The 57,671-nt window shown below is 44.7% G+C and carries 45 protein-coding genes, 5 tRNA genes and 1 pseudogene (1 of these 51 running past the window's edge); 24 read left to right on the forward strand and 27 right to left on the reverse strand.

Annotation, left to right across the window (positions count from 1 at the left end):
• Positions 1 to 4: 4 nt before the first annotated feature.
• Both AR383_RS02520 and AR383_RS02525 read right to left on the reverse strand, forming a co-directional pair.
• The gene (locus AR383_RS02520) at positions 5 to 2,419 is read right to left on the reverse strand and encodes a glycoside hydrolase family 31 protein (RefSeq protein ID WP_055731709.1); all 2,415 of its coding nucleotides are present in this window, start codon (positions 2,417 to 2,419) and stop codon (positions 5 to 7) included.
• Positions 2,420 to 2,627: 208 nt separating this feature from the next.
• Positions 2,628 to 3,608, reverse strand: coding sequence for a transposase (locus tag AR383_RS02525; RefSeq protein ID WP_055731710.1), 981 nt, complete (start codon positions 3,606 to 3,608; stop codon positions 2,628 to 2,630).
• A gap of 41 nt (positions 3,609 to 3,649) precedes the next feature.
• Between AR383_RS02525 and AR383_RS02530 the strand changes: the two genes are divergently transcribed.
• Both AR383_RS02530 and AR383_RS22620 read left to right on the forward strand, forming a co-directional pair.
• Positions 3,650 to 3,952: a hypothetical protein gene (locus AR383_RS02530; RefSeq protein WP_157051625.1), complete on the forward strand. Its 303-nt coding sequence runs from the start codon at positions 3,650 to 3,652 to the stop codon at positions 3,950 to 3,952.
• Positions 3,953 to 3,957: 5 nt separating this feature from the next.
• On the forward strand, positions 3,958 to 4,194 hold the full coding sequence (locus tag AR383_RS22620; protein WP_373869455.1) for a hypothetical protein: 237 nt from the start codon (positions 3,958 to 3,960) through the stop codon (positions 4,192 to 4,194).
• Between the two features lie 1,180 nt (positions 4,195 to 5,374).
• Here AR383_RS22620 and AR383_RS02550 read toward each other — a convergent pair.
• Both AR383_RS02550 and AR383_RS02555 read right to left on the reverse strand, forming a co-directional pair.
• Positions 5,375 to 6,034 carry a hypothetical protein gene (locus AR383_RS02550; RefSeq protein WP_055731715.1) on the reverse strand — a complete coding sequence of 220 codons (660 nt, stop codon included), beginning with the start codon at positions 6,032 to 6,034 and terminating at the stop codon, positions 5,375 to 5,377.
• A gap of 678 nt (positions 6,035 to 6,712) precedes the next feature.
• Positions 6,713 to 7,582 carry a flagellar protein MotY gene (locus tag AR383_RS02555; protein ID WP_055731716.1) on the reverse strand — a complete coding sequence of 290 codons (870 nt, stop codon included), beginning with the start codon at positions 7,580 to 7,582 and terminating at the stop codon, positions 6,713 to 6,715.
• Between the two features lie 120 nt (positions 7,583 to 7,702).
• Between AR383_RS02555 and rnt the strand changes: the two genes are divergently transcribed.
• From rnt to fabA, 4 genes are all read left to right on the forward strand, one after another.
• A complete protein-coding gene (rnt, locus tag AR383_RS02560; RefSeq protein ID WP_055731717.1) occupies positions 7,703 to 8,365 on the forward strand; it encodes a ribonuclease T in 663 nt (220 codons plus the stop codon).
• Between the two features lie 8 nt (positions 8,366 to 8,373).
• Positions 8,374 to 9,699, forward strand: coding sequence for a Na+/H+ antiporter family protein (locus tag AR383_RS02565; RefSeq protein WP_055734944.1), 1,326 nt, complete (start codon positions 8,374 to 8,376; stop codon positions 9,697 to 9,699).
• Between the two features lie 65 nt (positions 9,700 to 9,764).
• Positions 9,765 to 11,699: an AAA family ATPase gene (locus tag AR383_RS02570; protein ID WP_055731718.1), complete on the forward strand. Its 1,935-nt coding sequence runs from the start codon at positions 9,765 to 9,767 to the stop codon at positions 11,697 to 11,699.
• Between the two features lie 75 nt (positions 11,700 to 11,774).
• Complete coding sequence (fabA, locus tag AR383_RS02575; RefSeq protein WP_055731719.1) at positions 11,775 to 12,311, forward strand: bifunctional 3-hydroxydecanoyl-ACP dehydratase/trans-2-decenoyl-ACP isomerase; 537 nt, start codon at positions 11,775 to 11,777, stop codon at positions 12,309 to 12,311.
• A 63-nt stretch (positions 12,312 to 12,374) separates the two neighbouring features.
• On the opposite strand, the gene rmf is transcribed toward fabA, so the two are convergent.
• The 5 genes from rmf to rlmKL all read right to left on the reverse strand — a co-directional run bounded on the left by rmf (position 12,375) and on the right by rlmKL (position 18,751).
• On the reverse strand, positions 12,375 to 12,551 hold the full coding sequence (gene rmf / locus AR383_RS21170; protein ID WP_083481474.1) for a ribosome modulation factor: 177 nt from the start codon (positions 12,549 to 12,551) through the stop codon (positions 12,375 to 12,377).
• A gap of 147 nt (positions 12,552 to 12,698) precedes the next feature.
• Positions 12,699 to 14,525: a DUF3466 family protein gene (locus AR383_RS02580; RefSeq protein WP_055731720.1), complete on the reverse strand. Its 1,827-nt coding sequence runs from the start codon at positions 14,523 to 14,525 to the stop codon at positions 12,699 to 12,701.
• Positions 14,522 to 16,417 (reverse strand): ATP-binding cassette ATPase Uup, encoded by a 1,896-nt coding sequence (uup, locus tag AR383_RS02585; protein WP_055731721.1) that lies wholly within the window; start codon positions 16,415 to 16,417, stop codon positions 14,522 to 14,524. The genes AR383_RS02580 and uup overlap by 4 nt, the downstream gene beginning before the upstream one ends.
• The gene (locus AR383_RS02590; protein ID WP_055731722.1) at positions 16,411 to 16,650 is read right to left on the reverse strand and encodes a glutaredoxin family protein; all 240 of its coding nucleotides are present in this window, start codon (positions 16,648 to 16,650) and stop codon (positions 16,411 to 16,413) included. The genes uup and AR383_RS02590 overlap by 7 nt, the downstream gene beginning before the upstream one ends.
• Positions 16,651 to 16,654: 4 nt before the next feature.
• Positions 16,655 to 18,751, reverse strand: a complete 2,097-nt coding sequence (rlmKL, locus tag AR383_RS02595) for a bifunctional 23S rRNA (guanine(2069)-N(7))-methyltransferase RlmK/23S rRNA (guanine(2445)-N(2))-methyltransferase RlmL (protein ID WP_055731723.1) — start codon at positions 18,749 to 18,751, stop codon at positions 16,655 to 16,657.
• A 159-nt stretch (positions 18,752 to 18,910) separates the two neighbouring features.
• Here rlmKL and AR383_RS02600 point away from each other — a divergent pair.
• The 5 genes from AR383_RS02600 (at position 18,911) to AR383_RS02620 (ending at position 19,626) form a co-directional block, all read left to right on the forward strand.
• Positions 18,911 to 18,987: transfer RNA gene (locus AR383_RS02600), tRNA-Met, on the forward strand.
• Between the two features lie 83 nt (positions 18,988 to 19,070).
• Positions 19,071 to 19,147 (forward strand) — tRNA-Met (locus tag AR383_RS02605).
• Between the two features lie 83 nt (positions 19,148 to 19,230).
• Positions 19,231 to 19,307, forward strand: a tRNA-Met gene (locus AR383_RS02610).
• Positions 19,308 to 19,390: 83 nt separating this feature from the next.
• A tRNA-Met gene (locus AR383_RS02615) sits at positions 19,391 to 19,467 on the forward strand.
• A gap of 82 nt (positions 19,468 to 19,549) precedes the next feature.
• Positions 19,550 to 19,626, forward strand: a tRNA-Met gene (locus AR383_RS02620).
• A 43-nt stretch (positions 19,627 to 19,669) separates the two neighbouring features.
• Here the strand turns inward: AR383_RS02620 and AR383_RS02625 are convergent.
• Entirely contained in the window at positions 19,670 to 20,374 is a 705-nt protein-coding gene (locus AR383_RS02625) for an SDR family oxidoreductase (RefSeq protein WP_055731724.1), read from the reverse strand.
• Between the two features lie 113 nt (positions 20,375 to 20,487).
• Between AR383_RS02625 and AR383_RS02630 the strand changes: the two genes are divergently transcribed.
• Positions 20,488 to 20,907, forward strand: a complete 420-nt coding sequence (locus AR383_RS02630; protein ID WP_055731725.1) for a helix-turn-helix domain-containing protein — start codon at positions 20,488 to 20,490, stop codon at positions 20,905 to 20,907.
• An 84-nt stretch (positions 20,908 to 20,991) separates the two neighbouring features.
• On the opposite strand, the gene AR383_RS02635 is transcribed toward AR383_RS02630, so the two are convergent.
• The 6 genes from AR383_RS02635 to seqA all read right to left on the reverse strand — a co-directional run bounded on the left by AR383_RS02635 (position 20,992) and on the right by seqA (position 31,053).
• Positions 20,992 to 21,411, reverse strand: coding sequence for a hotdog fold thioesterase (locus tag AR383_RS02635; protein ID WP_055731726.1), 420 nt, complete (start codon positions 21,409 to 21,411; stop codon positions 20,992 to 20,994).
• The gene (gene ydiJ / locus AR383_RS02640; protein ID WP_055731727.1) at positions 21,408 to 24,458 is read right to left on the reverse strand and encodes a D-2-hydroxyglutarate dehydrogenase YdiJ; all 3,051 of its coding nucleotides are present in this window, start codon (positions 24,456 to 24,458) and stop codon (positions 21,408 to 21,410) included. Before ydiJ ends, AR383_RS02635 begins: the two co-directional genes overlap by 4 nt.
• Positions 24,459 to 24,654: 196 nt before the next feature.
• Positions 24,655 to 25,704, reverse strand: coding sequence for a succinylglutamate desuccinylase (astE, locus tag AR383_RS02645; protein ID WP_055731728.1), 1,050 nt, complete (start codon positions 25,702 to 25,704; stop codon positions 24,655 to 24,657).
• A gap of 107 nt (positions 25,705 to 25,811) precedes the next feature.
• Entirely contained in the window at positions 25,812 to 28,286 is a 2,475-nt protein-coding gene (locus AR383_RS02650) for a glycogen/starch/alpha-glucan phosphorylase (RefSeq protein WP_055731729.1), read from the reverse strand.
• 499 nt (positions 28,287 to 28,785) lie between these two features.
• Entirely contained in the window at positions 28,786 to 30,435 is a 1,650-nt protein-coding gene (gene pgm, locus AR383_RS02655) for a phosphoglucomutase (alpha-D-glucose-1,6-bisphosphate-dependent) (protein ID WP_055731730.1), read from the reverse strand.
• Between the two features lie 36 nt (positions 30,436 to 30,471).
• The gene (seqA, locus tag AR383_RS02660; RefSeq protein ID WP_055731731.1) at positions 30,472 to 31,053 is read right to left on the reverse strand and encodes a replication initiation negative regulator SeqA; all 582 of its coding nucleotides are present in this window, start codon (positions 31,051 to 31,053) and stop codon (positions 30,472 to 30,474) included.
• A gap of 191 nt (positions 31,054 to 31,244) precedes the next feature.
• Between seqA and AR383_RS02665 the strand changes: the two genes are divergently transcribed.
• The 5 genes and pseudogenes from AR383_RS02665 to AR383_RS02685 all read left to right on the forward strand — a co-directional run bounded on the left by AR383_RS02665 (position 31,245) and on the right by AR383_RS02685 (position 33,825).
• Positions 31,245 to 32,012 carry an alpha/beta fold hydrolase gene (locus AR383_RS02665; RefSeq protein ID WP_055731732.1) on the forward strand — a complete coding sequence of 256 codons (768 nt, stop codon included), beginning with the start codon at positions 31,245 to 31,247 and terminating at the stop codon, positions 32,010 to 32,012.
• Between the two features lie 56 nt (positions 32,013 to 32,068).
• Positions 32,069 to 32,289: pseudogene (locus AR383_RS02670) on the forward strand (DUF2788 domain-containing protein).
• 20 nt (positions 32,290 to 32,309) lie between these two features.
• Entirely contained in the window at positions 32,310 to 32,594 is a 285-nt protein-coding gene (ybfE, locus tag AR383_RS02675; RefSeq protein WP_055731733.1) for a LexA regulated protein, read from the forward strand.
• Between the two features lie 24 nt (positions 32,595 to 32,618).
• Positions 32,619 to 33,146: a flavodoxin FldA gene (gene fldA / locus AR383_RS02680; RefSeq protein WP_055731734.1), complete on the forward strand. Its 528-nt coding sequence runs from the start codon at positions 32,619 to 32,621 to the stop codon at positions 33,144 to 33,146.
• A gap of 88 nt (positions 33,147 to 33,234) precedes the next feature.
• On the forward strand, positions 33,235 to 33,825 hold the full coding sequence (locus tag AR383_RS02685; RefSeq protein ID WP_055731735.1) for a lytic transglycosylase domain-containing protein: 591 nt from the start codon (positions 33,235 to 33,237) through the stop codon (positions 33,823 to 33,825).
• Here AR383_RS02685 and AR383_RS02690 read toward each other — a convergent pair whose 3' ends face one another.
• Positions 33,826 to 34,251, reverse strand: a complete 426-nt coding sequence (locus AR383_RS02690) for a DUF4442 domain-containing protein (RefSeq protein ID WP_232304778.1) — start codon at positions 34,249 to 34,251, stop codon at positions 33,826 to 33,828.
• Between the two features lie 211 nt (positions 34,252 to 34,462).
• On the opposite strand from AR383_RS02690, the gene fur reads away from it, so the two are divergent.
• Positions 34,463 to 34,891: a ferric iron uptake transcriptional regulator gene (gene fur / locus AR383_RS02695; protein ID WP_055731736.1), complete on the forward strand. Its 429-nt coding sequence runs from the start codon at positions 34,463 to 34,465 to the stop codon at positions 34,889 to 34,891.
• A 30-nt stretch (positions 34,892 to 34,921) separates the two neighbouring features.
• On the opposite strand, the gene AR383_RS02700 is transcribed toward fur, so the two are convergent.
• Positions 34,922 to 35,539: a flavin prenyltransferase UbiX gene (locus AR383_RS02700; RefSeq protein ID WP_055731737.1), complete on the reverse strand. Its 618-nt coding sequence runs from the start codon at positions 35,537 to 35,539 to the stop codon at positions 34,922 to 34,924.
• A gap of 193 nt (positions 35,540 to 35,732) precedes the next feature.
• On the opposite strand from AR383_RS02700, the gene AR383_RS02705 reads away from it, so the two are divergent.
• The gene (locus AR383_RS02705) at positions 35,733 to 36,965 is read left to right on the forward strand and encodes an HD-GYP domain-containing protein (protein WP_083481476.1); all 1,233 of its coding nucleotides are present in this window, start codon (positions 35,733 to 35,735) and stop codon (positions 36,963 to 36,965) included.
• A 79-nt stretch (positions 36,966 to 37,044) separates the two neighbouring features.
• Here the strand turns inward: AR383_RS02705 and AR383_RS02710 are convergent, their stop codons facing one another.
• Both AR383_RS02710 and AR383_RS02715 read right to left on the reverse strand, forming a co-directional pair.
• Positions 37,045 to 40,173, reverse strand: a complete 3,129-nt coding sequence (locus AR383_RS02710; protein ID WP_055731739.1) for an efflux RND transporter permease subunit — start codon at positions 40,171 to 40,173, stop codon at positions 37,045 to 37,047.
• Between the two features lie 10 nt (positions 40,174 to 40,183).
• Positions 40,184 to 41,344 (reverse strand): efflux RND transporter periplasmic adaptor subunit, encoded by a 1,161-nt coding sequence (locus AR383_RS02715; protein ID WP_055731740.1) that lies wholly within the window; start codon positions 41,342 to 41,344, stop codon positions 40,184 to 40,186.
• A gap of 197 nt (positions 41,345 to 41,541) precedes the next feature.
• Between AR383_RS02715 and AR383_RS02720 the strand changes: the two genes are divergently transcribed.
• Positions 41,542 to 42,045, forward strand: coding sequence for a DUF3087 family protein (locus tag AR383_RS02720; protein WP_055731741.1), 504 nt, complete (start codon positions 41,542 to 41,544; stop codon positions 42,043 to 42,045).
• On the opposite strand, the gene AR383_RS02725 is transcribed toward AR383_RS02720, so the two are convergent.
• The gene (locus AR383_RS02725) at positions 42,042 to 42,656 is read right to left on the reverse strand and encodes a single-stranded DNA-binding protein (protein WP_055731742.1); all 615 of its coding nucleotides are present in this window, start codon (positions 42,654 to 42,656) and stop codon (positions 42,042 to 42,044) included. The two genes, AR383_RS02720 and AR383_RS02725, sit on opposite strands and share 4 nt — an antisense overlap.
• 86 nt (positions 42,657 to 42,742) lie before the next feature.
• On the opposite strand from AR383_RS02725, the gene AR383_RS02730 reads away from it, so the two are divergent.
• Positions 42,743 to 43,441 (forward strand): pseudouridine synthase, encoded by a 699-nt coding sequence (locus AR383_RS02730; protein ID WP_055731743.1) that lies wholly within the window; start codon positions 42,743 to 42,745, stop codon positions 43,439 to 43,441.
• Here AR383_RS02730 and AR383_RS02735 read toward each other — a convergent pair.
• Positions 43,428 to 45,224 carry a sensor domain-containing diguanylate cyclase gene (locus tag AR383_RS02735; protein WP_157051628.1) on the reverse strand — a complete coding sequence of 599 codons (1,797 nt, stop codon included), beginning with the start codon at positions 45,222 to 45,224 and terminating at the stop codon, positions 43,428 to 43,430. The two genes, AR383_RS02730 and AR383_RS02735, sit on opposite strands and share 14 nt — an antisense overlap.
• Positions 45,225 to 45,474: 250 nt before the next feature.
• Here AR383_RS02735 and malZ point away from each other — a divergent pair, with 250 nt between their 5' ends.
• Entirely contained in the window at positions 45,475 to 47,307 is a 1,833-nt protein-coding gene (gene malZ, locus AR383_RS02740) for a maltodextrin glucosidase (protein ID WP_055731745.1), read from the forward strand.
• Between the two features lie 106 nt (positions 47,308 to 47,413).
• On the opposite strand, the gene AR383_RS02745 is transcribed toward malZ, so the two are convergent.
• The gene (locus AR383_RS02745) at positions 47,414 to 48,880 is read right to left on the reverse strand and encodes a DNA recombination protein RmuC (RefSeq protein WP_083481477.1); all 1,467 of its coding nucleotides are present in this window, start codon (positions 48,878 to 48,880) and stop codon (positions 47,414 to 47,416) included.
• 117 nt (positions 48,881 to 48,997) lie between these two features.
• Between AR383_RS02745 and AR383_RS02750 the strand changes: the two genes are divergently transcribed.
• Complete coding sequence (locus AR383_RS02750; protein WP_055731746.1) at positions 48,998 to 49,282, forward strand: HlyU family transcriptional regulator; 285 nt, start codon at positions 48,998 to 49,000, stop codon at positions 49,280 to 49,282.
• Here AR383_RS02750 and AR383_RS02755 read toward each other — a convergent pair.
• On the reverse strand, positions 49,279 to 50,082 hold the full coding sequence (locus AR383_RS02755) for a response regulator (RefSeq protein WP_055731747.1): 804 nt from the start codon (positions 50,080 to 50,082) through the stop codon (positions 49,279 to 49,281). The two genes, AR383_RS02750 and AR383_RS02755, sit on opposite strands and share 4 nt — an antisense overlap.
• Before the next feature lie 147 nt (positions 50,083 to 50,229).
• On the opposite strand from AR383_RS02755, the gene AR383_RS02760 reads away from it, so the two are divergent.
• Positions 50,230 to 51,087: a tetratricopeptide repeat protein gene (locus AR383_RS02760; protein WP_055731748.1), complete on the forward strand. Its 858-nt coding sequence runs from the start codon at positions 50,230 to 50,232 to the stop codon at positions 51,085 to 51,087.
• A gap of 64 nt (positions 51,088 to 51,151) precedes the next feature.
• On the opposite strand, the gene AR383_RS02765 is transcribed toward AR383_RS02760, so the two are convergent.
• From AR383_RS02765 to tamA, 3 genes are all read right to left on the reverse strand, one after another.
• Positions 51,152 to 52,519, reverse strand: a complete 1,368-nt coding sequence (locus AR383_RS02765) for a glycoside-pentoside-hexuronide (GPH):cation symporter (protein WP_055731749.1) — start codon at positions 52,517 to 52,519, stop codon at positions 51,152 to 51,154.
• A 169-nt stretch (positions 52,520 to 52,688) separates the two neighbouring features.
• Positions 52,689 to 56,420 (reverse strand): autotransporter assembly complex protein TamB, encoded by a 3,732-nt coding sequence (tamB, locus tag AR383_RS02770; protein ID WP_055731750.1) that lies wholly within the window; start codon positions 56,418 to 56,420, stop codon positions 52,689 to 52,691.
• Positions 56,417 to 57,671, reverse strand: the 3' portion of a protein-coding gene (gene tamA, locus AR383_RS02775) for an autotransporter assembly complex protein TamA (protein ID WP_055731751.1). The gene runs 440 nt beyond the window's last position; only the last 1,255 of its 1,695 coding nucleotides appear in the window; its start codon lies off the right edge, out of view; the stop codon is at positions 56,417 to 56,419. Before tamA ends, tamB begins: the two co-directional genes overlap by 4 nt.

Genomic DNA, 57,671 nt, shown 5'->3' on the forward strand with positions numbered 1-57,671 from the left:
CCGCTTACTCATTAAACTCAAGCAACCATTCGCCGCCTTGATATACATCTACTTGCTGAGCAGCTAAGAGAAAACCACTAGCGGTTTGCTTGCCTAACTCAATAACCTGACCATTAAAATAAGCGGCCTTTATTGTTTTGCTTTTAACTAGATTAGCTAGCTCTAGCTGATAAGACTTTACATTCGGAGCATCTTGATACTGCCCTTTGGCTGGGTGGATACGTATTCGTAAACTATCAGCAAGTTCAGCACTAAACTGAGTTTCCTGAATAGCTTGCTGTTGATAGGCGATAGTTGCACCGTCATCTTCTATTAATTGACCTTTTGCTTGGCCACTTTCATCCAGCACCACCAGCAAATCTAGCGTCGCTTCATTCTCAACTTGTCGCGGCACTATATGGCCCGCTTTAACAAACAACGGTAAGCGGTATATTTCATTTATATATAAAGGCTGCTGTAGTTGCTCACCGCTACTGTTAAACATTTGCTTGGTACGGTAATCAAACCATTGTCCTTTGGGTAGATAAACCGAGGTCTCTTCAGCCTTATCCTTAGCTTCCACGGCTACCAATAATGCATTCCCGATCAACTTCATCGAACCATTCGATCTAGCTTGAGGATCTTCTTGATAAGCATAAACTAAAGGTGCAACAACGGCTTTTCCTTCGCGCCACGCCCTATGCGCCAGGGTGTAATAGTACGGATTTAAAGCATAGCGCTGCTTAACATTGAACAAGTTACTGGCAGTATCGCCAATTCTGTCTGGTGCGGTTTCTTTGCAGTTACACAGGTTTTGGGTGTGCGGCCTTACCGGTACATCGGTAAATAGCGCCGCGGCAAACCATTGGGTATATTGCTCATCCCAAGAGGTACCATGAAACCCGCCAATGTCTGAGCCAAAATAATCAATGCCCGACAAACTCATATGCATTTGTGCATTAAAGTGGCTACGTAAGTTAGCTAAATTAACTCCTATATCGCCCGACCACATCGCCACACCATAAGCTTGGCTGCCTGCTGTACCAGAGCGGCTCATAATGAACGGACGCTGCTGGCGCTGGTTACGTTGATAACCCTTATAAATACTTCGACTCCACAACAGGTTATACAAGTTATGGACACTTTGATGGTCATGTTTCAGTTCGCCATCAATATTCACCCCTGCATACCATGCTTTACGCTGGTAAAGCTCGGGCTCACCTAAATCGGTCCAATGGGCAATCACTCCATCATCAATTAGGGCTTCACGGCGATAGTCATGCCAAAAGGCTGCACCTTTATCACTAGAGTAATCCAGCATACCGCCCTTACCCCACCATGGATTGTCTTTTATGTAAGCAGGCTCCATGCAAGGCGGAGCACAACTACGGGCCAATGCACCCGCGTGAGCAAGTGAATAGAACTCATTAAGCTCGCCGCCAATATATGGTTCTTCAATAACCATCACGCCAATATTACGCTGCTTTAATTCAGCTATTTTTTGCTGATGATTGGGGAAGTTTTTCTCGTCCCAGGTGAGAGAGCCCATTTGGGTATAGTTAGAATTTTCTTTAATTCCACCAAACCACTGTAGATCGAGCACTACACCCGAAAGCGGAAATTGCGCTTTATGTAAGCTAGCAAGTTTACTGTCTAATTCTTGCCAATTATCAAAACCGTATTCCGACAACCACAAGCCAAACATCGCCTTGGGCGGAACTGGCGGCTTACCGGTCAACGCTAAGTAACGAGAACGTAAATCAGCTAGGTTTTCTCCCGCAATCAGGATGATTCTGGCTCGCTTACCTTTGCCTTGGATAGAATATGGTGCTTTGGTGAAATCAAATACTAAAGGCTGAACATGGTCAAAAAACAAGGCTAAGTTTTGTTTACCCTCGCCCAATAAATACATAATCGGAATTTGGGTATTGCCTACCGCACCTTCACCTTGATACACCATAGCATTACCCATGCGATTACCCGGAATACGCTTACGGCCTATCCAATCGCCGTCGGCATTCCCTTGGGTATTGTGCTGCTGACCAAGGCCGTAAATCTGTTGAATTCCCCCTTCGCTTAAGCTTAACTTCCACCGATCTACTTTCTGCGACTCTAAACATAAACGGCTAAGCGCTTGCTTGGAATGTGCAGCATCTACTAGGGACAAACAGCGGCCTTGCTCAACAAGATTCAGTTGATACCAAGGACTAGATAGGGACTCTTTAATAGGCAATAAAGGAAGCGCTTCATTGTGCGAGGTTTCTAGCATTAAACTAGGCTCAAAAAAATTAGGCTGCTCAACACCAGCAGTTAGAACTAGCGTATGCTGATTGAGTATTTTGCTTTGCCACACCTGCTTAGACGCTTGAGAGGCCTGAGTTCCAAAACCCAGCCATAGTACAAGCAAAAACTTGCTGACTAGAGACCAACTCATTTTCATATTTGTTCCCTCAATAAAGAGGTAGATAAAATGCAAACTGTAACTATAAAAACAAAACCAACAATAACACCTTTCTGCCATAGTTAACCTAGAGCCAAGCTCAAAAAATCTCGACAATTTAAAGAGATAAGCTAAATCAGCTGGATTCACTTAGCCCTAGCCAAAGTCTCAGCATGGCTGATGATTGGGTAAAAATAAATGAGGGAAATTAAGCGCTATTGAGCAAGCAGCGGCATCGGCTTAAGCCAGTGGTGCGCTTATGACCCAGGTGTTGATGGTATTGTCGCAATAGGCGCTCTTTACCCACCGCTCCGGAAAAGTGTTGTTCAAACTCACAACTTAGGCTTAACCATTGCTCCGCGGCGATGCCTAAGCGTTGCATGATTGGGCTAGCCTCTAAGCTTAAGTGGCCTCGCTTGTCTTCTCGAACAATGCGGCCAGTGCTGTCGACTAATTCTAAGTAATGGTGTAATTGAAAAGGTAAACCTTGGGGCATGTTGTTTCTGGGGTTACCGACAAAGGGAAACAGTGTTTTAGGTTGGGCTTTCTTTTGTTGTACTGCCTTGGCTCTTAACTTAACACTGGTATGCTTGGATGATTCAGGCGTTGTTTCCATTTTTGCCCTGATTGGGTTTAAGTCCACATACGCAATACAAGCCATGAGCGCCGCTTCATCGAGTAAGGCTTGAGACTTAAAACGCCCTTCCCAGAATCTGCCTGTGCACTTATCTTCTTTATTCGCTTGTCTGGCAATATGTTCATTCAGTTGGCGCATAAACCAACTTAAGTCATAAAGGCGCTTACGGTAAATTTCAGCGGTATCGTTAACGCACTGCAGTTGGCTGGCATCGAGTTGGGCGCGAAGCTCTGAGTTTAAATACATTTGGGTAAGTAAAGTGCCCTTGTGCAGGCGATGCCAGCGCTCAAGTACCTCTTGTATTGACCAAGCCTCAGCTTGTTGTTGATTCACATGCAGGACGATATGAGTGTGGTTACTCATCACCGCATAAGCGCACACATCAATGGCGAATACTTCTGCCAGCCTTAGCAAGTAGTCTTCCACCCACTGGCGGCGGTGTTCATAACTCTTGCCTGTTTGCTTATCTTCACCACACAAATAAGCCCTTCGAACACAGCGGGAAACACAGGTATCATCCAAACTCACTTGCGATTTTCTAGGCTGAGGCATAACAAAAGCTCCACGCTAAGGCTTTGCTTAAGCGTAGAGCAGTGGCGAATATTTCGTCATATTTGAATCAATACGGCGTTATTTTCCCAAAAGGATTAAAAACACTGCAGGAGCAGCTGCCCGCCACATTGGAAGATGCCGATAACGGCTTATCAACGGTAATACGCAGCCTGCTGCAAGGGCTGTATGATGACATTAAGATAATCTCCCGTGATATCGACTCGTTAACTGATGAGTTAACACGCTTGGCAAAGCATCATCCTCGCTATCAAGCTTTGCTAAAAATCCCCGGCTTTGGTCCCATTGTCACCGCCAGCACAGTAGCGGAGGGAAGGCTAAATTGATGGGCATGACTAAAAACGGCAACAGAGAACTGCGAACATTGTTGATTCATGGTGCCAGAGCAGTGCTACGGTTTGCAGCTAAGCGTCAGGATGCAATGGGACGTTGGCTTAACGGACTGGTTGCTCGACGAGGAAAAGTTAACGCGGTCGTGGCACTGGCAAATAAACTCGGCAGGATCGCCTGGCGGCTCATAAGCGGAGATCAAGAGTTTCAGTTAAGCCGGGCCTTTAAAACGGCATGAATATAGAAAAAAAGAGTAACAGAACTGTTTAATTAACTGATTAGGCAGAAAAAAGAGATATAAACGTCACCCTAGAGTTTGCAAACCTTGATGGAAAAACGGTTATCCGTCCCGGCAAGAGCCTGAGAATAAGACGAGGCATTTTATGCCGTGTGGGTGTATAGGCGGCCGGGTTCGGATCTCATCATGGCGCAGGGCATATTAATGAATCGCCCAACTTAAAGACGCCGGATATATGTCAGCGAACCAATCTTCAATCAAGAGTTGCAAAACACGGGGCGTCCATATATGTCTTATATAATTTCAGCCGACAGTTAACAAAGCTCGAAGAAACTTAAAGCTCAGACAATTGGCATTGCTCAGTTATCTCTTGAATTAGAGAAACTGAGCTATCGTGAGACAGTGCTGCAGTGCCCGGCGCTTTTGTTGTTGCAAGTACGGTTACGGTGAAAAGGACTTTACCATCAACCACTGCCCACAAGCCTATGGTCGAAGTGTTTGAGTTATCTCCAAGTCGGACATTCCATATAGATGTCCGACTCTCGATATCGACCCAGTGACTTCTTTCTGACGAAACTAAATCTACCTTATGGAACATGTCCTCAGCCCATACTCGCTGATATTCTTTATGTGTCAACTCAAGCCTATCCTTAGCATTGGAAGCCTTATTTGAGGCTGCGTATAACGTTGACTCATGCTCGTCTCTAATTACACCAACAGAAAGATTTACCCAGTGTTCCTCTAGTTCTAATTCAACATCATACTTAGTGTCATTGCCAAATTGCCTTATTGAGGGGATAACTGCGCTTCCATCAAGCGTCTCAATGTCGCAAGTTAGGGTTTTGCTTTTAGACCCACAGGCAGTGCTAAACGCGACTAGAAGCAAAGTTACGATCAATCGTTTAAGAGTCACTCTTAGCCCTTAGGTTATTCTTGCTATAAATGAAGGCTACTAGGTAAGAGCTAGCTAATGCACCGATGAATATCAGCAAACTTTCATATCCAAGGGTCAACCTAATAACTGAAGTTAGAATGGATGCACAAAGTAGCGCAATGACGATAGGGAATCGCCTTATGTCTTCCATAGAAAGCGTCCCTTCTGCCTTCGAGGTAAAAGTCTTTTTTACATATAGATGCAAAAGAGGGACACCAACAACGAGCCCAAATATAAACCAAATCATTAGTAATCAGCCAAATCTAGCATTCCTCTAAGCGCCAACTCTTTTTTTGCCTGTTTTGCACTGGTTGTGGCGCACATATTTAATCCAATTACGGCGATAACAAATACGCCGAGCATTCGACCGCCGATTTTGGTTATTCTTCCTTTTAGCCCTAGTTTCTTTGCAACTTCCAGCAAAGGGTTTGATGTGGCAGCTGAGGCAGCAGTTGCTGAAGCTTGGCCTCCAAGCCCTAATGTTAACCCTCCATAAATGCCGCCAACAACTGCTGCAGCACTTACGCTTGGTGTTCCGAAGCCAGCCTCAGTTAGTGCATCAGAGACAGCTTTGTTGCTAGCAAAATAAGACTGAAGTTCTTTGGCAGTCATAGACCAAGGGTGCCAAGCAGTGTTAGCTGTAAACTGGCCCACAATTCCATAAAGATGGCCAGATAACCTTTTATTGGGAAGAGCAAGAATCTCTTGCAGCAAATGCATCTGCCTTTGACGGGGAAGACTTCTGTACATTGCTATGCCTGAAAGAATGACTAACGCTTTTGGTTCATTAGTGAGCTCATTCTGAAATGGTTTTAGATCCATAAGCGCAATAAAAAATTTTAAGGGCTCTGCGTCATGCAGCTTATGTTTATAACGAGTGTCCGTTGCTAGTGTTGAGTTTGCCATGTATCAATCCTAGATAACATTAATTACTGCGAATAATATCAATACAACCGCAATCACCACAAGTGATAACTTACTCACCAAAACATTTATCTCTAATAAAATCAGCCCTAAATGTACTTTTTCTTGATTGCATTTGTTGAACTGTTTTAGAAGTTAAGCCAAAAATTGATAAAGGCTACCTAGAATATGCTGTACAAAAAGCAGAATCAGTTCGGACGCTCCATCGAACTAGTGTCGGTCTACTATATGCTGGAGGAATTAACCCACCAAAGCCCCGCTTTGACATAATCGCTGGTATCGTAGATTGGGCTGATGGATTTGGTGAAGCATTTTTACGAAATCACCAAACTTAGATTGGTACGCAAAAACTAGACTGTGACTTGGCTGTGGCTGGGGGGAATGCTTCGATTAAATAAATCAGAGATTAAATAAATCAGACACCCATTCTAAAATCGCCACACACTAACACCTTTCCCCAACACTTAACCTAGACCACGGCTCAAAAAACCAATAAAACCAACTACATCACTCACACTACGCCGTAAGCTTAAGCAGCCAAACCCCACTCTCACCCACAAAAAAAGCAGCTAACAAGCTGCTTTTTACTGTGCTAAGGCGACTAGCAACATTCTTGTTTTATGCGAACTTAGCCAGCCTTAAATAACTCAAGAAAGGAAATTAAAGTAAATCTTTACCTAGAGAAATCACCACGCGGCGGTTACGTTCTCGGCCTAAAGGTGTGGCGTTTGTGGCAACATGACGGCGTTCGCCATGACCTGACACATCAATGGCACTTTCATCTAAACCGTTAGATCTAAAGTAGTCTTTGACCATATTGGCGCGTTTTTCTGAGAGCTCTTGATTGATCCATTTGCCGCCATAACTGTCGGTGTAGGCGTCCACTAACACCACATCAATATTCGGATCGTGTTTTACATAGTCGCCAATTAGCTGCAAGCGCTGTTTTGAACGTGCGGTTAACTCGTCACTGTTAGACTGATAACTTAATACGGTAAAGGCAATATCCTCGAAAGAATACGGCAACAAGCGCCCTACGCACTTGATAAATTCATCGTATTGTTGTTTGAAGTTAATAGAAGAAATACCCACCGCTGTAGTGGTGCTATTGGCATACCAATCGTTAAAGTAAAACGTCGGCACATTACCGTCTTCTAATTCACTAAGCATCTGCCAGGCGGGCTGCTCGTTTACATAACCGTCAAACTGCTGGTAAAAAGATAGTTCGCTGATTTTTTTCACGCTAGCACCGGGTTTCCAGCGTGGTGGCACACTGCGTAAGGAGACTTGATGAGTTTCAGCGCTAATACGATACATATCCAGATAAAAATCTAGATTAACCTGTTTGGACGCGCGGCTCACAAAGCTAGCCACCCCAAACGATGGAATAATGTGGTCCATACGACACTCAATCGGCGACTGGCTAGACATTACCCATGTAGAATCATCCAACGGTGCGGTATAGGTACGCACGCTAGCCTGGGCAGAGATAGCGCAGATAACAAAAGGCAGCACTAAGTAACGTTTCATTCGCAAAAATCCTCTCTTCTCGATAAATTATCGGCCCATCCTCGATATTCTTTAAAGCAAATTCGCGATTCTTTGCAGCTTTTGTAATAATGCGCGCTTCTATTTTCAGTTTCCCACATTATGACCATTACAGAACACACGACTCAGTTAATGTCTAGCCGATTTCGCGGCTATTACCCTGTCGTTATCGACATAGAAACCGCAGGCTTTAATCCAAAAACCGACGCCATGTTGGAGATTGCCGCTTGCTTGCTTACCTTTAATTCAGCGGGGGAGCTGGAGGTACTACAAAAAATTCAATTTAATGTAGAGCCTTTTGAAGGGGCTAACTTAGAGCAGGCCGCGCTAGACTTTACCGGTATCGACCCCCATAACCCCTTACGTGGAGCGGTAAGCGAAGAACATGCCTTAAAAGAAATGTTTAAGCCGATCCGTAAAGCCTTGAAGGCCCATGGTTGTAATCGTGCAGTAATGGTGGCGCACAATGCCGCTTTTGATATGGGCTTTTTCAATGCGGCGGTAGAGCGTTGTAATATTAAACGTAATCCGTTTCACCCTTTTGTGAGCTTTGATACCACCAGTATTAGCGCCTTGGCGCTAGGCCAAACGGTATTAGCTAAGGCTTGCCGTGAGGCCGGATTAGAATTCAGTAATCAAGAGGCGCACTCAGCCCTATACGATGCTGAAAAAACCGCAGAGCTTTTCTGCTTAATCGTTAATAAATGGCAAAGCCTAGGTGGCTGGCCTCTCCCCCAACCTTCAGAACAGAATGAACAAGCATGAGCCTATTAATCAACCCCGTCGTATTATCCGTATGTTTGATGCTGGTGCTGAGCCTACTTAAGGTTAACGTTATTATTGCACTGACGGTGAGCGCATTATTAGGTGGTTTACTCTCAGGGCTAAGCCTGAGTGATACTATCAAGGCTTTTGAAGGCGGTTTAGGTGACGGTGCTGAAATCGCCCTAAGCTACGCCTTATTAGGCGCCTTTGCGGTAGCAATTTCGCGCAGTGGCCTTACTGACTTAATAGCACACAAAATTATTCGTAATGTGGAGCAACATCGTGAGACCCATTTGTCACTAGTAAAGTGGATGATGTTGGGTGCCATTATTATTATGGCGGTATGCTCGCAAAACCTAGTACCGGTGCATATCGCCTTTATTCCTATTTTAATTCCGCCACTCACTGCTGCGTTTAATCAACTGAATCTAGACCGACGTATTATTGCCTGTTGTATTACCTTTGGCCTTGTTACCACCTATATGTGGCTGCCCTATGGCTTTGGTAGTATCTTCTTAAATCAATTGCTCTACGGCAATATTACTAGCGCTGGCTTAAACATAGAGCAAAGCCAATTGCCACTAGCGATGACTATTCCAGCCCTTGGCATGGTGTTAGGCTTGTTACTGGCGATTTTTGTGTCATACCGAAAGCCTCGTCAATATCAGCATGTCGAGCGTGATGTATTAGTGCATAGTGAGCCCGTGACCACGCCTAGCGCGGTCCGTAGTATGATGAATATCGCTATTATCGTAGCGGCATTGGCCATCAACGTTTATACCGGCTCTATTATTATTGGTGCTTTAGCCGGCTTTTTAATGCTCACTACCGCCTCGGGGATCCGCCCGCAAAACAGCCAAGACTTGTTTATTGAAGGCGTTAAACTAATGGCCTTGATTGGTTTTATCATGATTGCAGCAAATGGTTTTGCCAGTGTGATGAAAGCTAGCGGCGGCGTGCCCGATTTGGTGGCTAGCGCTGAGCAAATTCTCGGTAGCAACAAGGCCTTTGCGGCAGCAGTATTGTTATTAATGGGCCTATTGATCACCATGGGGATCGGCTCGTCATTCTCAACCATTCCTATTATTGCTGCGATTTATGTACCGCTTGCGCTATCTTTAGGTTTTTCTGAACTAGCCACGGTTGCCCTTGTTGGTACCGCTGCAGCATTGGGTGATGCCGGCTCGCCCGCATCTGATTCAACACTTGGCCCAACAGCGGGTTTAAATAGTGACGGGCAACACGACCATATCTGGGATACTGTAGTGCCAACCTTCTTGCATTTTAACCTGCCGTTATTGGTTTTTGGTTGGATTGCAGCTATTGTCTTATAAATTTTAATGGTTTGTTTTAACTAACAAAAATACTTAAAAGCACGCTTGCTAAATGGAAACACAAATTGACTGAACACGCCCTACCCTTAGAAATGCTGAGCCCGCAATATTCGTTAAGCGAACTGCAACTGTCATCCAGCCAACAATGGCCTCAGTTGCTTCCTCGGCTTAAAGCCAGCATCGAGTTTTTTGCGACAACGAGGTCTGCTCAGCCTTTTTTGGTGTGCCAAGCCGCAAGTTTTTTTGATTTACCAGAGATCTTTGCCCAGCTTTCGCCGAAGTCACAGACAGTAGCCACTGCCTACGCCCTTATTTTCAGCCCTAATACTCCTAGCAAAGCTGTTTGCCTGTCACTAAGTGAACAACAGTATCTCAGCATTCAACAAACCCTAGAGCAACAGCGCCTTGCCACCGCCGAACGCTCATGGGAGCAGGCGCTAGCAGATTTGCTTGAGCAATTTGAAGGCGAACAAACAACCGCGCTGTATCAGGCATTAACAGCCTTAAAGCAATACGTGCAAACCCAGCCGCAAGCCATGTCACCAGAGGCTGGTATAAAAGTATGGCGTAGTAGCAATGAGCTACTTTATTGCCACCAGTTCAACCGCCAGCAGCTATTTGGCGAACAGCTGATGCCAGCAAGTGGTCAAATGGCAGGCTTGGAACAGCTTAATCTCGGTTTAATCGCGAAAGCGGCCTCGGGTATTTTAGTGGTAAATGCCGATGACATACTGGCAGAGGCAAACCTTTGGTTTGAGTTAAAAAGCTGCTTGAAAACCGCCACCTTCAGCTGGGACAAATTGGCTGGTCATCAACGTTTGTGGCAAGCGCAAGACTTAGCCATTTCAACCAAATTGATCATTACCGGTAATGCAAATGCCATTGCTGACCTTTATCAACTAGACCCAGAGCTGGCCTCGCAATGTCTCATTGAAACCGAACTACCTTTGGATTTAGTGGCAAGCGATGACAACTTTTCGGCCTACCTCAGCCAAATAAATTGGCAACTCCAGCGTGAAGAATTAGCACCTTTAGTTGAGCCTCTCTACTACCCCGTACTGCAACGAGCCGCCTTTTTATGTGAACATCAACAGCTACTGAGCTTGAATATGGCTGAAGTCATGAAACCTCTTCGCCTTATTCAACACTTAGGCTTAAGCCAAGATGCCCAAGGCTTTGAGCAGGCCTTAGATTCTCTTGCCCAACACATAAACGGCCAACAACTATTTAGCGACTTGTCTTATAAAGATAGACAAACCCAAATTAACTTAAGCGGCTCGCGAGTTGGCCAGATTAACGGTTTGTCGGTGATCGACTTCAATGGTCTGGGGCACTCCTTCGGTGAGCCCATCAGGATCACTGCCAATGTTTTCCAAGGCGATGGCGATTTCATGGATGTGGAGCGCAAAGCCGAGCTAGCGGGGAATATTCATGCAAAATCGATGATGATTATCCATGGCTTTCTCAGCGAACTGTTTGCCCTAGAGCACCACTTTCCCTACTCCGCGAATATCGTGTTTGAGCAGTCTTACCATGAGATAGAAGGTGATAGCGCTTCTTTAGCCAGTTGTTTAGCCCTGTTAAGTGCCCTGTCGCGCTTAGCTATTGAGCAAAATACTGCAGTCACCGGTGCACTGGACCAAAAAGGCAATGTATTGGCCGTGGGTGGAATTAACGAAAAAATTGAAGGCTTTTACCGCGTAGGCAAATTGCTGGAAGCAAATCAGCCATTGGCGGTTGTCATCCCTAAGGCCAACCTAAAACAGCTCAACTTAAGCCAAGCAGTGATAAAAGCTTGCCAGCGCCAAGAGCTGAGCATTTACGCGGTGGAAAACATCGAACAGGCTATCCCCTACTTGTTTAAACTAGAGGCGGGTAAGCTTAGCGACGAAAACAGCGTATTAGGTAAAATTTATAAACGGGTAAACGTGGGCAGTGATGAGCCCAGTTTGGCTCAGGCTTTGATTCACAAATTTACCAAGTTAATCAAACTATCTTAATATTTTTAGACATCGGACTTGTTTAGCGAACACCTGTTAGCTAAAGTAGCCGCAAATTTTTTAAAGGTATAATTCATGACTCAGGTTTCGCAAAAAGAGTTAGGTAAAACTAGCTATGAACGCCAAGAGTTGCTTGATTGCAGCCAAGGCCTTTTATTCGGCGAAGGTAACAGTAAATTACCCGCTCCAAATATGTTGATGATGGATCGAATTCTAAAAATCACCCATGAAGGTGGTGAATTTGGTAATGGTGAAATTGTAGCAGAGCTGGATATTACACCTGATCTTTGGTTTTTTGATTGCCACTTCCCTGGTGACCCAGTAATGCCTGGCTGCTTAGGCCTAGATGCAATGTGGCAATTAGTGGGCTTCTTCTTGGGCTGGAGCGGCGGGCCAGGTAAAGGCCGTGCTTTAGGTGTTGGTGAGGTTAAATTCACTGGCCAAGTTCTGCCTACCGCGAAAAAAGTCACCTACCGCATTCAAATGAAGCGCGTGATTATGCGTAAATTGGTAATGGGTATTGCCGACGGCGTAGTGGAAGTTGACGGCCGTGAAATTTACTCTGCTAACGATTTGAAAGTTGGTTTATTTACCGATACTTCTAGTTTCTAAGCTAAAGAGTACTAGCCAAAAAAAAGCCCTATCAAGGGCTTTTTTTATATCTTGTTGTTGATGTTAATGATTGTCTAGTCCCGAAACGCGTTCTTCAACAGCCTCACGCCACCCACCGTACCAATGCCCCCTGGCATCTGCTCCTCCATACGGACAGGTCTCTTTTGACCTTCCTGACAAACCTGCTTGATATCCTTTGGCATGCGCTCTTTCTAAACGATCGCGTTTTTGTCGTTTCATAGACTTCTTCCTTATCAAGATCAGAAAACAAATCAGGAGTCCAACTGGACTCCTGATCTACTATCGCTTATCGTTTTTAAAAGATCAAAAGCAAATTTTTAAGTATTCGCTAACTATCTGATCTTTTTGTTACAGCTAAAAGATAATTTATTTTTTTATGAAACGTCTCACAAAAACCAGTGGTAACAAGATCAAGCCAAGCCAAATATTAGCCGCTCCTTTACGCTGGTATTTCTGCTCTTCTAAGCTTGGGCAAACCGCCAAATCATCGATATCAGTCACAGCAGGGTTTCTCACCAGCTTCAACAATACCGGGCGAGGATTTACTCCGTAGATAAAATCGTTGGCGGTTTGGTAGTGATAACCACTGGCGAAGATCTCTCCCTCATCGTTAATATGAGTCGCATATTCCATACGGTATAGAGGAAGATGTGCTTCACCGTCTTGCTCATAACAGGTCAACTGGTTAAGCGACCAATTAAAGGTAGTTTCACCGTCTAAATAACGCTGGTAATCCAATAACATCGCAGTTTGACGTCGAGTAGTACCGTTATAAGCGGGCTGCTCTTCGGTTGCGCCGTCTTTCCAACCAACGATTAGACCGTGATTGTTGATGTCGGCAAATTCGCTGTTGGCCCCGCTAAAGGGTTTATTACGTAGTGGCCAGTTTACTGTCTCATAGTTTTCTGAGCTTTCATTGGCGTCATAGACAAAGCCTTCTACCGGACGGTTACGTGATTTCACTTCAACATAACGGAGGTTACCAACCACTAGGTTTTGTTGGTTAACCGCGTTAGCCCAGGTGTGAGAAACCGAATCATCAAATTGGTCGTTATCACCATCGATACGAATATTGGGAATACGGTTTACTTGATAGCTGCCATCACCGTTGTCGGTGTAAATGGCGGCTCGTCCACGTGATCCGTTATAACTGTCGTAAACATCATCAGAAGACAAACCAACAAAAAATTCGCCGTTATAATCATTTAAGTAGTTATAATTGGGCGCATTGCTATAGCGAGAGCGCGCGTAACCATCAACCAAGGCTTGGCCAGTCACCTCATCACCATCTTGGGCATCGGTAATATCCCATACCCAGGCTTGAGTATTAAAACCAGAACAACGGTAATAGCTTTGCTCTTCACCACGCTGACATTCGCCAAAACTGTCGCTATTTGAATAACCAACACTGGCAAGGCCAATCACCAAAATACGACCGTCTTGTTCTATGGTGGTTAAACCTGCAGATAAGCCACCACGGTCATCGGCCAAATCACCACTGCTATTAAAGGCAGTAGGAAGCAGGCTGACCTTCGCTTGGGTGAATAGGTTGTAAGCAAAACCGCGTTGAATAAACTCACGGGTGTAGTAGGTTTCGGTGCTGATAGAAAATGGCGCTGAGTCATAACCCACCGCCCAGCCTAACTCACTATCAATATGATTAACGCGGGTATCGGTGGTGTAATCACTGTTAGTCTGCTCATCGAAAATAAACAGCTTTTCGTTAATGGTGCTCCATTGAGGTAGTGGCGAAATATTTTTCCCGTCGCTATGGCTGCCGCTAACATTACGTTCGGCAAGAAACGCTAATACGTTAGATTGATACAAGGTAGAACGCTGCTCGCGCAGGCGCTTACGATAAAGATCGTAGAATGACCCTTCACCTTCATTGAACAAACTGCACACTTCACTGGCATACTGACAGCCATAGTCATAAGTGGTGCGATTAGCAAAGTCATAAAAACGGAAGTAGGTTCTAAAGCTTAAGGCGTTGCCGGCGATAAATTCACCGTCTTCGCTGGCGGCCGTTACCACGATGTTACTTTGCGCCTCGCTGAGGCCGTTTTCGGCGCTAAAAGGAATTTCTTCGATTAAGTAGTATGATTCGGTTTGTGCTGCGTGAGCGTAACTTACAGACAACAATAAAGGCGCGAATGCAAGACGAAACGATCGTGTTAGTAGTGATTTCTTCATGAATTTTTTAATTCTTCCAATTCTTCCCAACGCATAAACAGGGCTTCAAGCTGTTCTTCTGCACTGGCTAAACGAGTTAAAGTTGATTGAACAAGATCTTGATCGAGATTGAAAAACTCGGGTTCATTCACTTTACTTTGTAGCTGCTCAACCTCAGCTTCGGCAGCTTCTAATTTTTCCGGCAACTGGTCAAGTTCAAGCTGCAACTTATACGACAATTTTTTAGATTGTTTCACTGGCCGCTGAACGGTTTCAGTTTTTACTGCGGGCTTAACCACTTGGGCTTTTTGCTGTTGCTGCAAATAGCTAATGGTTTCCGTGTAACCGCCAACGAAGGTGTCAACCCTACCCTTGCCATCAAAATACCAAATATGGCTAGCAGTATTATCAATAAAGCTACGGTCGTGGCTTACCAGCAATACCGTACCAGTATATTGACTGACTAGCTCTTCCAGTAGCTCCAGCGTTTCGACATCAAGATCGTTGGTTGGTTCATCCAATACCAACAAATTGGCCGGTTTTAAAAACAACTTGGCTAGCATCAAACGGTTTTTCTCACCGCCCGACAAGGCTTTTACTGGCGTGAAAGCGCGTTTGGGGTGAAATAAAAAATCTTGTAAGTAACCCATAACATGGCGCTTACTACCATTTATCTCTACTTCCTGCTTACCGCCAGCAAGGTTATCTAACAAGGTTTTGTCTGGGTCCAACTCCTGACGATATTGGTCAAAATAGGCGACCGATAAGTTGGTCCCTACCTTTAAACTACCGCCACTGGGCTGCAGTTGCTGTAACAAAATTTTGATTAAGGTAGATTTACCACAGCCGTTAGCACCAACTAGTGCAATTTTATCGCCGCGCATTACCAATAAATCGAGCGGTGAAATGATCGGCTGCTTCTGCCCGGGATAAGCAAAGCTAAGTTGCTCAGCTTCAAATACCACCTTGCCCGAGCGTAAACCATCGTCAATTTGCATCTTAGACGTGCCCTGGCGGTTTACTCGCTCACTACGTTCGTTACGCATTGCTTTAAGTGCTCTTACTCTACCCTCGTTACGGGTACGGCGAGCCTTAATACCTTGACGGATCCAAGCTTCTTCTTCGGCTAAGCGTTTATCAAAAAGCGCGTTTTGCTCTTCTTCTACGCGCAACCATTCCGCTTTGCCGTCTAGGTAAGCATCGTAGTTACCCGGCCAAGAGGTTAATACACCTCGGTCAATATCGATAATGCGAGTAGCTATCTTACGAATAAAGGCACGGTCGTGGCTGATAAATACTATCGTGCCTTTGAAATTAACTAAGAACTCTTCTAGCCACTGGATCGTAGAAATATCAAGGTGGTTGGTAGGCTCGTCTAATAACAAAATATCCGGCTCACCGGCCAAGGCCTTGGCCAAAGCCACCTTACGCAACCAACCACCGGATAAACCTTGCAATGAAGCTTCACCATCAAGGCCCATCGTTGTTAATACTTTTTGTATTTCGCTATCAAATTTCCAGCCATCTAGCACATCTATCTCGTGCTGGACTTGTTGCATGCGTTTTAGTGCTTGTTCACTAGAGTTCTCATCGATGTTAGAGGTAAGCTGATGAAATTCACTCAACAAACTACCAATTTGCGGTTTGCCCGCGGCAACAAAATCAAAGATACGCTGTTCACTAGCCTGAGGCGGGTCCTGTTGCAAGCGCGTAATGACGACATCATTAACCAATTGGCGTTGGCCAGAATCAAGCTGAATCGCCCCTTCCAACACTTGCAGCAAGGTACTTTTACCAGCGCCGTTACGCCCTACCAAACAAACCCGTTCATTACGATTAATTTGTATATTGGCTTTATTTAGCAGCGGTGTATCGCCGTAAGCTAAACAAGCATCTTGTAAGTTAACTAACACGTACAGTTCTCTATAAATTGTTTTAGCTGGCTGGCGTCAAAGGGCCAGTTAAGCCGCTGTTGGCTCGGTTCATGACAGAGCACAGGAATACTATATCGATACTCATCGACTAATGCGTCATCTTCAATTATGTCCTGCTCATGTAACTCTGTAATATTGGGATTAGCCAATATTAAAGCCTTAGCGTCTTCGCATAAATGACAGCCATCGGTACTATACAATATCCATGTCATACAACTAATCCTTGTGAATCATCCAACAGTTATGAATGTGTTTATTGCGTTCAAAATCTGGCGACAAAGACTGATTCGAGATGTTATCTGCGCGCAGGCCTAACTGGCTCAAGCCTTCTTTATCGATTTTAAAATGACGTTTGTTATTGGAAAAAATCAGCTTACCACCGGGATTAAGCAAACGCGAAACCGACTTCAACAAATCAAGGTGATCTCGTTGAATATCAAACGTTTCCTCCATTTTCTTAGAATTAGAAAAAGTAGGAGGATCAAGAAATATCATATCCCAGCGTTGAGAAATCGGCGACTTAAGCCAAGCCATACAGTCGGCGCGAATAAACTCATGTTTATTAATCGGTAGCTGATTTAGGCGGAAATTGTCTTTAGCCCAATTCAAATAGGTATTAGACATATCAACCGTAGTCACTTTATCTGCTCCACCTAACGCAGCATGAACACTGGCCGAACCAGTATAGGCAAATAGATTAAGAACCTTTTTACCTTGGCTATGTTGTTGCAGATAGTGACGCATATTGCGATGGTCAAGAAACAGACCGGTATCTAAATAGTCGGTTAAATTAACATAGAACTGAGCACCATATTCTTGCACTACAAAGCGTTCTTTTTCATCACTTTGGCGTTGGTACTGTTGCCGACCTTTTTGTTGCGCTCGCTGTTTTATCACCAACTTATCATTGGCCACTAAGCCGCTTTGCAACAAACCGGTAAGTAAATCAAGTAAGCGACGTCGCGCCTTGTTGGCATCAATGCTCTTGGGTGCACGATATTCCTGCACCACCATGTAATCGTGGTAGACGTCAACAGCCACATTGTATTCGGGAAGATCTGCATCATATAAGCGGTAACAGGAGATGTTTTCCCGATTAATCCATTTTTGCAGTTTCTTTTTGTTTTTGATTAAGCGATTAACAAAATCAGGCGCGTATTGCTGCTGTTCCGACGAAGCACCCTCGCCGATTTGATAAATCTTTAATACACAGGGCAGCGCCCCGTTAAAAAACTTATATTGCTTATCGCTGCGTAAACGTAGGTAGTCCAGTAATTCTGGCGTCGCAGTAAATAGTGCTAAACGCCATCCCCCATACTGCGAACGAACACTAGCCCCAAAAGAAAGAAACAAACCAATTAACTTAGTTAATTCACCTAAGCGCTCGCCATAGGGAGGGTTAGATAGAATAAGACCCGCTTGCTTAGGAGGGCTGGGTAGCTCGGCTGCGTCATGCACGTGTACCGATATCAGTTTACTTAGACCCGCCCGCTCAATATTGGCTTTAGCAAGCGCCACCATGCGGCGGTCGATGTCATAGCCAATCAACTTCTTATTACACTGCTCTAGTCCCAGCGTGGCGCGGTCTTGCGCTTGTTGTAAAATCTCAGCCCAAGCGGCTTTGGCAAAGTTAGCAAAGCGGGTAAAGGCGAACTCGCGCTCTAAACCAGGAGCAATATCAGCTGCTTGCATAGCCGCTTCAATTAATAAGGTGCCAGAACCACACATAGGATCGATCAGATAGTTTTCCGACCATTGACTGCGAGCCACCAAGGCAGCAGCCAAGTTTTCTCGAACTGGCGCTTCACCCTGCTCACTGCGGTAACCACGCCGGTGCAAGGACAAACCGACTAAATCCAAAGATATGGCTAAGTGTTTGCCGGCAATGCGCACAATAATACGTGCATCTTCATCGGTTTTAGCAACATTAGGTCGCTCGCCAAATTGTTTCTTAAATTGATCAACAATGGCATCTTTAACTGTTAAAGCACCAAACTGGCTATTATTAATGAAGTGGTTGGTGCCGGTGCAATGCACCGAGAAGGTTTGATCGACTGCGAAATATTTAGCCCAATTGATTTGATAAGCGCTAGCATAGAGTTCACTTACGTTATCGGCTTGAGTTTCTACCAAGCGCAACAAAATGCGAGATGCAAACCGTGTCCACAAACAAATCTTATAAGCGGTGGGCCAATCACATGTGAAACTCACCCCTGCTACTGTCTGCTTACAGTTTTCTGCACCCAGTGCGGTAATCTCTTCTAAACATAAGCTTTCTAAACCTTTAGCGGTTGAAGCGAAAAAATCTGCCATTTGTCTACTCTATTTGATTAACCCGTGGATTATACCTGTTTTAGTTAAGATCAGTAGTAAAAGCCTCATCCGGCTAAATAATCGGCACTTAATAAAAAAATGCGAATTATATCTTGTAAAATGTCGGCTCACTGCTTACTATGCGCTCCGCATTACGGACGCGGGATGGAGCAGTCTGGTAGCTCGTCGGGCTCATAACCCGAAGGTCGTTGGTTCAAATCCGGCTCCCGCAACCAATTCTTTATTTAAGAATTGTCTAGTTTGAATAGCTAGGCCGTACAATTATTCAAATCACTTAACTTATTCAGTTAAGACCGGACGCGGGATGGAGCAGTCTGGTAGCTCGTCGGGCTCATAACCCGAAGGTCGTTGGTTCAAATCCGGCTCCCGCAACCAATTCTTTATTTAAGAATTGTCTAGTTTGAATAGCTAGGCCGAACAATTATTCAGATCACTTAACTTATTCAGTTAAGACCGGACGCGGGATGGAGCAGTCTGGTAGCTCGTCGGGCTCATAACCCGAAGGTCGTTGGTTCAAATCCGGCTCCCGCAACCAATTCTTTGTTTAAGAATTGTCTAGTTTGAATAGCTAGGCCGAACAATTATTCAGATCACTTAACTTATTCAGTTAAGACCGGACGCGGGATGGAGCAGTCTGGTAGCTCGTCGGGCTCATAACCCGAAGGTCGTTGGTTCAAATCCGGCTCCCGCAACCAATTCTTTATTTAAGAATTGTCTAGTTTGAATAGCTAGGCCGAACAATTATTCAGATCACTTAACTATTCAGTTAAGACCGGACGCGGGATGGAGCAGTCTGGTAGCTCGTCGGGCTCATAACCCGAAGGTCGTTGGTTCAAATCCGGCTCCCGCAACCAATTCTTAAATCGCTAATCACTTCCCTATTTAGTTCTAACTTCTTCAGAAGCCATACAGGCCAATGTTTTCCAACTGAACTCTTGCAGGTTGGCTCATTACAAACATCGCGGCTTCGGCAAGATCTTTTACCTGTAACCAGCCTTTCTTTTGCTCAGATTCGCACTGTGGTGCGGGAACCTGCACCAAACCCGGACACAAACTATGTACTTTAATGCCATGTTGACGCACTTCTTCTTGCAACGCAGCAGCCAAACCCAAAACAGCAAATTTAGCAGCGCAGTAAGGGCCCGCATTCGCGTAGCCATGTTTAGCGGCCTGAGAAGCAATATTCAGAATAAATCCACTTTGCTGGTTTTTCATAGTGGGCAGTACTGCTTGGCTCATTAGAAATGTACCTTTGGTACAAGTATCTACGACTAAATCCCAGTCTTCTTCACTACAGTCTTCAATACTGTCACTCACGCCTAATCCACTGTTATTTATTAGGATATCGATTCTGCCGAACTGATCGATAGCATAGTCTCTCAACGCTTGTACCTGCTGTTTAGATCTTACATCACAGCAAAAGTAGCGCACCGGATGAGCACTACCTTGGCTTAAATGTTGTGCCGCTTGTTGCAAGCGATGTTGATTACGCGAGCTAATAATCACCTTAACTCCGTGTTCGGCTAAGCGCTGGGCGATCGCATAACCAATACCGCTTGCGCCACCGGTAATAATTGCCGTCTTATATTTTGAGCTTTGCATATTTGTCTCGTCTTATAGTTCTAAGTAAGTTGAGTATTTTGCAATAATGCTTGCTACAATCAATACCACAGTACTATTTAACCCGTACTATAGTACGAGAGGCAACGTAGGTTATGAGTGATTTCGCCCATCGTTTAAAAGAGTTAATGGCTGAGCAAAGCATTAGTAGCTTTGCCCGCAAAGTAGAGTTAAGTGAAAGCTTAATACGCAAATATCTGAAAGGCTCGGAGCCGAGTCTAGCTAAAGCCAATCAAATCGCGCAAAAGGCCAATTGCTCATTAGAGTGGCTCGCCACCGGAGAGGGTTATCAATACCGCAAGGCTGAAGTAGTGGATATGCAAGCCTTAGAAAAGGCCGTGCAACTCACTTTAGCCGAAGTCAAATATCATGACTTAAGCGTAGAAAATGAAAAAGTCATGAAAGTGATTGTAGCTACCTACCAGTATTTACGCAGTACTCGCAAAAAAGATGGTTACTTCGATTTAGATGAAGCGAAACCCTTTGTGAATTACGTGATGGGGCTGTGTGATTAAGGCTTAAGCGGTCCGTTAACCCTAGCTTTGAGAAGCAAACTCAGTAACAACAGAAGGTTATTACTGAGTTTGTAGCTACTGCAGCTACGACTTAGATTTCACCATCACGGTAAGGCGCGAGCTACACACCAGATCTTGTTGCTGGTGAATGTCAATTTGCCACACCTGCAAGGTTCTACCCAGCTTAATAGGCTTCGCCTTGGCAACAACTTCACCATTACGTACCGCTTTTAGGTGATTGGCGTTAATTTCTACTCCCACCACCATGGCGTTTTCTCCGGCTACACAATAAGCTGCACAACTACCGATACTCTCTGCCAGTACTACGCTTGCCCCGCCGTGTAATAGGCCCATGGGCTGCTTTACTTTAGCGGTAACGGGCATGCTGGCGACTAAGTAATCATCACCGATTTCACAAAAACGGATATCGAGGAAGGACAACATATTGCCCTCCCCCATGGCATTTAAGCCATCGAGGCTCATTGGAACGTTCCAAATACTCATGACAGCACCGTTAGTAAGATCTGTAGAGGATGTTTTGGTTTGGCGCCTTCAAGGCGTTTAACCTGACTACGGCAGGAGTAACCAGTAACCATACAACGTTCTCTAGGTAACTCGGCCATTTTTTGCTTCCAGCTCAAGTCATAAATCGCTTTAGAGGTTTCATATTGTTTGGCGTCGTGGCCGTAAGTGCCCGCCATACCACAACAACCCACGGCGACATCTTCTAAGCTGGCGCCAAAGCGCTGAAATACCTTTTGCCATTGTTTAAAGGCATCGGCTTTCAGTGCTTTCTCAGTACAATGACCAAATAAATACCAGATGTCTTTATCGCTGGCTTGCAACTGTTCACCGACTTCGGGTGCTAAGGCGTCCAGCCATTCCTGCACCACTTGCACTACAAAGTCACCACGCTGTTCACCTAGGGCGTGCTTGTATTCGTCGCGGTAACACAGTACCAAGGCAGGCTCCACCCCAACCATGGGGATACCCAACTCTGCTACTTGATTGAGAAAAGCAGCACTGGTTTGCGCCGATTTATTAAACTTACTTAAGAAACCCTTGATATGCTGAGGCTTACCATTGGGCTTAAACGGCAATAACACCGGAGTAATCCCCAATAACTTAGCTAGTTTGACAAAGTCTTCAACTAATTCGGCTTCGTAGAAGGTCGTGAACGGGTCTTGCACCACCAATACGGTTTTCTGTTTCTGTTGCTCAGTTAAACCCTGTAGCGCTTTAAAATCATATTTGCTTACCAAGCTCTCAGGTAAACGTTTGGCTAAGGTGGGATAACTCAAACTTGGAATATCAACCATGCCAATGAACTTAGTGATTAGCTGGCTAATCCATTTTGGCTCCATTAGGCTGTTGAATAACCTTGGAGCCTTGGCCATCAGTGGCGCATAGCTTTCTACGTAGGCGACAAAGTAATCTTTAATTGGGCGCAAATAACGGCCATGGTAAATATTTAAAAAGCGCGAACGGAAAGTCGGTACATCCACTTTAATAGGACAGCCGGTAGTACAAGCTTTACAAGCTAGACAAGTTTGCATGGCTTCAAATACTTCATGGCTATAGTCGTATTCACCCTTGGCTTTTGCCATAGTGTTACGGATTTTCAGTAACCACGAATCTGGAGCGAGGGCTCCAGAGTTAAGCTTCTGCTCTTGCGCTAAGGGGTCAACCTGTAAAGCGGCCAGCTGACGTAGCCACTCACGCATTAATCCGGCTCTACCCTTAGGTGAAAAACGACGATCGCCAGTGGCCTTAAATGACGGGCACATGGGACTGGCGGTGTCGTAGTTAAAACACAGTCCGTTGCCGTTACATTCCATGGCATTTTTGTAGCTGTCACGAACTTCTACAGCAATTTGTCGGTCATATTGGCCACGTTTAGTGCCATCAACCGAAACCAAGCCTTCTTCATTGTGCAGCGGAGTACATATTTTACCGGGGTTTATCTGGTTATTAGGGTCGAAGGCTGCTTTGATTTTACGCAGCTCGGCAAACAACTCTTCTCCGAAGAAGGCCGGCCCATATTCTGAGCGGAAGCCTTTACCGTGCTCACCCCACATCAAGCCTTTATACTTAGCAGTTAAAGCGACCACTTGATCGGAGATTTCTCGCATCAATATTTCTTGCTGCGGGTCACACAGATCTAGCGCAGGACGTACGTGTAATACCCCTGAGTCCACATGGCCAAACATGCCGTAATGCAGACCTTGCTGGTCCAATAAGGCTCTAAACTCAACAATAAAATCAGCTAGGTTCTCCGGTGGTACACAAGTATCTTCGGTAAAGGCAACCGGCTTAGCTGCGCCTTCGGTATTACCCAACAGGCCCACGGCCTTTTTACGCATGTTGTAAATGGCATTAATGCTGGGTAAATCGTCACAGTGTTGAAAGCCAATCACGCCAAGCTCGCTGATACCTTCTGCAGACAGAGTGTCGATCAGCGCAGCGACTTTTTGTTGCTGCAATTGCGCGTCATTCTCGGCGAACTCGACGATGTTAATGCCTTGCATATCTTGGTTAGGCACATCTTGAATCAACTCACTAACACTGTCCCACACAACATCTTGTTGGGCTAAATTAAGTACCTTAGAGTCGATAGTTTCAACCGACAGCGCTTGAGCCTCTACCAAACTTGGTGCATGGCGTAAGGCCGAATTAAAAGAATCATACTTCACTGTCACTAGGCTGCGATATTTTGGTATCGCGGTGAGGTCTAACTTCGCTTCAGTAATAAACGCTAAAGAGCCTTCCGAGCCACATAAAATGCGTGTTAGATCGAGGCTATCATCTTCAGGTTTATAGGCATTTTTTAAATCGTAACCGGTCAAGAAGCGATTAAGTTGAGGGAACTTTTCTTCTACCAAGCTGCGTTTATCAACACAGGCATGTTTAACCGCTGCCAGCACTTCGCTTAGCGACTCACGCTGCTGATCAAGCTGATCAAGTTTAATCGCGGCGGTATCTAGCTCTTCACCATTTACCAACACTGCCTTCAAAGCCAATACATGATCACTGGTTTTACCGTAAACCAATGAACCTTGCCCGGAGGCATCGGTATTGATCATACCGCCTAAGGTTGCTCGGTTACTGGTAGAGAGTTCTGGCGAAAAAAATAATCCATGAGGCTTTAATACCGCATTAAGCTGATCTTTAACAATACCGGTTTCTACCTTAACCCAACGTTCTTCTACGTTTAACTCTAACACTCGATTCATAAACTTAGACAAATCGACCACAATGCCAGAAGTTAGGGACTGACCGTTAGTTCCGGTACCGCCGCCGCGCGGAGTAAGCTTGATAGCGGTGAAATGGGTGGCAGAGGCCAAACGACAAAGCTGCTTAATATCGGCAGTATTTTTAGGAAAAACCACTGCTTGAGGCAAATATTGATATACCGAATTGTCGGTAGCCACCGCTAAACGACTGGCATATGAGGTTTCAATTTCACCGGAAAAAGCAGACTGCTCAAGTTTGTTCAGATAATCTAAATAAAGAGACTCTAGCGAATGCTCAGGGCTTAACTTAGGGATCATAAATCCGTTGTCCCACTCTAAGGTATTAAAAATTGGTCGGATTATATCATGGCAAAACCGCTAGCTACACGCTTTTGCGGCTAACAATGTGTTGTGTTGAGTTTCACTTACTCAACAGGATTTAGACAAGCCATGGTTTAAATTCTTAGGAATATTTCTCTGCTTAAAGCCGCATATTAGCTTAGACCAAATCTACTTAACTCAAGCTCCCCTGCTCTATCGCGTGCTCGATATCCGCTTTGCTCATTTTTTTTACCAACAATACAGCGCGCTGTTGTAAGGCGACTTTGTCATTAGGAAACACAATCGCTTTAGGGCCGTCTTCAACAATCAGTTGTTGGCTACCGTTATGACCCAAAATATATCCGCTGGGGTACTCAGTGAAGTTTGCTTGACTCTGGCTAAAACTAAAACCAAAGTCTTGCTCGGTGCGATGAATCACATCACTTACTTCAAATAGCAAAGCGTCTTCAAATACAAAGCTGAGCGAAGAAAGATCGCTGTCACCTATCAGTTGCTGCAAAGTCTCAGTTAGCTGAGACAGTGTGGTTAAATCATTCTCGCCAAAAGGATGAACCTTACCTAGCTCCACAGTAAAGGCCGTCGCATTATGCTTAAAACTGGAGTGATAGCTAAAGGTGGATGCCGGCTGATTCGAGAACAGCACACAATTGACGCCACAAGCTTGCAATAAGGCTAAGTCATTGCGCTTCCAAGGCTGGCCATGAGTAAAAGGATAAACCGCAAATTTTTCATGTTGCGAAGCTCTAATCGCAGTGTGAAGGTCAAGATGATAGGCTTGATGTTGTGGGTATTTAGCGTAAAACTCTGCTACCACTTGTTCTAAACGAGCCGCTCGCTGCGTTTCATAGCAATCTGGGTAATTTCTATATTGCCCAACAAACAGTCGGTTAAGGTTCACCTCCAATTCGCGGCAAGCTTTGAGCATCGCCGGAGGGTTGCCGAGAATGACCAACAAGGGCTGGCTAACACTGATTGTTTGCCGCAGAAGCCCGCTAACCAATTTGTCCAAGCATTCGATGGGGGCGGTTTCATTACCGTGGATCCCAGCGGAAAAAACCAAAGCGCGTTGCCCCTCAACTTGAGGTTCAAATAACAATACCCCAGCATCTAGCATACTCACAGTTGTTCCGTTGTTTAAAGTGAAGCTAAAGCGCTCAGTATCAATGGGCTGATTAAGCGTATATTGCAGAAGCCCCAGCTGAATTAACGGCAGTTCTGACACATCTTATCCTTAAAAATGAATATTCTTAACGATAGTATGCTGGTTTTACAGGCATAAAAAAAGGGAGACACTGTCTCCCTCTTCAATTAACTAAGGCTAAATCTAGCTTAGTTAGGCATTACTTTTTCAAGATGCCAGATACGGTCTACGTAATCTTCGATTGAGCGGTCTGAGTTAAATTTACCTACAGACGCTGAGTTGATAATAGCTTTACGAGCCCAACCTTTCTTGTCGCTGTACATCTTATCTACCGCGATGTGAGCTTCAGAGTAAGAAGCAAAATCAGCTAGACATAGGTAAGGGTCACCACCTTCTAACAAGCTTTGTTTAATAGAAGCTAACTCACCAGGCGCACCAGGAGTGAAGTAGTCAGTTTCTAACCAATCTAGAACCGCTTTTAGCTCAGGGTTACCGTAGTAGTAATCCCATGGGTTGTAACCTGCAGCTTTAAGTGCTTTAACTTCGTCACAGTTTAGACCGAAGATAAATACGTTTTCGTCGCCTACTTCTTCAGCGATTTCTACGTTTGCACCGTCAAGAGTACCAAGAGTTAGTGCACCGTTAAGAGCAAACTTCATGTTACCTGTACCTGAAGCTTCGTAACCAGCAGTAGAGATCTGCTCAGATACGTCAGCCGCTGGGAATAGTTTCTCAGCAAGAGTTACACGGTAGTTAGGTAGGAATACTACTTTAAGTTTACCTTGGATACGCTCGTCGTTATTTACTTTATCAGCAATCTTGTTGATAGCGTAAATGATGTCTTTAGCTAGTTTGTAACCCGGTGCCGCTTTCGCGCCGAAGATGAACACACGTTTGTTCATTTCGTAGTTTGGATTTTCTAGTAAACGACGGTATAGCGCTAGTATGTGTAGCACGTTTAGGTGCTGACGCTTGTACTCGTGAAGACGTTTAATTTGAATGTCGAAGATCGCATTTGGATCAACTTCAACATCACATAGGTCTTTGATTACTTTAGCTAGTTGAACTTTCTTAGTGTGCTTGATGTCCATGAATTTCTTCTGGAATTTAGCATCATCAGCAAACTCGTTAGCTTTGCTAAGTAGAGTTAGGTCACGTGGCCATTGATCACCCACTAGGTCAGTGTACATGCTAGCTAATTCTTCGTTACAAGCTAACAACCAACGACGAGGAGTGACACCGTTAGTCACGTTTTCGAAACGCTCAGGCCATAGTTCACAGAATTCAGGGAACAAGTCTTGTTTAACCAATTCAGAGTGCATTGCTGCAACACCGTTAGTTTTGAAACAAGTAACAACACATAGGAACGCCATGCGAACCATGCGAGTTTCGCCTTCTTCGATGATAGAAAGGTGACGTTTCATTTCATCGTTGCCAGGCCATTTAGCTTCAACTTCGTCTTCTAGGAAGCGACGGTTGATTTCGTAAATGATTTCTAGGTGACGTGGTAATACTTTCTCGAATAAGTACACAGCCCATTTTTCTAATGCTTCTGGCAATAGAGTGTGGTTAGTGTAGGCGAAAGTTTCTGAACAGATCTTCCACGCGTCATCCCATACCAAACCTTCTTCGTCGATAAGAATGCGCATCAACTCAGGAATAGCTACAGTTGGGTGAGTATCGTTCAACTGGATAACAGCTTGTTTAGAGAATTGTGAGAAATCAGTGTGGTTACGTTTGTAACGACGAATGATGTCTTTTAGTGAACAAGCACAGAAGAAGTACTGTTGAATTAAACGTAGTTCTTTACCTTGCTCGCTTTCGTCGTTCGGGTATAGCACTTTAGAAACGGCTTCAGCTTGAGATTTCTCAGCTTGAGAATCTACGTAACCGCCTGCGTTGAATACGTCCCAATCGAAGAAGTCAGCTGCTTTTGATTCCCACAAACGTAATACGTTTACAGTTTTTGCTTCGTAGCCTACTACTGGGATATCCCATGGCACACCTTTAATTTGGCGACCAGCGTGCCAAACTTTACGCATTTTGCCGTCTTCGCCAAATACCGTTTCAACGTAACCGTATAGTGGTACTTCTTGAATTGATTCAGGACGGCAGATTTCCCAAGGGTTACCGTACTCGCGCCAGCTATCTGGACGTTCGATTTGGCGACCGCCTTGGATTTCTTGACGGAATAAGCCGTGCTCGTAGTGGATACCGTAGCCTACTGCTGGGTAGTTCAAGGTAGCCAAAGAATCGATGAAACAGGCTGCTAGACGACCTAGACCACCGTTACCAAGAGCCATATCTGGTTCTTCATCACAAATGTCGTTGATGTCTTTACCTAAATCAGTAAGTGCATCACGCGCGGCATCGAATACGCCAACGTTGTGAAGGTTGTTTACAGTTAAACGACCCATCAAGAACTCAAGAGATAAGTAGTGAACTGCGCGAGAATCATTTTCAGCGTTTGCTTTTGAAGTTTCAGTCAAACGATCAAAAACTAATTCATTAACTGCTGAACAAGTTGCTTTCCACCAAGCTTGGTTGTTAGCACGTGCTTCATCAGTACCAAGAGTACTACGTAAGTGTTTAACGATAGAATCTTTAAACTGCTCTTTAGATAACGCTAGTGCGTTTTTTGCTGTTGCCTTTTTAGCGGCCATGTGAATTTCCTTTGTATCTAACCTTTGTGGTGACATCTTCAAAAGTAACAACTGCTGGTTAACCGGTCAGCAATTATTACCAAAGACTGTATGTGCTCAAAAAATCCGAGCTCATGTTACCGATGCAGGACGATATTATATACGCTCTACATCACATTTAGGTAAAAAAGCCTCTCTCAAGACTAAATTTTTATGCATTTTTCTAAAAAAAAGCATTTTCACTCAAAGAACCGAAACGAAGTGTAAAGAAAACTAAATAAAAGCCCAGTTTTTGAAAATGCTTTCATGGATAAATCGGCATCAGGCTTGATCGCAATCAATAAAAACGGGCCTCCCAAGCCAATATGTCTATTTATCGTCCAATTCAGACTATGCCTTTAATATGTAACAACTTTATTACAGAACTTGCAATTTAACGCATTTGCCATACGTTTTCACTCGATTCTTATGCATAAAAAAAGGGTATTTATGCAATACCCTTTTGTTGAATGAGTGTTTATTATAGACCAGCTTTAGCTAATGCAGCAGAAACGATGGTTTGTGCTTCCTGTTCAATTAGTGCTAAATGCTGTTCTCCTTTGAAACTTTCCATATAAATCTTATAGATAGCTTCAGTGCCAGATGGGCGTGCAGCAAACCAACCATTCTCAGTGACCACTTTTAGGCCACCAATGGCCGCACCGTTACCAGGCGCTGCTGTTAACTTGGCGGTAATCGCCTCACCAGCTAACGTCTCTGCTTCAACCATCGCAGGATCAAGCGCACTTAACACCGCTTTTTGCTCAATGCTGGCAGGCGCATCAATGCGTTTGTACACTGGTTCACCAAACTGGCTAACAAAAGATTGATAATGCTCACCTGGATCTTTCCCTGTAACGGCAATGATCTCAGCCGCTAATAAAGCTAAGATAATGCCGTCTTTATCGGTGCTCCAAACGCCGCCATCTTTACGAAGGAAGGAAGCCCCCGCACTTTCTTCACCACCAAAGGCAATGCTGCCGTCAAACAGGCCATCTACAAACCATTTAAAGCCCACTGGCACTTCTTTAAGTTCACGGCCTAGACTTGCAGCTACGCGGTCAATCATCGAGCTAGACACTAAGGTCTTACCAATGGCTGCATCTTTGCTCCATCCACTACGGTGAGAATAAAGGTAGTTAATAGCTACAGCTAGGTAATGATTAGGGTTAAGCAAGCCGCTGCTCTTGGTTACAATACCGTGGCGGTCGTAGTCGGGGTCATTGGCTACTGCTACGTCAAACTTGTCTTTTAAAGCAATCAGGCTGGCCATAGCATAAGGCGAAGAACAATCCATACGGATTTTTCCGTCTTTATCCAAGGTCATAAACGCGAAAGTAGGATCAACGCGGTCGTTTACTACTTCAATGTCTAAACCGTAGGTTTCGGCAATGACAGGCCAGAAATCGATACCGCTGCCGCCTAGTGGGTCAACACCAATCTTAACCTTAGCTTTGGCAATCGCTTCCATATCCAGTACGTTAGCCAAGTCGTCAACATAAGGTTTGATGTAATCAATGGCGACAACAGAAGGCATGGCGATAGCTTCATCGTAGCTAAGGCGTTTCACATCTTTAAGTCCATTGGCCAAAATTTCATTGGCGCGATCTTGTACTATTTTGGTCACGTCACTGTCAGCTGGACCGCCATTAGGAGGGTTATATTTAAAGCCGCCGTCTTCTGGTGGGTTATGTGAAGGCGTGATCACTACCCCATCGGCCTGCTCTTTACCTAAGCGGTTATAAGCTAGAATGGCATGTGAAATAACGGGCGTAGGGGTATAACCCAAACCTTCTTGGTAGCGAACTTCAACGCCATTGGCAGCAAATACTTCTACCGCTGAACAAAAAGCCGGTTCTGATAAGGCGTGGGTATCTTTACCTATATATAGAGGGCCTTTAGTTCCCTGTGCCAAACGGTACTCGGCAATAGCCTGACTCACAGCCAAGATATGATTCTCGTTAAAGGCTTTTTTGCTTGAGCTACCGCGGTGTCCCGAAGTACCAAAGGCCACTTGTTGCTCACGCACTGACACATCGGGTTGCAATAAATAGTAGTCAGCCACTAAACGTGGAATGTTTGCTAGGTGTTCAGCTTGCGCCGGCTTACCTGCTAAAGGGTGAATAGCCATGAATAGCTTCTCCAAAGTTTAAGTTGAAATGAAAAATCAGATAGCTTCCAGCAAGCGTTCAATAATGGTTTCGTTTAAGCCCATCTCGCTTGCTACATGCTGTAAAATATGGCGTTTTCTCGCCGTGTTCGTATTGGTGATAACCCAATAAGGGGTATTGGGAATAGCCTGTGGTTTACTGGTTTTACCTGAGGCAAGTAATTGCTGTTTATCCTGAGAAAAGTATTCGCGCTTACTGCCTTTAATAACACAAGCTTGACTAAACAATGCAGTGTCAATGGAATACAGCTTTGAAAGCAAAAATAAAAAACGTTTAGTAGAGCTTCCTGCTTGAGCCACTTCGGCCAGTTCAAAATGCGAGGTCCAATCCCTACTGGTTTCCAATTTACTGGCGCTATCACTAATTTCTGGTTCGCTGCTAGCTGCGTCGTTTGGAGAGGCTTCATCACTAAGCGACTGCGGCGTTGTATCACTGTTCGCGGTGTCCTTATCAGATAGCTGCCCGCCGCTATTTACTTGTAATAAACGTCGTAAAATATCTGAGGCACTTTCACCAATGTGCTTGGTTTGCCCGGCAATGTATAAATACAAATCTTCTTCAATTTCTATTGTTTTCATCGTTGCTTTCTGGTGTTGCATTGCTCTTAAGGTAAGCAATTATTATACATAGCAAAGCCAATAACTCACCAATAATCCTAAAGCGAAGCCGCAAAAGCTGAAATTCTAAACAATCAACGCCCTTTCAACTTGTAGTCATTGTTTCCAATAGGCAGACTATGTGAAAATTTTGAGCGATGAGGTAAACAAACTTGCAACTTAATTACCAACAACAAGGACACGGTTTTCCAGTTCTACTGATACATGGTTTATTTGGTAGCCTTTCCAATTTAGGGATACTAGCCAAACATTTATTGCAACTTGGCTATCAAGTGATCAGTGTAGATACTTTAAACCACGGCCACTCGCCCCGCTCCACTAGCATGGATTATGCGCTACAGGCCGATACCATAAAAAAGCTATGCAACCATCTAGCGATTGAGCAATGTGCGCTAGTTGGACATTCCATGGGCGGAAAAATTGCTATGGCAACGGCACAAGCTTATCCTGAGTTAGTCAAGGCTTTGGTGGTAGCTGACATCGCCCCTGTAAGTTATCAACATGGCCATCAAGCGGTGTTTGCAGGCCTAAACAACGTTCAATTAGACAACATTCGCTCGCGCGCCGACGCCGATAAGCAACTTAGTGTTCATGTACAAGAACCAGGAGTGAGGCAGTTTCTGCTTAAATCGCTCACCAAAACATCGCAAGGCTGGACTTGGCTATTCGACATAAGCAAACTTGAACAAGCCTATTCACAAATTATTGATTGGCAAGCAGGCGCCGCCTTTAGTAAGCCTTGCCTATTTATAAAGGGTGAGCAGTCTGACTATATCACCAGCCAGTATCAGGCGGCAGTAACTGAACAGTTTCCTCAAGCTCAGTTAAAGATTATCAACGGCACTGGACATTGGTTACACGCTGAAAAACCTGCGCTTTTTAACCGTTTAACTGAGCAGTTTTTAGCCAAGCATATTTAACACCCTACGAGGCTTTGTGATATAGTGCGCGTCGAATTTTTATCTCAGGGATAGTCATGTTCGCTAAGCATATAGATTTAATAGAAAGCCTGGCTTTAAATATTGGTTTTGTAGTTCTATTTTTCTTTATCGGCATGGCTATTCAAGACGTTCTGAAAAAAGGCAATGTTCCCCCTTTGGCCGTGCCGTGGTGTGGTTAGTGTTGTTTTTAGGATGTGCAGGCTTTATTGCAAAAGGCTTAATCCAATTGTCATGGGAAGGCAGTGGTTTAGGCTAAACGGTTGTTTCATACATTAAATGGCAAAACAAAATACAGATCGAACTACAATTGATCTATTCGCGAGTGAAAAACGGGTTGGCCGGCCACGAACCAATCCTTTAGAGCGCAAAGATCAACTTAAAGCCAACAAACGCAATCAACTCAAACGAGATCGCGCCAATGGGCTTAAAAGAATAGAACTGAAAGTAGAACAGCAGCTTTTCGAAAAACTAAACCAGCTCGCCACTGAATCAGGCATTAGCCGTAGTGAGCTGATAGAGAAAATGTTGAATAAACAAGTCAGTCAGTTTTCAACAAATTAATAGTTTTTAAAACAGGTAACATTTATGGCGAGTGTAGGAATATTTTTTGGCAGCGACACCGGTAATACCGAAGCTGTAGCACAAATGATTCAAAAAGAACTAGGCAAAAAACTTGTTGAAGTCAAAGACATTGCCAAGTCGTCAAAAGAAGATATTGATGAATTTTCACTGATTTTGCTTGGCATTCCCACATGGTATTACGGTGAAGCCCAATGTGATTGGGACGACTTTTTCCCAGAACTAGAACAAATCGACTTTTCTGAAAAACTGGTCGCTATTTTTGGTTGTGGTGACCAAGAAGATTACGCCGAGTACTTTCTTGACGCCATGGGCACCATCAACGACATCGTTGTTAACAAAGGCGCGACCGTAGTTGGCCACTGGCCTATCGAAGGATACGACTTCGAAGAATCGAAAGCCTTGGCAGACGACACCCACTTTGTTGGTTTAGGCATCGACGAAGATCGCCAACCAGAGCTCACCCAAGAGCGAGTAAAAGCCTGGTGCCAACAAGTTTATGAAGAAATGTGCTTGGCAGAACTAGCCGACTAAACGAGCTGGGCGAAAGCCCAGTTTTTCTATCTAGCCCTCAAATAGTTGGCCAAATTTATGCTTAACTATTAGTCAGAGGGAGAACAGCGTGTACAAACTACTTTTTATTCTATCGCTTTCGCTATTAAGTGGCGGCATTTACGCAGACGTTTGGTTTTATCAAGACTCCAACGGTGTGATGCATTTTGCCCAAGAAAAACAAGGTAAAAACTGGCGTTTATTAATGCGAACGCCTAAGTCTTTGTCGCAAAGCCAGCCGAAAACTCTAGCACTAACAAGAATCAGTGAACTTCCCTACCACCAATTCATTGTAAACAGTGCACGGCGTCATCAACTTGACCCCGCCCTAGTACATGCAGTGGTTGCGACAGAATCCAATTATAAGGCCAATGCGGTATCTAGAGCCGGAGCGATGGGTTTAATGCAATTAATGCCAGCCACTGCGCAGCGCTTTTCGGTGGCCGATCCCTTTCTGCCCGAGCAAAACATCGAAGCTGGTAGCCGTTATTTGCGCTGGCTTTTGGATGAATTTGAGTCTTTACAATTAGCCCTTGCCGCTTATAACTCTGGCGAGAACACCGTTAAGCGTTATGGCTTTGTCATTCCTCCCTATCCTGAAACCCAAGATTACGTGACTAAAGTCATCAATCGCTATAAACAAAACCTCAGTCAACAATAGTTAAGCCAGTTGCTGTACAGCTGGTCGATATTCACGCTTTAAACGAATATATAAACGCCGCGTGACCACCGCAATTAATTTTCCCTGCTCGTCAAACACCTTGGTGCTTACCGTTGGTGTATATTTTTCTCCATTAGCCGCCTGAGCAACGATCTGCTGGATAAACTGCTGGTCCAATTGAAACTCGGCAAATACCTTACTGCGGCCAGGTGTGACAAACTTAATTGAAGCTTCGCTATCCCATACATGATAACGATTACCTAATATCGCCATTAACATTAGCGGATAAATAGGATCGGTCATCGAAAATATCGCCCCTCCAAATTGCGAGCGGTTAGCATTTTTATTCCACCAACGAAATGCTAAGCGCACCCGACAAACGGTAAATTCTCGCGACAAATTTTCAATTTTTATACCCGCCCCCAAAATGGAGGCCATAAATTTAGTAAAGTTTTTGCAACAAAAGCGTTCTTAAGTAATAAATCCATAAGCTTAACTGGTACGATGTGTTACAAATAGGTTAATAAATAACTAACTAGTCTACAAGTTTTGTTATCACGCTTTCTGTTTGTCGAGTTAGACCGTATACTAAGCGGCAATTATGGAATGAATAACAGCAAGGGAAAAAATTTTACCTATGTCTGATAATAACCAAGCTCTAAAAAAAGCGGGCCTAAAAGTCACCTTGCCAAGAATGAAAATTCTAGAGCTTTTACAAACTCCAAATAATCAACATATTAGTGCCGAAGATTTATATAAGTTACTAATAGATCAGGGTGAAGAAATTGGCTTAGCAACCGTCTATCGGGTACTAAACCAGTTTGATGACGCCGGCATCGTTACTCGCCATCATTTTGAAGGTGGTAAGTCTGTATTTGAGCTTAATACCCAACATCATCATGACCATCTAGTATGTTTAGACTGCGGTAAAGTCATTGAGTTTAATGATGAAACCATTGAGCAACGTCAGCGTGAAATTGCCAAGGCAAATAACATCGATCTCACCGCCCATAGTCTTTACCTTTACGGTCATTGCACCAAAGGCGACTGCAACGACGAAGAATAAAAAGCTATAAGCAAGTGCCTCGCCACTTGCTTATTGGTTTTTGGCGTAACCCCATCGTGTGCTTAGATCATTATCAATACCAAGATGGTCGAGAATACGTGATACAACATGCTCTACTAAATCCTGTATAGTCTCGGGCTGATGATAAAACCCTGGACTTGCAGGGAAAATTTCTACGCCTAACTTAGCCAACTTAAGCATGTTCTCCAAATGAATCACCGAATAAGGCATTTCCCTTGGCACTAAAATAAGCTGCCCTTTCTCTTTAATCACCACATCAGCGGCTCGCTCTAAAAGAGTATCTGACATCCCCATGGCAATTGAGGCCAAAGTCCCCATGCTACAGGGACATACAATCATTTGTTTGGGGGCAGCAGAGCCAGAAGCCACAGCGGAAAACCAATCATTTTTTCCTGGCATGACAATTTGCTCAGGCTCCGCATTAAAGCGCTGCTGAAAAAAAGCCTGCGCTTTTTCTGAGGAACTCGGCCATTGTTCGTCTACCTCGGTGGCTAGTACTACCTTAGCCGCACTAGAAACCAACAAGTGAATGTTAAAATCGCGTTGAACCAAATGCTCGAGTAAACATAAAGCATAAGGCGCCCCAGAAGCCCCGGTTATAGCTAAAGTTATTTCTTTATTTTTCATTTATTTAGTAACATTTCGTGATAAATTTAAAAAGCTTAATCGGGAAGATTAAGACTATCCTGTCTTACGACAAGTTGTTTTACATAATTGTAAACGCAATAAGTGTGCGAGGCGACTTGTTATGCACAATCAATGATTTATATATTTGTGACTATTTACTACAATTTGCAAAAGGGTTTTAAAAAATTTCTATATGTCAAAAGTCGAGATACCCGTAGCAGCATTGCAAGTAGGACATTATATCAGCCTTCCTTTAGGGTGGACTGCGCATCCATTTATGCGCAATAGTTTCAAAATTAAAAACCAAGAACAAATAACCGTATTACGCTCGCTGGGTTTAGAACAAATAGAAATTATTCCCGGTAAATCGAGTATCGCCGTAACACTACAAGCCGATGAACAGCTCAATCAAGATCAACTCGCCGATAAACCACAAGCCGATCCCAAGCAACTATGGTTAGAAGAGCTCAGAAAAGGACAGAAACGCGCCAACAAGGCTTATCTGCAAAGTGCTGATAAATTCCGCGGCGCCCTTGCCAAATTTACCAGCAGACCCGATGAAGCTTATTACAGTATTTTTGAACAGGTTAACACCACCCTACAATTGCTATTTAAATCCAGCAAAGCGCACAGTGTTTATGTCAGTTTAGAGCCCTGTAGTGATGAAGATATTTTTTTCCACAGTGTCAATGTGGCGGTCATTTCGGTATTGGTGGCAAAGAACCTAGGTTTTACTGAAAAAGAGTGCCAGCTACTGTGTATTGCTGCGATGATCCATGATATTGGTGAATTAAAAGTACCACATCAGATCCGCCGCAAACTGCAAGAGTGGACTAGCGCCGAACAAAACTTCTATCAAACTCACCCTAAATTCAGCGTCGACTTAATTAAGAAGGCCGGTTCCTTTCCCGAAGAAATACTGCCCATGGTACTCAATCACCACGAGCGTTTAGACGGAAGTGGCTATCCTCGCGGTGTAACAGCCAAAGAAATCGACAAACCTACGCAACTACTGGCGATTGTGGATGCTTTTGAGCACCTGTGCAGCCCCTTAGCAAACCAAAAAAAGCTCACACCTCAGGAAGCCTTTGCCCTGCTCTATAAAAGTGCTGGTACAAAATACAACAAGTTATATCTAGAACAACTGATGAATACGCTGGGGATCTATCCACCCGGTTCATTGGTTAGCTTAGATGACGGCAACTTTGCCATGGTGATGTCGAGTAACCCCAAACAAAAGTTAAAACCGCGGGTATTATTGTTAGAAAAAGGCAAGAGTTTTGGCAATGCCAATGTATTGGATTTAAGCAAAGAGCCTCAAAAAATAGTTAAGTCAGTAAAATGGGATGAAGTACCAGCAGTGCTCACTAAAAACTATGACGCTAAACTACGTTGCTGCTATTTCTTCGACCCAGACCAAGAGTAACCTAAAGATATCAGCAACCAATAAAAACGCCTGATGAACTTCATCAGGCGTTTATTTTTAGTCTTAAGCAACTCGTGGTTTAACTTTCGGCTTCGGCTTTTCCTTTCGCCTTCACTTTTTCTCGTAAACTTTGCAACATCACAAAGAATACCGGAACTAAACACGTACCTACGATAGTGGCGGCAATCATTCCCCCCATCACCGCGTAGCCTAAAGAAACCCGGCTGGCAGCACCAGCACCGGTGGCGGTGACTAATGGAATCACCCCTAAGATAAAGGAAAAGGCCGTCATCAATACCGCTCTAAAGCGTAAGCGCGCCGCTTTCACCGCCGAGTCTTTGATACTTAAACCACTTTCTCTAAGCTGTTTGGCGAACTCCACAATCAAGATGGCATTTTTACAGGCCAAGCCAATTAACAATACCAGACCAATTTGAGTATACAGATTAACGTCTGCTCCCATCACCCAGATATAAACAAAGGCCCCGAGAATTGCGACCGGAACGGCAAGCATGACCGAGATAGGAATGGTCCAACTTTCATACTGCGCTACCAAGAACAAATAAGTGAACACTAAGGCCAAAGTGAAAATAAACGGCGCCAAGTTACCGGCTTTAAGTTCTTGATAAGTTTGCCCAGACCATTCATAGGTATAGCCATTAGGGAAGGAGGTTTCAGCAATACGTTTTACTGCCTCGATAGCCTGACCTGAGCTATAACCGGGTGCAGGAAAGGCATTCATCTTAACCGCGCCGTATAGGTTAAACTGGTTAATGTATTCAGGACCCAATTTGGGTTCGACACTCACCAAGGTATTTAATGGCACCATCTCATCGAATTTATTACGAATGTAAAAACGCGCAATATCTTGCTCCGAGTCCCTAAACTCACTTTCAGCCTGCATGTTTACCCGAAAAACCTTACCAAAACGGTTAAAGTCATTCACATACATAGAACCAAGCATGGTCTGCAAGGTAGTGAAAATACTGTTAAGTTGCACTCCCTGTACTTTGGCTTTTTGTCGATCTACATCAACAAATAACTGAGGGACATCGGCTCGGTAAGTACTGAATGCGGCCGCAAGCTCTGGTGCCCCACCCGCTTCTACTGCGGTACTGCGCATCACACTGGCTAGGTTTGCCGGGCTGCGCCCAAGAGTATCCTGAATATAAAACTCGACACCGGCGACTGTGCCTACACCGGGCAAGGCTGGTAGCGAGAACCCCATAGCTTGGGCCGAGTTATAACCAGCCAGTACTGCATTGGCTTTGGCTAGGATCCCAGCCTCATCCATACCGGGAGTTTGTCGTTCATCCCAATCAGAAAGAATCACCACCATGAGGCCGGCATTAGAGGACACAGCTCCAGAAATAATCGAATAACCACTGGCCGAAATAACATTTGTTACGCCATCCAACTGCTTAATTTCATCGACCATTTGGCTAATCACTTGTTGGGTACGATTGATGGAAGCGCCATTGGGTAATTGCACATCTACAAAGAAGGCTTTTTTATCTTCGGTGGGCACAAACCCCGTGGGTAAAGAGGTAGCCAAATAGCCCGTTGCACCAAGCAGCAATACATAAATCAATCCCACTAAGGACAACTTACGCACCATACCACTAACAAAACCACTGTACTTTCCAGTGACCTTTTCAAAGTGCTTATTAAAAAAGGCATGAAAACCTTTGTCGTGAACTTTCGGTGTTTTTAACAAGGAAGCACATAAAGCCGGGCTTAAAGTAAGTGCATTAATCGACGAAATCAGTACCGAGATACAAATGGTAATGGAGAACTGTGCATACATTTGACCAGTAATACCTGGCATCACCGCAGTAGGAGCAAATACCGCTAACAAAACTAAGGTGGTCGCAACCACAGGCCCGGTGACTTCCTGCATCGACTTGGTCGTCGCCTCAACCGCATTTAAGCCTTCTTCTTGCATCAAACGGGTGGTATTTTCCACCACGACGATCGCATCATCAACCACAATACCGATAGCCAAAATTAAGGCGAATAAAGAAACGGTATTAATGCTCATACCGGTGGCTAATAAAAAGGCAAAGGTACCCACTAAAGACACCGGGATAGCAATCCCTGGAATCAAGGTCTGACGAAAATCTTGTAAGAAGATATAAACAACGAAGATTACCAAGGCCACTGCAATGAGCAATGTTTCAATCATCTCGCTGATTGAGGTTTCAACGAACTGCGTGGTGTCGTAGAGGATTTTATAGTCTAAATCGTTAGGAAATTGACTGCTTAATCTATCAAGCTCAGCACGGATCCCCTTCGCTACATCTAAAGCATTCGCCCCACTAGATTGGTAGATAAATAACAAGGCCGAGTCTTTATTATCTAGCTTCGCTTCGGCGTCGTAACTTGCTGCGCCTAACTCAATGCGTGAAATATCGCGCAAGTAAATCGCGCTACCATCGGCGTTAGAGCGAACGATAATATTTTCAAATTCTTCAGGGCGGTTTAAACGCCCTTTTGTAGTAAGGGTATATTGGAATTGTTGTTCGCGTGGAACCGGCGCTGCGCCAATACGACCAGCCGCTACTTGAATATTTTGTTCTTGAATGGCGCTAACCGCGTCTTCTACAGTGACCCCTAAACTGGCCATGCGATCGGGATTAAGCCAAATCCGCATGGAATAATCCATGCCACCAATAATACTCACCTTGGAAACACCGTTAACCCGCGCTAGGTTGTCCTTGATGTTAATTCCCAAGTAGTTATTCAAAAACAAATTATCTAGTGTTTCATTGGGCGAGACCAAGTTAAGCATCATCAATATGTTCGGATCTTGCTTTTGTACTTTTACCCCGTTACGTTGCACTTCACTCGGTAGCCGCGGCATGGCTTGTTGAACACGGTTTTGTACGTTCACCTGCGCCATCTCCACATCACTGCCTACTTCAAAAGTGACGTTAAGGCTATAACTACCATCGTTGGCGCCTTTAGACTCCATGTAAATCATGTTTTCAACACCGTTGACTTCGGCCTCTATGACCTTAGCGACGGTATCGGCCACCACGTCAGCGCTAGCACCGGGGTAGCTGGTACTAACCGATACCATGGGTGGTGAAATATTTGGAAATTCCGCTACCGGTAATACCGGGATCGACAAAAAGCCAGCTAGGGTCAATACAATAGAAATGACAAAAGCAAACTTGGGTCGATGAATAAAAAACTTACTGATCATCACCGACTCCTTAGGATTGAGGTTCGCTAAATGGTTGAATGGTATCCATTTCGTAATCTACCACCGCGCCAATCCGCACTTTTTGTAGGCCCTCGGTAATCACTAAACTCCCTTCGGTTAAACCTGATTCAACCTGCCAGTCAACACCGTAACGCTGGCCAAGAGTAACCGTGACTCGTTCAACAGTGTTTTGTTGGTTTACGACCAAAACATATCGACCTTGCTGATCTTCTTGTACTGCTCGCTGAGGGACCAGCATAACCTGCTCTGAGCTAGGAGATTCAATGATCACCGTGACATACAAACCCGGTACCAACATGTGCTGCGTGTTGGGAAACTCTGCACGGAGCGCCAAGGTTCCAGTGGTTGCGTCCACCCGGTTATTGATAAAATTCATCTTGCCGACTTCATCAAACATCGAACCATCGGGAAAACGAATTTTTACCGGAAAATCTTGTAGATCAAACTCGCCATCAACTTTGTCTATTCGTTGAGCTGTTACCAATACTTTTTCAGGTACCTGAAAATTAACCCAAACAGGTTCCATTTGAACCAAATTCGCCAATTCTGTTTGGTCGGGAATGATCAGATCACCTTTGAAAACGGCTGCTCGACTAATACGCCCAGTAAACGGTGCATATATTTTGGTATAACCCAATTCCAATTTGGCATTCTCTAGGTTGGCTTGGGCACTTTCTAAAGAAGCAGCGGTTTGCAACTGCCGAGACAAAAGATTGTCGTAATCAGATTGGCTAATAAAATTGTCTTTAATTAAGCCTTCTCCCCGCTTGAAGTTAAGAACGGCCGTATCATAAGCGGCTTTAGCTTGAGATACCGTTGCTTGAGCCGCTTTCAGTGCCGCATCATATTGAGCGGGGTCAATCTCAAACAAGAGATCGCCTTCCTGCACTACGCTGCCTTCTTCGAAGTTTGTTTTAAGTAGGTTACCGCGTACCTTTGATTTAATGGTTATGTCTTGGGTCGCTTCGGTACGTCCAACAAACTCACGGTTTGGCTGTACTTCTTTCTTAACCACTTCAAGCACTTTTACGTTTACTTTGACTTCGGGGGCTGCGGGTGGCGCGTTATCACATCCACTAAGCAGTAACAATGCACTAATAGACAGGCCTAAAACGGTTGCCATACGAGTTACAAGCGGGGCCGTAATCATAAACTTTCCTTGTATTTAAAAACTATTTCCACTTAATCAATATAGTCTCAACTAGGGTGATTGAAAACTAATCAAGCCTTTTTAGTTGGATTTTTTTGAATATGAAACAAACACTTACTTTTTCCTTATATAAGTTATGGATTACAAAGTAACGATCATTTTGTTAACATGAGCCGCACTTAAAAGGCGAGAGCAACATGCAACTACAAAACATAGATAAAAGCACCTACCAAACCCGCTCAAGAAACAGTTACCTTGCTTTATGTGGACTGTTAATTATCTTCACGCTAGCTTGGTCAACGCTATTTATCGCACTGTTCTCCAACAGTGAAAATAATTTTATTTTTAACTTACTCGGGGTTATAGCTGCCCTGCTCAGCGTGCTACCCATTGTCAACTACTGTAAAAATAAAGCTTGGTTTGCCGAGGTGATTTACGTATGGCGTTTAAAGCGAGAGCTAAACAAAATTAACCGCAAAATGCGTCACTTAGTTCAAGCCATGAACCGAGGAGAAGCCGACGCCTTTGTAATAGTGAAATTTAGTTATGTGGGTAGCCGTCAAATTTGGCAATTAGACGACAATACCTTGATGTTAAACGAGCTTAACCGCAGCGAACACAAACTGGCCGAGCAAGCAGAAAAGCTCGGCATTGAGGTGGACGAAAACCGTTATCGCTCGGAAATGTTAGCTAAGTATTAACACTCAATACGTAAACAGGTGTGCCCATCAACCAGTATCGGCGACACCTGTTGATCATCGGCAAAGGCGCTTTTTAAAGACCCTTCTACTGCCAGTTTATCGCCGATTTGGGCATCTTTATCGATCAGTTGAGCAGGATAGGCCCAAAGATTACAGTTAACGCGATGGCTTGCATCTTTTGCGTCTGTAAGCAACTGAAGTTTAATATAATCCTGATTATTCACGCTCTTACGTAAACGGCTTTTAGCGACAATTTCACCGACCAAGCTAATTCTATTCCAATACAGCTGGCTAGGCGCGCCAACAAAATTAATGTGTTCTATTTCTAAGGCACTAAGAATTTTTCCGGCAGGATCTTTCTGAGTTTTAAGTTGCGCTTTAATGACAACGCCATCTCCGGTTTTAGCATAGCGTTTAATTCGCTCCGCTTGTTCGCCACGAGCACACAGCTGAAAGACCTCTACCTGCTCTTTATTACTGGCTTTAGTTTTCTTCTTCACTATCACCTCAAGTTGGGTGATCGCCGTACCATCGCTAAAATAACGCAAGGTAAATTCTTTAGTAACGATGTTTCCTAAGAGCTCAACATCAGAGCGACAAACAACTTGCAATTAATCTCTCCTTTTAAGGCATTAGAACCACGATTAGCGTACACTAAGCGCCATTATTAAGCTCTCGTCAAACAAGCACGATTATTATGAAATACCCTTGTCGAATAGACAAATTCATTTCCAAGGCGCTAGGCCTTCCTCGTAGTGAAGCTAAAAAAGTCATTAAGGCTAAGCGAGTAAAAATAAACCAAAGCCTAGTAACAAATGGCCAAACGCCAGTTCAGGCTGACGATCATGTTTTTCTCGACCAACAGGCCCTTAGCGCTCAGCAGCATGTATATTACATGCTCAACAAACCTCAGGGCTATTTAAGCACAGAGGCCGAGGCCAACCACCCCAGCGCTTTATCGCTGTTACCTAATAGCCCACATCAATTGCATGCTGCTGGTCGTTTAGATGTGGACACCACTGGCTTATTGCTTATTACCAGCGACGGACAGTGGTCACATCGCGTAACCAGCCCCAGAGCCAATAAAGTGAAACAATACCGAGTGACACTGGCCGAGCCGATCTTTGAAGCAGAGCTACAACAATTACGTGATGGTCTGATGTTACGCGGTGAGCAGAAACCCACTAAAGCGGCCGAGGTTGAGCAACTCAACGAACGGTTAATTGTGCTTCGGATTAGCGAAGGTCGCTACCATCAAGTTAAACGAATGTGCGCCGCTGTAGGTAATAAAGTGCTGGCACTGCATCGCGAAAAAATTGGCGAGATTGAATTGGATGGCCAATTGGCCGCCGGAGAATATCGCCCATTAAGTCTGGAAGAGATCAGCTACTTTTAGTGGCGTGAACGTACAGCTCTACGCGATTACGGCCTCTTTCTTTTGCCAGATAAAGAGCTTCGTCAGCTTGCTTATATAAACGTGAGAAGCTGACATCTTTACGGCTTTCAGTTAGGCCAAAACTACAGGTGAAATGTGGACTAACTGTATCTTGTTCAAAACCTAAACGCAGTCGCTCGGCCAAGTTAACCGCTTGTTCTACTGAGGTTTCCGGTAACAGTAAAATAAATTCTTCTCCGCCCCAGCGCGCAAGAATGTCGATTTCCCGCTTCAGTTGATTGACTTTTTCTACCAAGCGGATCAAACACAAGTCGCCCACATCATGACCATGTTGGTCGTTGAGCTTTTTAAAGTGGTCAACGTCAAACATCAACAAGGAAAATGGTGCCCCATTGCGGTCACTGCGGCTTTGTTCTAAATGAACTAGATGCTCAAAGTGGCGACGATTAGCCGCACCAGTAAGAGGATCGGTATTCGCCAGTCGCTGTAATTTTTTCTCTAAAGACTTCTGCGCACTTATATCAATACCCGAACAAACAAAGCTTCTAATTTTATCTTGCCAATATACGGCCGTGACGGTCATCTGTTGTATTGTCACTCTACCGCTAGCATCGGTAATCGACACTTCGCCCAACCAACTACCATGTTGCTGGGCATGTTCTATCATGGTGCTAAAAGGCGGCTCTAATTCACCAAAAGACGCAATGTTATGGCCAATCATTTCCTCCACGCTTAAGCCGGAGCGCTGAGCCAAATACCGGTTTACCTGTAACACAATGCCTTGCTTGTCGGTAATCACCTGCGAGAACTCGCCTTCAAACGCGGCATCTCGTAGCGCATTTAACTCTTCAACGATGGCCTTTTCTCGACGGATCGCTTCAGTTAAGTAAGCGGTAACAAAACAGGCAACAATGGCTATTAGCCCCACTCCGCCAATAAATACCAACCAGTATTTGCTGTCTTTAGCTAAATCCTTATACGAGATAAATAGAAAGGCAAAACTTGGCGCTTCTAGATCGTGCTTAAACACATTAGAAAATAACAAACCGTCACTTAGGCTAACTGGGCTATGCTGTTTGGCGAATTGCCCTCTAGAAAAATAATTACCTAAGGCAGAGTAGCTAAGCTTACCGACTAAATGTTCCAGTTTTTCTCCCGTAGCCTGACTGTTATCACCTTCAATAATCAAGCCATCAGAACTGATGACCAGGGCTCGTTCGACCAGCTTTTGCTGGCCAACAAAGTGAACGCTATTGTTAATCGCAGTTTGGTTATATTCATTCACCATCCAGCCTACTAATTTGGACCACTTATCGAACACCGGAATGAAAATAATGTAGAGGTTTTCCCCTGTGGAGGCGTCTTCCACCACTTGGCTAGAAATTTCCCCTTCACCACGCCAATTAACGCTTTTTAAATAATCGATAACAGCAGGATTAACTGAGGCGCCCCAATTTAGCTCATAACCATCGGCGGCATGGCTTAATACTAAATCTACTCGCCCATCACGGTGGATATAGTAAAAGTCACCTTCTAGATTGACGTCTTTGGAAATCCGCTGCCATTCTGTTGCCAAGCTCACCAAGGTCAGCTCGCTTTCATTATTTACGTAGTTTAATAAGCCAAGGCTGCGGGTTAGCAAGGATAAACGCTGTGACAATAAAGTCACAAGATGCCGGTTAGCTGTTTTAAAGCCGCTAAAAGACAGCTCAACTTCTTCGGTGATTTGAGCTTTTACGGTTTGATAGCGATGAACCACTAACATAGAAAGAATAAAGCACACAATCAACGCCCAGATTGTTGCTCGCTTCGTCCATGAAAGCGGCTTATTAAAAACTAAAGAATTCAAATTGCTTAGATATAACTATTTATAATACAAACCATTATTAAACAATCAGACTTTGATTGCTCCAATAATATGCATGTTAGCACAAGAAATCAGTACTAAATCAAATAATAGAATTCTAAAAAATCTTCCTTGAATCCCAGCTAAGGGCTAACGATACTAGAGAGAAAAACAGTAAGGAAAGTTAATGTCATCATTTCGTTTTCACCCACAAAGCCAAGTTACTCGTCAACAAGACGAATATTTGGTCACCCTATACACCGCCCGCACTCATCCCTACAACAAAGTGTTTGTTCGAGTAGAACCTGATCATGAGGAGTGGTTGATTGAGATGTCTGCACCCAGCGTTGAGGGGAACTGGTTAAAATGGCAGCAAGCGATTCCGGTAAGCCCCCATTGCGACCACACACTTTACTGCTTTAAATTGCTACTAGACGACAGCCAAGTCTACTTACACGCAGCAGGCGAGTCTCCGCGCCTCCCGCAGAAGCATTATCACTTCAAATTGAATAACCAAGCCCAGCCACCGGCTTGGGTAAAACAGCAAGTTTTCTATCAAATTTTTCCCGAGCGTTTTGCCAATGGTAAACCAGAGCTTACCCCCAACGCGCAGAACTACGCCTATCACAGTGATGGACGGCCAATCGTCCAGAAACAATGGGGCGAAGCAGTGGCTGAATCTCATGCGGGCACCGGTGCAACTGAGTTCTACGGTGGTGATTTGCCGGGGATCGAGCAAAAACTCGGCTACCTACAAAACCTTGGTATTACCGGTATTTATTTAAACCCCATCTTTAATTCACCCAGTAATCATAAGTACGATTGCAGTGACTACTTTAGCGTAGACCCACAATTTGGTGGTGATGAAGCCCTGATTAGCTTGTCAAAAAGCATGAAGCAATGTGGCATGAAGCTAATGTTAGATGCGGTGGTTAACCATACCTCTAATCAGCACCATTGGATGGATTACTATCAGCAAGCCGACGATGGCGCTTACCATCATCAAGACTCGCCCTACCGAGATTGGTACCACTTCGATAACACTGGAAACTATTGGACGTGGAAAGGCATCGACACTCTACCCAAACTCAATTTTGCCAATACTCAAGTGCAACAAGTGATATATGGTGGCGACGATGCGATGTTAAAGCATTGGTTGAAAGAGCCCTTTGCCATTGATGCATGGCGCTTTGATGTGATCCATATGTTAGGCGAACACAATAGCGCACAAAACAATGCCCACTATGTTGCCGAATTTAGAAAAGCCATTAAGCAAACCAATCCTGAGGCTTATATGATTGGCGAGCACTTCGCCGAAGCCACTCAATGGTTACAGGGTGAACAAGAAGACGGCGCAATGAACTACTACGGTTTTAACCACCCGCTCGTCGCCTTCCTAGCTGGAGTAGACGTGCCCCGTTACGTACCCATTAAACTCGATGCTAAAGACTTTGCTCAATGGTTGGCTGAAGCCAGAGGTTCTATCCCCTTTGCCAACCAGCTAGCCCAATACAACTTGCTGGATAGCCACGATACACCGCGCTTTAGTTATCTGGTGAACGAAAATACCCAGTTGGTAAAAATTGCCGCCACCTTATTGCTCACTTATATCGGCGTACCGTCTATTTATTATGGGGATGAAGTCGGTTTAAGCGGCGCCCAAGACCCAGATTGCCGCCGCTGTTTCCCTTGGGATGAAACACAATGGAATGGCGAATTACTCAGTCATTACCAGCAGCTGATTGCGCTACGTAAACAACGTAAAGAGTTACAAGAAGGTGACTTAATCAGCTTATATGAACAGGGAGATATTTGGGTATTTAGCCGCTGGCTTAGCCAGCAGCACAGCATTGTTATCGTTAACCGTGGTCCTGAACAGTCGCTGGAGCTCGACCTCAGCAGCTTACAAACTCTATGTGAGTATGATGAGCCCCTGTCTAAGGCGCGTCACTCAGCCACAAACGGCCGCTTAAGCTTGAACTTAACGGCACAATCCTCATTAGTTCTAACCAGCGTTTAAATCCATATAGCTGCTGGCGCGCTGCCAGCAGCTTCACGGTTCACTAGTTATTCCATCCTGCCACCAACGACTGACTATTTAAGCAATCTAACAGCCTAGCTCTCAGTCACTGGCTTGATACTGATTTGGCTGTGCTTAAGCTGCTATCTTGGTTTCCAAGCAAATCTTCGTGCTGCTGACTATCGGCTAACAATTTAGCATCCAGAGACTTACTGCTGGCTACTTGCAGTTCTTTTAACTGCTGCGCTTGGCGTACCAAATTGCCTTTGCCAGTACTGAGTTTATTCATGGCGCTTTGGTAGCTTTCAGTTGAACGCTGCAACTGCTGGCCATGACTGCGTAAGTCTTCAGTAAAGGCCACAAACTTATCAAACAACTTACCAGCCCGCTGGGCAATCACTTGAGCATTTTGTTGCTGGTATTCACTGCGCCATAGGTTTTGAATGGTGCGCAGCGCCACCATCAAGCTACTTGGGCTTACCAGTAATACATTTTGCTCAACTGCAAAGGGAATCAAGGCGGGATCTTGCTCCATCGCAGCTAAATAAGCGCCTTCGATGGGAATAAACAACAACACATAATCCAAGGACTCTAACTGATAGAGGCTGTGATAGTCCTTTTTTGCCAAACCCACAATTTGCTGGCGCAAGCTTCTAACATGTTCTTTTAGGGCAGCTTGCTGGGCTTCTTTATCTTCGCTGTTGTAGTAACGCTCATAAGCCACCAAGTTCACTTTTGAATCAACAATAACAGCTTTATCATCGGGTAGTTTCACCACCACATCAGGTTTAATGGTTTTGCCATGCTGGTTAACCCCTACCACTTGGGTATGGTACTCATAACCCTCGCGCAAACCCGAAGATTGCAAGATCTGTTCGAGAATCAGCTCGCCCCAATCCCCTTGCTGCTTATTATCGCCTTTTAAGGCACGGGTTAAGCGCAGTGCATCTTCACTCATTTGTTGGTTGAGTTTTTGTAAAGATACGATTTGGTCTTTTAAAGAGTGGCGCTGCTTCGCTTCATTTTCATAGCTCTGTTGCACCTGCTGCTTAAAGCCATCTAACTGCTGTTTAAGAGGTTGCAATACCGCTTCAATACTTTGCTTACTTTGCTGTTGTAATTGCTCGCCTTTTTCAGCAAAGATGCGATTAGCTAATAACTCAAATTGCTGATTAACGCGCTGCTCGGATTGTTCTAAATAGTTGATTCTGTCCTGCAATGTGAGATCTTTTTGCTGTAACAAGGCGCAGCGCTGTTGTTCTCGCTGTAGTAGCTTTTGCGCCTCTTCAAATTGCTGCTGCACGCCCTGCAGGTGGCTTAATTCAGTTTCTAACTGCGCGCAGCTAATGGCTTGCTGCTGGCTTTGTTGAGTCAGTTGTTCTAGGGCAAGCTTGTCTGCGGCCGAGCTTTGCTCTAGAGCTGCTAGCTGTTCACTAAGTACTTGCTGAGCTTTTTTGGCTTGATTGAGTTTCAGCTTGCTAAGCAGGGCCACCAGCAACAGCAAAAACACTAGAGAAAGGCTAAGACTGGCAGTTAATTGATTAAATTGAGACAGGATAAACTCGATATTCACTGGATTTCCATTGTGATTTAACTAACTCGATGGGTATTATGCATCATACAGTAAGGCACCCGATAAGCTCGAGGCCGTTTACCACGATTTCACAATTCTTTTAGGAAAATCACCAACATGAGTATATTTTCAACAATTAAGAAGATGTTTGCCGTTGCTCCCGCCGAAGCGAAAACTTACCCAGAAGAACAGTACCAAGAATTTACCATTACGCCCGCTCCACAATCGGCCAATGGCCAATATCGGGTAGCGGCCTTAATTACCAAAACAGTGAATGGAGAACAAAAACAGCACAATTTTGTTCGCTCCGATACCTGTGCCAGTGCCGACGACGCTGCAGAACTGGCACTGCACAAGTGCAAGACCTTTATCGACCAAATGGGCGAGCAAATCTTCGATTAAGCGGCTTGCTCAAATAAGCGCCCCAGTACTTGTTTAACCGCATCAATATCAAAGGGCTTATCTACCAAGGCAGACACACCGCTCTGCCTTACTCCATCTAATTTTGCACCGTTATTCTCTGATGTAACCATTAATGCCGGAATATCACTAAAACGAGGGTGTTGTCGTAGCGCCTCAATCAAGGCAGCCCCGTCCATAACCGGCATGTTGTAGTCGGTAATCACCAAATCCACTTCATCTTGTTCTAATAAATTCAAAGCTTGTTGGCCATTTTCAGCAAATAACACTTGGGCCACGCCAATATTTTCCAAGACCCGCGCAATATGTCGGCGAGCCGTTAGGCTATCGTCCACCACCAAAATCTTTTTACTGGCGACATTAATCTCACTGATTAAATCTTGATCGGGTTCGATGTAACTAATGGTGGCCTGCAAAGCACCAAGCAAATGAGTAAATTCAAAGGGCTTGGGTAAGATGGCAATCACGCCGGCCTGCTTAATGGCATCTAGGGTATGATGGCAAGCTTCGCTAGAAATCAACATAAAGGCGATATCACGGCTTAAATCGTTGGCTCGAAGCTGTTGAACTAAATCGGTGGCGGTGCCATCGGCAAAGTACATGGAGCTCACAACCAGATCGGGCGCGGTTTTTATCGCCAATTCCACGGCCTGTTGGCAGTTTTCTGCCATCACAAAATTATCGATACCGGCTTCGTGTAAACGCGTGCGAATAATATTTCGCTGCATATTTGATGGTTCAACCAATAAGATCGTTAGATCCGCTAATGACAATGCTTCCATAACATCCTGTAAAAACTGGAAAATAAGACCACATATTAACGCGTTAAAGCGCCCATTTTTATCGCTAATTTGCTAATCTAGCATTCAGAGTTGAAAAACATGCTTTTAGTCACCAAATATGTGTCTAAACAACCAACGGAAATTGCTATGCAACCGACAACGCCAGTTATCGACATTACATTTGAAAACGCACAACAAGCCTTAATTGAAGGTTCAATGAGCCAACCGGTAGTGGTGCACTTTTGGTCGCCATCTAGCCCACAATGTGAACCCTTATTTACTTTGCTCCAGCATATTCATCAGCAACTTAACGGCAGTTTTACCCTTGCCCGAGTTAACATGGATGAATTGGCCCCGCTAGCCCAGCAACTCGGCGTAGCGCAGGCTCCCACCGTTATCGTGCTGAAAGAAGGTCGCCCTGTGGACGGTTTTGCTGATATTCCTGCACCAGAGCAAGTGCACGAAATGATCAGCCGCCACCTGCCGCCACCAGAAGAAAAACTATTTGCCGAAGCTAAACAGCTACTGGCAGAAGACCAATCGGCAGAAGCCTTAAAAGTGATCCGCGAAGCGCACAATTTGGCTCCTCAGCGTAACGACATCATTTTGGTGTTAATTAAAGCGCTGTTAAACAACCAACAAGCTGCAGAAGCCGAAACCCTGTTAAATGGCTTACCCTTAGAAGAGCAACAAGCTGAATACCACGAGTTAAAAAGTCAGTTAGAGTTATTGCAAGCCGCCGCCGAAAGCCCTGAGATTAAAGCCCTAGAAGAACAACTGGCCGCAGGTGAAGATAGTCCAGAACTACGCCTAAACTTGGCAATACAATATTCCCAGGCGGGGCGTAATCAAGAAGCACTTGAGCTACTGTTTGCCTTACTACAAAAAGACTTAGAAGCCTTAGACGGCCAAATTAAGAAAAACTTTTTAGATATGTTGGCCACCCTAAATGGTGACCCGCTGTCTTCTCAATACCGTCGTAAGTACTTCAGCTTACTTTACTAAACCCCAGTAACAACTAAGGCCAATGCACATGCATTGGCCTTTTACTTAGAACCCAGTCTTAACGCTACACTGTTTGAGAACTGAAGTTTTGCTGTTCTGTTAGTTGCGGCTCAGTTGTTTTTAGGTGGTTTTCATCTAAACGGTAAAAATGCATGATGAAAACTAACGAGGCAAACACCACACCAGGAATAAAGGTATAGAGTAAATTAATCCAAGTGAGCGTATGGCTTGATTGAACTTCCGCTCCACCGATATAACCTGCGCCAGCTAAAATCCAACCCACCATCGCGCCGCCAATAGCGATACCCGCTTTAATTGCAAACAAGTTGGTTGAAAACACCATGCCACTTAACGAGCGACCACTGCGAGATTTTTCATAGTCCACCACGTCACTCATCATGCTCCACAACAGCGGAGTAGTGCTCATTTGTATCACACTCAAAATGATGACCGCGGCAAATATTAAAACAATATTGCTTGGCGAGATAAAGAACATGAGTGCAGATAACAAACCAGAGATACCGATCAATATTTTGTAGGCTTTGATTTTGTTGAAACGACTTAATAAGGGGCCAGAGGCCATGGCGCCAACAATGTTAGCTAACATGGTAGTGACCATCAGCATAGTGGCTAAATCCGCCCGTCCCATCACGCTATTAACGTAATACATGGTAGACGCAGCTTTTAGTACCACACCTGTTAGCAACACAATATTGAGTATAAATAATACCCGCCATTGGGTATTGGCCCACAATAATTTTAAGTCTTCTAGTACAGAACGACGCTCTGTGGTGGCTAAGTCACTAGTGTGGTGTTCTTTGGTATTGGCGAAGCAGTAAAAGAATAACAGCATAGCGCCGCCCCCCATTACCGCCATGGCACCAAGATACCCTTTTTGCTCGTTACCTTGGCCAATAAGTTCAACTAATGGAAGAGCCACCAAAGCAACAATAAGTCCACCGGCGGTGCTCAAGGCAAAACGATAAGACTGTAACGAAACACGTTCTTTAGAATCACTGGTTAAGGCATTTGCCATAGCACAGTAAGGCACGTTAATCGCGGTGTAGACCAAGGTCAGCAAGATGTAAGAGGCATAGGCATAAATAATCTTGCCGGTGCTACCTAAATCAGGAGTATAAAAAGTAAACATACAGGCAATGCCAAAGGGAATGGCTAGCCATAAAATATAAGGACGATATTGCCCATGTTTAGTTCGAGTACGGTCAATCATCGCACCCATTAATGGATCGGTAATCGCGTCGATGAAACGAACCAATAAAAACATCGTTCCCATATGTACAGGAGAGAGCCCATAAACGTCGGTATAGTAATAGGCTAGAAACAGCATGACTGTTTGCCAGACAAAATTACAACCGGTATCACCTAAACCGTAGGCAACCTTTTCTTTAACCGAAAGTGGAGTACTACTCATTGTTATCTCCGAATTGACAAATTATCTTGTTCCATTGTCAACGAGGCCACCAATCTAGAAAATTATCTTTAATTGATTGTTAGTTGCGACATTTAACTCTTGTGATGATCATCACAGCAGAACATAACACTGATAATGCAAATCGAAAAAGAAGCTCGGTTTTTACCCACTAATCTAAATAAAACTCGTAATACACATCTAGGGCGTTATTCAAGCCAGAGAAGGCCTCAATAAATAACTTCGGCAATATTTCGTATTTAACAGTGAGCTCGTTCACTGGATCAAATACCCCCATACCATAACGTACTTGTACCCCAGGCAATACATAGGCGCTAACTTCAACTTGAGTAGAACTTCCCGAACCCGCAGTGCTTAAAGATAAGTCATTCAAACCTAAGGTAGAGCCAACCTTACCTACAATACCTTCGGTTCGACCGATGCCGGCACTGAGTAACATCGAAGATAAGGCGTTATCATCTTGCTCGGTATCACTCAGTCCGCGGCCACGTAATAGATAGGACAGCATTTCGTTTTGCGACATTGATGGCTCAGAGTACAGGGTCACTTGTGGTGCGTCAGCTAAACCAATAACCTTAACCCCAACAGTCACATTATCAGAGATGGTGTCGGGATTACGAATCGCTTGAAAATCCAAATAAGGCTGCTCAATAGGACCATTAAACATGATCCAGCCTTTTTCTATCAGCAAATTTTGCCCATAGGCTCTAAAGCTACCGTCGACTAACTCGATTCGACCATCTGCCAATAAGGGTTCGTTAGCCGCTTGTTTCAAACTGAGTAAACCTTTTAAACGGGTATTTAAGCCCAGCGCTTCTAAGGTAATCTTATCTGCCAAGCTAACTCTGATATCCAATTGGGTACGCTGCGTGCCCACGGCCTCGGTTTGCTCTTCAATCACAATGGCATCACTGGATTCTGATATCGCCGAATCGGGTAAGCGTTTCACCTTAATGCTGCCCTCTTCCACATTGATATCACCGCTAACATCGATCAGATCAGGTTTGATTTTAATCTTCACCGCGGGTGAAACGGCAAAGCTGGCATAGGGGTCGATCACCAAGGGCAACAAACTCGCGTTAAAGTCTAACTCACCGGTTAATTGATTATTGGGCCAAGCAAACTGGCCTTGCCACTGAGCAATTTTGCCGCCACTGGTAAACTGCCCTTCAAGCTCGGCTTGTTGATTATCAAAACGCAGTTGGGTTTGTAGGTTCTCTATGCTTAAGGGTAACTGAGGCCCAGAAAGATAGGCTTCGCTTAGTTTAATCTCTCCGTCTAAAGAAGGCTTGGTTACCGCTCCACTGAGCAAGACTTGGCCAGTAATCTCACCTTCAATGTTGTCCAAGATCGGGAAAAACGGCAATAAGGGGCTAAGCTGAAGCTGGTCTATGTTTAACGCGCCATTAATTTCCCCATTTTTATCAATAGCGGTGCTCCCCTTGGACTCCAGTTTGCCCAACTCTTTTGATACAAACACCGCATTCCAATTAAGCATGCTGTCAGCCAATTGCGCGTCTACAAGCAAACTTTGATAATGCAACTCTTTGGTTTCTATTTCATCTTGTTGCACCAAGCTGCCAGGCGATAACTGTAATTTGAGCGTAGCTGTTTGCGGTTGCCATTGTTGCAATTGCGCATCCAAATCCATTGAAGCACTGCCTTCTAGCCGAGTGCCTTCAGGCATTAGTGAATTGAGCACGGCAAAGTTAAACTGTTGCATGCTAAGTACCAAGGCACTATCGCCACTGCTAGTAAAGGGTTGTAGCAAACAGATTTGGCTTACATCACGCGACCAACAATGCTCACCCACGCTCACCACGCCCTGTTGGTAGCTCAGCTCAATGTCTTGCGATAAATCCCAACGGCCTAACTCGGCACTAATATCGGCTTTATCCAGCACCCCACTCCAGTTTTGCGTATCACCTTGACCCAGCGCGGATAAATGCAAACTGCGCTCGGCTTGTTCAGCACTTAAGCTAAGACTTTGTTTACCCTGCGCACTTTTATAAGCTAAATCAACTTGCTCGATCCGCTCTCCAGCGACCTGTAATTGGGCTAATCCTAGCTGCAGCTGCCCAGTGAATGTGCTGTCCAACTCTAGGCTGCCCGAGGAGTTTACTTGCGCCAAGCTGAAATCCGGTGTATCCAATTGCTCTGCCGTTAGCTGCCAATTAATAAGCGGCTGGCTGAGCGTACCACGCACTTTAACTTGCGCTTGGGCTAGGCCTTTATCAAACCAAGGCAAATCGGCTAATTGTTCAGCGTCTAGTTGGCCATCAATACTAATTTGCTGTTGCTGCTGTTCTAGGGTGGCAGATAAACGCTGCTCAGCTAACTGAACCTCGAGTGTGGCCTGATTCCGCTGCTCGGCCAAATTACCTTCGCCTGAAGCCTTAGCACTTAAGGGTAAACCCAACCAACGCCCTTGAATGGCCGCTTGACTCACCTGCCATTGCTGCTCGTTCAAGCTCGCCGAAATTTGCCCATCAATATCAGGCAAACTGATTTGCTCGCCCAGATCTAACCAATGACTTAGCTGTAAGTCACTAAAAGTGGCATTTAGCTGTGCTTGGACTTGCTGCTGCCAACTGGCTGCGCCGCTTAGCTTAAACTGCCCTATGCCATGATCTGGCTCTGCCGAATCAATATCGTTTACCGACGTAGCTTTTCCATCAAGTAATTCTCCGCTTAAGGCAAAAGCCGATAACCGAGATAAATCCCCTTGTACATCGCCGCTTAAGCGCAGAGCTTGAGCCCCCGCAAGCTCACTATTAATTTGCGCTTGATAAGCCGACAGATCACCACTGGCTAAAATATTCAGTTGTTCTAAGCTAAGCTGCTCTGCTACTAGGCTTAGGGGTTGCTTTAATTCTGCGCGTAAATCAAAAGGCAGGTTAGGTTTAAGCCACGCCAGCTGGCCGTCTACTTCTGCCGCCACGGCTCCTTGCGATTGCAGCCATAGCTCTAAGGCCTTACCGTCGCCATTTAAACTAAATTGCGTGCTTAAGCTTTGCTCCAGCAAAGGCATCTGCCAGTGACCGCTTAAGTTGGAAGCAAAATTATGCTTGAAGGCTTGCTCGCCGGATAACTGCAACTGACCCCAAGGGCTGTCGATGAATAGCTGTTTTATAAACAGCTCACTAAAACCCACATCGGCCTTAGCAGTAGCAAGAGGAAACGCTAAAGACTGCTCTGCCACTTCAATTTGCCCTTGGCTAAGGCGTAAATCGGCTACCGCGATTTGATAGGGTAAGACAATCTCGGGAAGCTCTACCTGAAATGGCAGTAGCGGCTCATCCTCGCTGGCAGGCGAAGCTGGTGAAGAAGACTGAGGCAAAACCAGTTGCCACTGGTCTAAGGCTAAATAATCCACGCTTATTAGTTTGCCTTGCCAGTGGGCTTGCCCCTGCAATTGCTGCCAGCTTATCAGTATACCGTCGATCTCGAGCTTGGCTTTCGCCACGTTTAAAGCCTTTAACACAAAGGGCACTGGCGGTAACCATACCCCGCTGCTTGGCGCGGCCTCTTCTGTTTGCTCGCTGCTGTAGGCCAGCAGCTGTTCGGTATCTAGGTCTAGACTAAAGGCCTCGCTGCTTAGCGTTTCTACGCACAATTGGCTTTGGCTAATACAAACCCAATCGAGCTTAATATTTAGCCCATCTAACTGCACCTTTAAGCCAGTTTGCTGCCAAATCACTTGTTCAGCTGAAATCCCCGAATAGAGATTACCTTGGGCTTGGCTAATCGTTAAACCATCCACCCACTGATCCACTTTGGCCAAAATCCACTCGGTGCTTGGGCTAAACGACAACGCCAACACTACGCTTAGCAGCAGCGCACTAATAGCGATTAGGGTTAAACGGACCACTCTAAAAATCATAAATCTGGCCCTAGAGAAAAGTGCAGTCGCCAAGCATCGGATTCGTTTTGCAGGCCTGCGGCTAAATCGACACGCAAGGGGCCAATCAAGGTTAACCAGCGAATGCCCATACCCACACCAAAAGAAACCGGCTCAGAGAAATCGTTAGTGGCGGTTCCGGCATCCACAAAAGTCGCCCAACGCCACTTTTCAGCGAACTGATAGTTATATTCTAAACTGCCAACGGTGAGGAACTTGCCGCCAATTAACCGGCCGTTATCATTCCTCGGGGCGATAGTTTTATAGTCATAACCGCGAATGCTTTGGTCACCACCGGCGAAGAAACGCATCGATGCCGGCACATCGGTAATGTTATCGACCCAAATACCGCCTAAATCAACACGCACCAACAAGCGGTGATTTTGATAAGAACGTAGCCATTTAGCTAAAGCAGCAAAGCGCAGCAGCTCTACATCCGAGCCCCAATAAGGGTGTCCAAGCTCAATACTGGCCTGCAAGTTATCGCCCCAATGAGGGTCTAAACCGCCACGGGTACGTAAGCGGGAAAAGTTAGCGCCGGGTAATACCAAGTCAGTTACCGATGACTGCTCTGCCTGTTTATAGCGTTCATGCTGCCATTTCAAAAATATCGCGGGCTGCCAGTCGCCTTCCAAGCGCCATTGCCGAGTGGTTGATAAAATGGTTTTGTCACTCTCGGTATCATTGGTTTTTTCGCGAATAAAACCACTTTGTACGTCAAGGTAATCATCAACCGGATTAGCAATTGGAATACGATAAACTAATTGCGCGCTTTGCTTAGGCTCGGAGCCTTCCAATTCCAAGGTGACACTATGGCCACGCATGTTCACCCAAGGTCGATTCCACTTAAAGCGCGCTCTTGGCCCTACGTCAGTGGTAATGCCCCCACCCACCTCAAAAATGTCACGGTGTTTTAATTGCAAGCCAACTAAAATATCGATTTTGTTATCATGGCGATTTTCAATGTCGGGCCGTACCGATATCACTTGAAAGTAATCGGTATCACCTAAACGTTGATTAAACTCACCCACTAACTGAGAGTCGTAACGGTCTTTCTCGCTAAATTCCGCCAAATTAGCAAACATAGTTCTGGGTAGTTCAGGGTTAGTGAATACCACGTCACCAAAGTGGTAACGAGCACCAGAGTCATAATTGAGGTTAATCACCGCGGTGTTGCGTTTAATGCTAATTTTGATTTCGGCCTGATGAAACTGCGCATCAAAATAACCGTAG

The organism is Agarivorans gilvus (assembly GCF_001420915.1).
GTDB lineage: Bacteria > Pseudomonadota > Gammaproteobacteria > Enterobacterales > Celerinatantimonadaceae > Agarivorans > Agarivorans gilvus.

What these genes read in the sequence shown, in the direction of transcription:
- AR383_RS02520 (WP_055731709.1), bottom strand. Translation starts at nt 2,419, where the DNA reads ATGAAAATGAGTTGGTCTCTAGTCAGCAAGTTTTTGCTTGTACTATGG.
- AR383_RS02525 (WP_055731710.1), bottom strand. Translation starts at nt 3,608, where the DNA reads ATGCCTCAGCCTAGAAAATCGCAAGTGAGTTTGGATGATACCTGTGTT.
- AR383_RS22620 (WP_373869455.1), top strand. Translation starts at nt 3,958, where the DNA reads ATGACTAAAAACGGCAACAGAGAACTGCGAACATTGTTGATTCATGGT.
- AR383_RS02550 (WP_055731715.1), bottom strand. Translation starts at nt 6,034, where the DNA reads ATGGCAAACTCAACACTAGCAACGGACACTCGTTATAAACATAAGCTG.
- AR383_RS02555 (WP_055731716.1), bottom strand. Translation starts at nt 7,582, where the DNA reads ATGAAACGTTACTTAGTGCTGCCTTTTGTTATCTGCGCTATCTCTGCC.
- rnt (WP_055731717.1), top strand. Translation starts at nt 7,703, where the DNA reads ATGACCATTACAGAACACACGACTCAGTTAATGTCTAGCCGATTTCGC.
- fabA (WP_055731719.1), top strand. Translation starts at nt 11,775, where the DNA reads ATGACTCAGGTTTCGCAAAAAGAGTTAGGTAAAACTAGCTATGAACGC.
- rmf (WP_083481474.1), bottom strand. Translation starts at nt 12,551, where the DNA reads ATGAAACGACAAAAACGCGATCGTTTAGAAAGAGCGCATGCCAAAGGA.
- AR383_RS02580 (WP_055731720.1), bottom strand. Translation starts at nt 14,525, where the DNA reads ATGAAGAAATCACTACTAACACGATCGTTTCGTCTTGCATTCGCGCCT.
- AR383_RS02590 (WP_055731722.1), bottom strand. Translation starts at nt 16,650, where the DNA reads ATGACATGGATATTGTATAGTACCGATGGCTGTCATTTATGCGAAGAC.
- rlmKL (WP_055731723.1), bottom strand. Translation starts at nt 18,751, where the DNA reads ATGGCAGATTTTTTCGCTTCAACCGCTAAAGGTTTAGAAAGCTTATGT.
- AR383_RS02625 (WP_055731724.1), bottom strand. Translation starts at nt 20,374, where the DNA reads ATGCAAAGCTCAAAATATAAGACGGCAATTATTACCGGTGGCGCAAGC.
- AR383_RS02630 (WP_055731725.1), top strand. Translation starts at nt 20,488, where the DNA reads ATGAGTGATTTCGCCCATCGTTTAAAAGAGTTAATGGCTGAGCAAAGC.
- AR383_RS02635 (WP_055731726.1), bottom strand. Translation starts at nt 21,411, where the DNA reads ATGAGTATTTGGAACGTTCCAATGAGCCTCGATGGCTTAAATGCCATG.
- ydiJ (WP_055731727.1), bottom strand. Translation starts at nt 24,458, where the DNA reads ATGATCCCTAAGTTAAGCCCTGAGCATTCGCTAGAGTCTCTTTATTTA.
- AR383_RS02650 (WP_055731729.1), bottom strand. Translation starts at nt 28,286, where the DNA reads ATGGCCGCTAAAAAGGCAACAGCAAAAAACGCACTAGCGTTATCTAAA.
- pgm (WP_055731730.1), bottom strand. Translation starts at nt 30,435, where the DNA reads ATGGCTATTCACCCTTTAGCAGGTAAGCCGGCGCAAGCTGAACACCTA.
- seqA (WP_055731731.1), bottom strand. Translation starts at nt 31,053, where the DNA reads ATGAAAACAATAGAAATTGAAGAAGATTTGTATTTATACATTGCCGGG.
- ybfE (WP_055731733.1), top strand. Translation starts at nt 32,310, where the DNA reads ATGGCAAAACAAAATACAGATCGAACTACAATTGATCTATTCGCGAGT.
- fldA (WP_055731734.1), top strand. Translation starts at nt 32,619, where the DNA reads ATGGCGAGTGTAGGAATATTTTTTGGCAGCGACACCGGTAATACCGAA.
- fur (WP_055731736.1), top strand. Translation starts at nt 34,463, where the DNA reads ATGTCTGATAATAACCAAGCTCTAAAAAAAGCGGGCCTAAAAGTCACC.
- AR383_RS02700 (WP_055731737.1), bottom strand. Translation starts at nt 35,539, where the DNA reads ATGAAAAATAAAGAAATAACTTTAGCTATAACCGGGGCTTCTGGGGCG.
- AR383_RS02705 (WP_083481476.1), top strand. Translation starts at nt 35,733, where the DNA reads ATGTCAAAAGTCGAGATACCCGTAGCAGCATTGCAAGTAGGACATTAT.
- AR383_RS02710 (WP_055731739.1), bottom strand. Translation starts at nt 40,173, where the DNA reads ATGATCAGTAAGTTTTTTATTCATCGACCCAAGTTTGCTTTTGTCATT.
- AR383_RS02715 (WP_055731740.1), bottom strand. Translation starts at nt 41,344, where the DNA reads ATGATTACGGCCCCGCTTGTAACTCGTATGGCAACCGTTTTAGGCCTG.
- AR383_RS02720 (WP_055731741.1), top strand. Translation starts at nt 41,542, where the DNA reads ATGCAACTACAAAACATAGATAAAAGCACCTACCAAACCCGCTCAAGA.
- AR383_RS02730 (WP_055731743.1), top strand. Translation starts at nt 42,743, where the DNA reads ATGAAATACCCTTGTCGAATAGACAAATTCATTTCCAAGGCGCTAGGC.
- malZ (WP_055731745.1), top strand. Translation starts at nt 45,475, where the DNA reads ATGTCATCATTTCGTTTTCACCCACAAAGCCAAGTTACTCGTCAACAA.
- AR383_RS02750 (WP_055731746.1), top strand. Translation starts at nt 48,998, where the DNA reads ATGAGTATATTTTCAACAATTAAGAAGATGTTTGCCGTTGCTCCCGCC.
- AR383_RS02755 (WP_055731747.1), bottom strand. Translation starts at nt 50,082, where the DNA reads ATGGAAGCATTGTCATTAGCGGATCTAACGATCTTATTGGTTGAACCA.
- AR383_RS02760 (WP_055731748.1), top strand. Translation starts at nt 50,230, where the DNA reads ATGCAACCGACAACGCCAGTTATCGACATTACATTTGAAAACGCACAA.
- AR383_RS02765 (WP_055731749.1), bottom strand. Translation starts at nt 52,519, where the DNA reads ATGAGTAGTACTCCACTTTCGGTTAAAGAAAAGGTTGCCTACGGTTTA.
- tamB (WP_055731750.1), bottom strand. Translation starts at nt 56,420, where the DNA reads ATGATTTTTAGAGTGGTCCGTTTAACCCTAATCGCTATTAGTGCGCTG.